General features: G+C 51.9%; 40 protein-coding genes, 1 tRNA gene, 3 rRNA genes and 3 pseudogenes (2 of these 47 only partly in view). 23 read left to right on the top strand and 24 right to left on the bottom strand.

Going from position 1 to position 57,671, the window contains the following annotated elements:
* On the bottom strand, positions 1-1,079 hold the 5' portion of the coding sequence (locus tag E7747_RS03810; protein ID WP_136414209.1) for a hypothetical protein. 229 nt of this gene lie to the left of the window's left edge; only the first 1,079 of its 1,308 coding nucleotides appear in the window; it begins with the start codon at positions 1,077-1,079; its stop codon lies beyond the left edge, outside the window.
* Positions 1,080-1,295: 216 nt separating this feature from the next.
* On the opposite strand from E7747_RS03810, the gene E7747_RS03815 reads away from it, so the two are divergent.
* Genes E7747_RS03815 through E7747_RS03825 form a run of 3 tightly spaced genes read left to right on the top strand, consistent with a single transcriptional unit; the run spans position 1,296 to position 3,265 of the window.
* Positions 1,296-1,799 carry an RNA polymerase sigma factor gene (locus E7747_RS03815; protein ID WP_136414211.1) on the top strand — a complete coding sequence of 168 codons (504 nt, stop codon included), beginning with the start codon at positions 1,296-1,298 and terminating at the stop codon, positions 1,797-1,799.
* Positions 1,796-2,371 carry a hypothetical protein gene (locus E7747_RS03820; protein ID WP_136414213.1) on the top strand — a complete coding sequence of 192 codons (576 nt, stop codon included), beginning with the start codon at positions 1,796-1,798 and terminating at the stop codon, positions 2,369-2,371. The genes E7747_RS03815 and E7747_RS03820 overlap by 4 nt, the downstream gene beginning before the upstream one ends.
* A 39-nt stretch (positions 2,372-2,410) precedes the next feature.
* Positions 2,411-3,265, top strand: a complete 855-nt coding sequence (locus E7747_RS03825; RefSeq protein ID WP_136414215.1) for a DUF5024 domain-containing protein — start codon at positions 2,411-2,413, stop codon at positions 3,263-3,265.
* A gap of 174 nt (positions 3,266-3,439) precedes the next feature.
* Here E7747_RS03825 and E7747_RS03830 read toward each other — a convergent pair whose 3' ends face one another.
* The gene (locus tag E7747_RS03830) at positions 3,440-3,862 is read right to left on the bottom strand and encodes a DUF3127 domain-containing protein (RefSeq protein WP_136414217.1); all 423 of its coding nucleotides are present in this window, start codon (positions 3,860-3,862) and stop codon (positions 3,440-3,442) included.
* Between the two features lie 503 nt (positions 3,863-4,365).
* On the opposite strand from E7747_RS03830, the gene E7747_RS03835 reads away from it, so the two are divergent.
* Both E7747_RS03835 and smpB read left to right on the top strand, forming a co-directional pair.
* Positions 4,366-4,911 carry a hypothetical protein gene (locus tag E7747_RS03835; protein WP_123613976.1) on the top strand — a complete coding sequence of 182 codons (546 nt, stop codon included), beginning with the start codon at positions 4,366-4,368 and terminating at the stop codon, positions 4,909-4,911.
* A 29-nt stretch (positions 4,912-4,940) separates the two neighbouring features.
* Positions 4,941-5,393, top strand: coding sequence for an SsrA-binding protein SmpB (smpB, locus tag E7747_RS03840; protein WP_136414219.1), 453 nt, complete (start codon positions 4,941-4,943; stop codon positions 5,391-5,393).
* Between the two features lie 53 nt (positions 5,394-5,446).
* Here smpB and E7747_RS03845 read toward each other — a convergent pair whose 3' ends face one another.
* From E7747_RS03845 to serC, 11 genes and pseudogenes are all read right to left on the bottom strand, one after another.
* The gene (locus E7747_RS03845) at positions 5,447-5,977 is read right to left on the bottom strand and encodes a hypothetical protein (protein WP_136414221.1); all 531 of its coding nucleotides are present in this window, start codon (positions 5,975-5,977) and stop codon (positions 5,447-5,449) included.
* Positions 5,974-6,936: an endonuclease gene (locus tag E7747_RS03850; RefSeq protein ID WP_168185219.1), complete on the bottom strand. Its 963-nt coding sequence runs from the start codon at positions 6,934-6,936 to the stop codon at positions 5,974-5,976. Before E7747_RS03850 ends, E7747_RS03845 begins: the two co-directional genes overlap by 4 nt.
* A 106-nt stretch (positions 6,937-7,042) precedes the next feature.
* Complete coding sequence (gene lpxA, locus E7747_RS03855; protein WP_123613972.1) at positions 7,043-7,819, bottom strand: acyl-ACP--UDP-N-acetylglucosamine O-acyltransferase; 777 nt, start codon at positions 7,817-7,819, stop codon at positions 7,043-7,045.
* A gap of 10 nt (positions 7,820-7,829) precedes the next feature.
* Complete coding sequence (locus E7747_RS03860) at positions 7,830-9,212, bottom strand: bifunctional UDP-3-O-[3-hydroxymyristoyl] N-acetylglucosamine deacetylase/3-hydroxyacyl-ACP dehydratase (protein ID WP_123613971.1); 1,383 nt, start codon at positions 9,210-9,212, stop codon at positions 7,830-7,832.
* Positions 9,213-9,231: 19 nt separating this feature from the next.
* Positions 9,232-10,250, bottom strand: a pseudogene (lpxD, locus tag E7747_RS03865) (UDP-3-O-(3-hydroxymyristoyl)glucosamine N-acyltransferase).
* Between the two features lie 196 nt (positions 10,251-10,446).
* Positions 10,447-10,555 (bottom strand): 5S ribosomal RNA (rrf, locus tag E7747_RS03870).
* Between the two features lie 200 nt (positions 10,556-10,755).
* Positions 10,756-13,657: ribosomal RNA gene (locus E7747_RS03875) — 23S ribosomal RNA — on the bottom strand.
* Positions 13,658-13,873: 216 nt separating this feature from the next.
* A tRNA-Ile gene (locus E7747_RS03880) sits at positions 13,874-13,947 on the bottom strand.
* A 182-nt stretch (positions 13,948-14,129) separates the two neighbouring features.
* A 16S ribosomal RNA gene (locus tag E7747_RS03885) occupies positions 14,130-15,664 on the bottom strand.
* Together the 16S, 23S and 5S rRNA genes with 1 tRNA gene alongside form the textbook arrangement of a ribosomal RNA operon.
* 653 nt (positions 15,665-16,317) lie before the next feature.
* On the bottom strand, positions 16,318-17,238 hold the full coding sequence (locus E7747_RS03890; RefSeq protein WP_136414225.1) for an NAD(P)-dependent oxidoreductase: 921 nt from the start codon (positions 17,236-17,238) through the stop codon (positions 16,318-16,320).
* A gap of 37 nt (positions 17,239-17,275) precedes the next feature.
* On the bottom strand, positions 17,276-18,346 hold the full coding sequence (serC, locus tag E7747_RS03895; RefSeq protein WP_123615637.1) for a 3-phosphoserine/phosphohydroxythreonine transaminase: 1,071 nt from the start codon (positions 18,344-18,346) through the stop codon (positions 17,276-17,278).
* A gap of 219 nt (positions 18,347-18,565) precedes the next feature.
* Between serC and E7747_RS16875 the strand changes: the two genes are divergently transcribed.
* The 4 genes and pseudogenes from E7747_RS16875 to E7747_RS03910 all read left to right on the top strand — a co-directional run bounded on the left by E7747_RS16875 (position 18,566) and on the right by E7747_RS03910 (position 24,630).
* Positions 18,566-18,721 carry a hypothetical protein gene (locus E7747_RS16875; protein ID WP_228449247.1) on the top strand — a complete coding sequence of 52 codons (156 nt, stop codon included), beginning with the start codon at positions 18,566-18,568 and terminating at the stop codon, positions 18,719-18,721.
* Between the two features lie 86 nt (positions 18,722-18,807).
* Positions 18,808-20,094 carry an efflux RND transporter periplasmic adaptor subunit gene (locus tag E7747_RS03900; RefSeq protein WP_123615636.1) on the top strand — a complete coding sequence of 429 codons (1,287 nt, stop codon included), beginning with the start codon at positions 18,808-18,810 and terminating at the stop codon, positions 20,092-20,094.
* Between the two features lie 2 nt (positions 20,095-20,096).
* Positions 20,097-23,236: pseudogene (locus E7747_RS03905) on the top strand (efflux RND transporter permease subunit).
* Entirely contained in the window at positions 23,233-24,630 is a 1,398-nt protein-coding gene (locus E7747_RS03910; RefSeq protein ID WP_136414227.1) for an efflux transporter outer membrane subunit, read from the top strand. The pseudogene E7747_RS03905 and the gene E7747_RS03910 overlap by 4 nt, the downstream one beginning before the upstream one ends.
* Before the next feature lie 47 nt (positions 24,631-24,677).
* On the opposite strand, the gene E7747_RS03915 is transcribed toward E7747_RS03910, so the two are convergent.
* The 10 genes from E7747_RS03915 to E7747_RS03960 all read right to left on the bottom strand — a co-directional run bounded on the left by E7747_RS03915 (position 24,678) and on the right by E7747_RS03960 (position 37,229).
* On the bottom strand, positions 24,678-25,964 hold the full coding sequence (locus E7747_RS03915; protein WP_123615633.1) for a replication-associated recombination protein A: 1,287 nt from the start codon (positions 25,962-25,964) through the stop codon (positions 24,678-24,680).
* A complete protein-coding gene (locus E7747_RS03920) occupies positions 25,961-26,812 on the bottom strand; it encodes a BsaWI family type II restriction enzyme (protein ID WP_136414229.1) in 852 nt (283 codons plus the stop codon). The genes E7747_RS03915 and E7747_RS03920 overlap by 4 nt, the downstream gene beginning before the upstream one ends.
* A gap of 6 nt (positions 26,813-26,818) precedes the next feature.
* Complete coding sequence (locus E7747_RS03925; RefSeq protein ID WP_123615631.1) at positions 26,819-27,994, bottom strand: DNA cytosine methyltransferase; 1,176 nt, start codon at positions 27,992-27,994, stop codon at positions 26,819-26,821.
* A 738-nt stretch (positions 27,995-28,732) separates the two neighbouring features.
* Positions 28,733-29,266, bottom strand: coding sequence for an HdeD family acid-resistance protein (locus tag E7747_RS03930; protein ID WP_136414231.1), 534 nt, complete (start codon positions 29,264-29,266; stop codon positions 28,733-28,735).
* A 206-nt stretch (positions 29,267-29,472) separates the two neighbouring features.
* Positions 29,473-30,402, bottom strand: a complete 930-nt coding sequence (locus E7747_RS03935) for a transporter substrate-binding domain-containing protein (RefSeq protein WP_136414233.1) — start codon at positions 30,400-30,402, stop codon at positions 29,473-29,475.
* 131 nt (positions 30,403-30,533) lie between these two features.
* Positions 30,534-32,510, bottom strand: a complete 1,977-nt coding sequence (locus tag E7747_RS03940; RefSeq protein WP_168185220.1) for a putative porin — start codon at positions 32,508-32,510, stop codon at positions 30,534-30,536.
* An 827-nt stretch (positions 32,511-33,337) separates the two neighbouring features.
* Complete coding sequence (locus E7747_RS03945) at positions 33,338-33,850, bottom strand: ECF transporter S component (RefSeq protein ID WP_136414237.1); 513 nt, start codon at positions 33,848-33,850, stop codon at positions 33,338-33,340.
* A gap of 14 nt (positions 33,851-33,864) precedes the next feature.
* A complete protein-coding gene (locus tag E7747_RS03950; protein ID WP_123615626.1) occupies positions 33,865-34,305 on the bottom strand; it encodes a DUF1893 domain-containing protein in 441 nt (146 codons plus the stop codon).
* Positions 34,305-35,717 carry an aldo/keto reductase gene (locus E7747_RS03955; protein ID WP_136414239.1) on the bottom strand — a complete coding sequence of 471 codons (1,413 nt, stop codon included), beginning with the start codon at positions 35,715-35,717 and terminating at the stop codon, positions 34,305-34,307. Before E7747_RS03955 ends, E7747_RS03950 begins: the two co-directional genes overlap by 1 nt.
* A gap of 15 nt (positions 35,718-35,732) precedes the next feature.
* Positions 35,733-37,229: a 4Fe-4S binding protein gene (locus E7747_RS03960; protein WP_136414241.1), complete on the bottom strand. Its 1,497-nt coding sequence runs from the start codon at positions 37,227-37,229 to the stop codon at positions 35,733-35,735.
* A 360-nt stretch (positions 37,230-37,589) separates the two neighbouring features.
* Between E7747_RS03960 and E7747_RS03965 the strand changes: the two genes are divergently transcribed.
* The 10 genes from E7747_RS03965 to E7747_RS04010 all read left to right on the top strand — a co-directional run bounded on the left by E7747_RS03965 (position 37,590) and on the right by E7747_RS04010 (position 50,961).
* On the top strand, positions 37,590-38,633 hold the full coding sequence (locus tag E7747_RS03965; RefSeq protein WP_136414243.1) for an endonuclease/exonuclease/phosphatase family protein: 1,044 nt from the start codon (positions 37,590-37,592) through the stop codon (positions 38,631-38,633).
* 10 nt (positions 38,634-38,643) lie between these two features.
* On the top strand, positions 38,644-39,312 hold the full coding sequence (locus E7747_RS03970) for a cytidylate kinase-like family protein (RefSeq protein WP_136414245.1): 669 nt from the start codon (positions 38,644-38,646) through the stop codon (positions 39,310-39,312).
* A gap of 185 nt (positions 39,313-39,497) precedes the next feature.
* Positions 39,498-42,257, top strand: a complete 2,760-nt coding sequence (locus E7747_RS03975; RefSeq protein ID WP_136414247.1) for a carboxypeptidase-like regulatory domain-containing protein — start codon at positions 39,498-39,500, stop codon at positions 42,255-42,257.
* A 63-nt stretch (positions 42,258-42,320) separates the two neighbouring features.
* Complete coding sequence (locus E7747_RS03980) at positions 42,321-43,694, top strand: DUF5689 domain-containing protein (RefSeq protein WP_136414249.1); 1,374 nt, start codon at positions 42,321-42,323, stop codon at positions 43,692-43,694.
* A gap of 20 nt (positions 43,695-43,714) precedes the next feature.
* A complete protein-coding gene (locus tag E7747_RS03985; protein WP_136414251.1) occupies positions 43,715-46,492 on the top strand; it encodes a DUF6359 domain-containing protein in 2,778 nt (925 codons plus the stop codon).
* 329 nt (positions 46,493-46,821) lie between these two features.
* Positions 46,822-48,288 carry a Na+/H+ antiporter NhaC family protein gene (locus E7747_RS03990; protein ID WP_168185221.1) on the top strand — a complete coding sequence of 489 codons (1,467 nt, stop codon included), beginning with the start codon at positions 46,822-46,824 and terminating at the stop codon, positions 48,286-48,288.
* A gap of 164 nt (positions 48,289-48,452) precedes the next feature.
* Positions 48,453-49,076: a linear amide C-N hydrolase gene (locus E7747_RS17210; RefSeq protein WP_136414255.1), complete on the top strand. Its 624-nt coding sequence runs from the start codon at positions 48,453-48,455 to the stop codon at positions 49,074-49,076.
* Positions 49,073-49,417: a linear amide C-N hydrolase gene (locus E7747_RS17215; RefSeq protein WP_168185223.1), complete on the top strand. Its 345-nt coding sequence runs from the start codon at positions 49,073-49,075 to the stop codon at positions 49,415-49,417. The genes E7747_RS17210 and E7747_RS17215 overlap by 4 nt, the downstream gene beginning before the upstream one ends.
* A 240-nt stretch (positions 49,418-49,657) precedes the next feature.
* A complete protein-coding gene (locus E7747_RS04005; protein WP_136414259.1) occupies positions 49,658-49,978 on the top strand; it encodes a T9SS type A sorting domain-containing protein in 321 nt (106 codons plus the stop codon).
* A gap of 20 nt (positions 49,979-49,998) precedes the next feature.
* Positions 49,999-50,961, top strand: coding sequence for a diacylglycerol/lipid kinase family protein (locus E7747_RS04010; protein WP_168185224.1), 963 nt, complete (start codon positions 49,999-50,001; stop codon positions 50,959-50,961).
* A gap of 167 nt (positions 50,962-51,128) precedes the next feature.
* On the opposite strand, the gene E7747_RS04015 is transcribed toward E7747_RS04010, so the two are convergent.
* Complete coding sequence (locus tag E7747_RS04015) at positions 51,129-51,701, bottom strand: DJ-1 family glyoxalase III (RefSeq protein ID WP_228449248.1); 573 nt, start codon at positions 51,699-51,701, stop codon at positions 51,129-51,131.
* Positions 51,702-51,923: 222 nt separating this feature from the next.
* On the opposite strand from E7747_RS04015, the gene E7747_RS04020 reads away from it, so the two are divergent.
* The 4 genes and pseudogenes from E7747_RS04020 to E7747_RS04035 all read left to right on the top strand — a co-directional run.
* A complete protein-coding gene (locus tag E7747_RS04020; RefSeq protein ID WP_123615613.1) occupies positions 51,924-52,949 on the top strand; it encodes an FAD:protein FMN transferase in 1,026 nt (341 codons plus the stop codon).
* Positions 52,950-53,990: 1,041 nt separating this feature from the next.
* Complete coding sequence (locus tag E7747_RS04025; RefSeq protein WP_136414263.1) at positions 53,991-55,136, top strand: vWA domain-containing protein; 1,146 nt, start codon at positions 53,991-53,993, stop codon at positions 55,134-55,136.
* 267 nt (positions 55,137-55,403) lie between these two features.
* A pseudogene (locus tag E7747_RS04030) lies at positions 55,404-57,499 on the top strand (prolyl oligopeptidase family serine peptidase).
* Between the two features lie 108 nt (positions 57,500-57,607).
* A protein-coding gene (locus E7747_RS04035) for a hypothetical protein (protein ID WP_136414266.1) crosses the window boundary here: on the top strand, positions 57,608-57,671 show its 5' end (the start). It continues 650 nt past the right edge of the window; only the first 64 of its 714 coding nucleotides appear in the window; the start codon lies at positions 57,608-57,610; its stop codon lies off the right edge, out of view.

A 57,671-nucleotide genomic window follows, 5' to 3' on the forward strand; every position in this document is an offset into this window, starting at 1 on the left:
CAGAAATTATATTGCAGACCTACGAAATATCCCCATCCGGGAACCGTCTTGAGTCGGCCCGGCTCGGCAGGATCGGCCACGAGGTCATATTTACCCAGCAGGAAATCACCGCCGAAATTTGAATATGACTTACCGCCGTTGACTGTTCCGTAGACCGTCAGAGGATCGACCGGGCGGAACACCGTGCTGAACTGTACGCCATAGCCCACCTCCTGATGGTTGCGGCCGGTGATGAGATCGCGGTAAGGGAGAAAGCGCGCGATACCCGAAAGGCGCACATGCTGTCCGGTAGCCCATTCATACTGCACCATTGCCGCGAAATTGGGGATAAACAGGCTTCTGGCCGCTGTAGTCGTCCCGTCGTCCTGCACAGTCATGTCGGGAGTCTCGACCGACGCGGCGACATACATGCCGCTCTTTTTGAAATGGTGCATATAGCGGACAAGCACATTCGTCCCGTCCATCTTCATTGTCGGTCCGCTCGCGTCGATAGTGGGAGGAACGGCCGCTCCGTCGCCGAATGTCGACGAGGCATAGCCGATAGTCCAGTCATTCACGACCGCATATGCCTTCTTCAAATGGAAATCGCGAGTCTGGTAGCCGTTGAAATTGGCCTCGATATAGAGCTGATAGTTGCCAAGACGCCTGTTGCGGCCTATGACGCGGAAAAACAGTGCTGTTCCGGCCGGACTGGTCCCGAAACGCTGTCGGTTAAGTTCGTCACGCTTGACAGGGATGAAATAAGGCGAGAAACCCGGAGTGCCCGTCGTGCCACCCCAGTCAAAATATCCCCTCATCCTGACAAGACCTCCGATACCCATCGCCAGCTGCGAATCGCGGCTCATAAAGAGGAAATAAGGCGCTTCTGGGTCTTGGAAACTCCTGAACTGGTCATAATAGAAATTCTCTATCAGATTGCGTATCGAATCGGTCTCGGGATCCTGACCTCCTCCGAAAAAAACAATCTTGTGGTCGTTGACGAGCGCATCGTGCCGCTCCTCCACAGGACTTGTGGCGAAAGCCGGAATAGAAGCCATCACCGAGAGCAACAGACCTAAAACAGTGTCAATGTTTTTCATAACGTGTGAATGTTAGTTTTGTTAATGGTGGATAGAAGTGATGAATTTCACTTTTTATAACATTCCGGAATGACATGGGTTCACCCTCACGCCATTATTTTTCAACAAAACTTAAAAATTTTCCGCTGACAGCGTAACGTTCAGCCTATTTTTCCGTCTATATAACAAAAAGACATCCTAAATGATGTCAGCTTCCCCACCACGACGGAATAGATAATGAACCGTACAGAGTTTGAACGCATGGCTCCTCCGCTGAGGAAGCGCATTGTCAGCATGGTACTTGGCATGTCGGCATCGGCCGACGCAGACCTTGCCGACGATGTGGCTCAGGACACCCTCCTCCGGCTGTGGACTATCCGCGACAAGCTCGACGAATACCGCAGCGTCGATTCGCTCGCAATGGTCATCGCACGCCACCGCGCCATAGACCTCCTCCGCGAGACCTCGACACTATCCGTTGGTCTCGACGACATCGACTCCTGCCGGTCTGTTCCATCGCCCGAGGAAAGCATCATCGAATCAGAGGATTGCAGCGACGTGTTCGGCATCATCGCATCGCTCCCCTCCGTGCAGCAGACTGTAATCAGGATGAGGCACATCGAAGGGCTCGAAATCGCCGACATAGCCAAAATCACCGGTTCGACACCCGGCTCGATCCGGGTAGCTCTCTCAAGGGCACGCCAGAGTATCAAAGAAATCTTCATGCAGCATCAATCATGACACAGCCAACCGACCACCGACACATCCGAACGACCATTGCCCGATTTCTCGATGGCGAGACTTCGGTGGCAGAGGAAAAGGAACTCTACGACTTTTTCCGCCTCCCCGACATACCTGCCGACCTGAAACAATATCAGCCGATGTTCAACTGGTATGCCTCGCTCGGAGAGAGCCATGACGAGGCTGCCCCCGCTGACATCGCCGGAACTGAGAACCGTGCGTCAGCCTCCCGAGTGCGACTTCTGGAACTCCGTCCATGGCAATGGATGGGTATAGCCGCGATGCTGGCTCTGCTGCTTTCGGTCGGATTCATATTCCGCTCTCCTTCCATCCCCGAGGAATATCTCGCATACGAAGGCAGCTATATCATACGAGACGGGAAAAAAATCACCGACCTCCGCATAGTAGTACCCGAGATTGAGCGGACACAGCAGCTCGTCAACGAGAGCCTCGGTGAAATCGACATGAGTCTCCGTACCGCCGACTCAGCCTTTGACGACGCAGTCCTCGCCGACGAGGATCTCTCTGATCCGATGGTCAAGGATCTCATCCTCTCCACCCTCGAATACTGATAATGGGAAAATGACAAATCAATAAAAATCCACATAATCATGAACCACATACGCCACATCGCTGTCACACTCCTTCTCCTTTCTCCATTCGGCCTGTTTGCGCAGCATTCAATCGACTCGGCAATGAAAGCTCTTGAAAACGCCAAAAGCGTCACAAACGAAGTTTATTCCGAACGTCGCAATCCCACGACAAAGGAAATCGAGAGCGCAAGCTATCTATTCGAGTTCACCGACAATAAGCTTGCCGACAAAATCATTGATGCCATGCGCAAAGAACGCTCCAAGGCCTGTGCCTACGAGATGTCAAACCGCCATTCCAACAGCTTGGTCTACTCCATCTCATTTCAGAACGCCAACGGCTCTTTCTCAAAATACACTCTGCTGCAGCGCGGTTCGTCAAAATGGATGCTGTCAGTCAAAAAAGGGACTGCGGTAAGATCAACAAAATCATCCTCAAAATCCTCATCCAAATCAAAAAGCAGCAGTAAAAAACGTACCGACATTTTCGGCATTGAGGATAACCTGATTGAAATCTACGGCCTTGATCCATCGGTGGCCGACTACGCCCATACCGACGGTAACACCACAATCTACACAGGACCTGACGGCAACACCATCATAATAAACAACGGCCGTCTCAGCGACATTCAGGCTCTCTCCGACTCCGGCTACGTCCTGAATCTCGACGGTCTCGAACAACTTGAATCTCTTGAATCCCTCCGCAGTCTCGAATCGCTGAAGGATCTTCAGAACCTCAAGGATCTCGAAAAGCTCAAAAAACAAAAAAAGTCACGCAAATCCGAATCCGGTTCAAGGAAATCGAAAACTTCTACCACCACCTACACCTCCTCTGACGGACGCACGACCACGACCTCGATCACCTACGACCTCTGAACCGCAATCTCAACCTGCCACCGCGCATTTTCACCACAATCCGATTTCATAAAGGCCAAGCCTGCCGGCAAGCTATACTAAGCTGTCCGGCAGGCTTGAATTTTTTATCACTGTTGTGATATCGGCAGCCTCTGTCCGGCTGACTCTCACGTCGTCACAACATATCCGACACTATCAGAAAGGCAGATCGTCAGTAGCCGACGGAGTGAGGTCGGGCATCGGAGGAACTGGAGCGGCCGAAGGTGCCGCATAGCCCTGAGGCATATTCTGGGCAGGTCCGTAGGCTGCGGGAGCGCCGTATGCGGCAGGCTGCGGAGCGGCGGCCATTGCTGTGGCGTCCTCTGCCTTCCATGCACGCACTTCAACATACCAACGGCCGTTATATTCACGGCTGTCTATGTCAAAGCTGATCTTCACAAGCTGGCCGACCTGAAGAGGATACTGGTCCACGCGGTCTCCGAAGAAATTGAAGAACACCTTGCGGGGATAGGTTTCCTGTGTCTCAAGCACATATTCGCGCTTCTTCCACGCATTTCCCTTCTGGGAAGTGCCACCCACTTCGGGGAGCGCCACGATGATTTTTCCTGTTACTTCCATGTTTGGATATTGAGTTTTCTTAATTTATTCAACATTCGCGGAGGATGTTTAAAATTAACAAGAATTTTTTAACAGCCCCTTAGCTCCCTGATTCGCAGCTTTGTCGGCATCTCTCGAAATGACATCCCGCAGGATTCGTCAGCCCCGATGAGCCACCGCTGCAAAAATCAAAGGCTGACCACAAAAGTAGTCAAAAATCCCCGACTCTCCAACAAAACCGCCCCTCACTTTTCAACAATCTTTTCAACAGACTCTCTCCCCGAAGCCAAGCCGGCAGCAAAACTTCTATTTTCCCACCGACCATCAACCATTCAATCCTCCCGGAAGAATTATCACGACGGTCAGCAGAATTTCCATCCCCCGAAATATGGTGATTTTCGCAGATTCTGTGTAATTTTGCAACGTATTCACTGCCATTCCACACGGAGCGGACCGCAGACCGGCAGTGTGACATAATGCAACCACGACAAAAAACGGACTCAACTATTACAACCCTACGGATTATGAAGCGCTATCTCAAACATCTTTTACAATTGATCCTTTCGCCCGGTAACGGCTGGGAGGACATTGACAAAGCCGATATTCCTCCGCGCGACATTGCCGTCAAGGGTTACTATCCGCTAATAGCACTCACATCTGTCAGCGTGTTCATGCAGGGTGTCTACCACCACGAGGAATTCATCGTGCTGTTCATGCGTATGATCATGAGCTTCCTTGTCTATTTTGTGTCATACTTCTTCGGAGTCTTCGCACTGTCGCTTTTCGTAGAACCCACCCTCGAAAAACGCTATAACGAGACTCGGAGCAACACGTTTGTGCTCTACACGCTCGGCCTCCTCGCTTTGATATCGCTCGTGATCAACGTCCTGCCGGTGACAAAAGAAATGCTCTTTTTCCTCCCCTTCTATGTGGCGCTTATCCAGTGGAAAGGCTGCCGCTACATGGAAGTGAGCAAAGACCGCACCGGTCTGTTCATGATTATCGCCATCCTCGGCGTGCTCATGCCTCTCTACATTTTCTATTTCCTGTTTTCACTTGTTATAGGATAAGACAATCCATCAGACACACAAAGCCAATTATGATTTCAAAAGACATAAATATAAAAAACAAACGCGCCACCTATGACTATGCCATCAGCGATACGTTTACCGCAGGCATAGTCCTCACCGGGACAGAAATCAAATCAATCCGTCAGGGCAAAGCTTCGCTCGCCGACACATTCTGCTATGTCGACAAGGGCGAGGTATGGGTCAAAAACATGTATATAGCCGAATATTTCTACGGCACTTACAACAACCACGCCGCCCGTCGCGACCGAAAGCTCCTGCTCAACAAAAAGGAAATCGCGAAACTCGAAAAAAACGGCAAGGAGACCGGATTTACCATCATCCCGCTGCGCCTGTTCATCAACGACCGCGGACTTGCAAAACTTGTCATCGGAATAGCCCGTGGTAAGAAGGAATACGACAAGCGACAGTCAATCAAGGAGCGCGAAGACAAGGTGACGATGGCACGCATGATGCAGAAATAAGCCGCGCTCCACAGCACGGCGTCCTCCATGAGCGCCCTACACACCGCCTTATTCTACGGCAATACAAGTATATGACTGCGCCCGTCGCTGTCAACCGCATGATACCAGACCGCTTCGGCGGTCTGTTTTTTCATCCTCACGCTTTCAAGCGCGATGTCGCTGCCGTCGACAGTCAGTCCCGAACCCTCAAACAGAGAATCAGTTCTCATAGTTCCGGCCACGAATCCTACACGCGACGTGCCGTCGAGGTCAATCAGCTCCCGCCGCCCGTCGGCATGGACTTTCACCAATACTCCGGCTCTGTCAAACCGCAGCGTCACACCACGGCCGTCGTAGCGCACCACTCCGTCGGCAAGTTCAGCCGTAAAATCAAAATCCTTGTCTGTCGGACCGGGACGGTCACCGCCGGAAGGCTTTGGAGGTTTCACCTCTTCCTTGCCCCCGTTACCATCCGCCCCTTCTTCCCGCCGTGGAGCGTCATAACCGCGTTCACACCCCTGCGATGCAACCAGCACAATACAGAGAACCATCACTGGCAGCCACTTCACCATCATGCGTCTCAATATTATCTCTCTCCGTCTCATTTCCTTTCCACTTTGATCATGACAATACCTCGCTCACCCGTCGAAGCCGACGAGTAGGCAAACTTATGCGTCCCGGCACCAAGCTCGGCCGGAACGACGAAATCAGACGATACTGGGATTCCGTTGACCGTCCATGCCGCATCCGCAGGAACTTCCGGAGAAAACAGGTCGATGCGCGCGTCGGCCAGAGTATAGACCCCGCGCAACGGCATCGGCTCTCCGTCGACCACAAACTGCTCGTCCCTGTGGATGCCCCACAGATATTCGGCAAGTTCTGGATAGTCCACAAAAGGATTACGGTTGCCCTGCAGGCGCTCTCCGCGCTCGTTTTTCGCAATTTCGTGAACCGACGGTGGATTCGCCCTGTGCCAGTCGAGCAGCAGCGGTATCGCATAGTCCGTAAGCCCCGGATAGGCATATCCGACCATCATCATATACGCACGCTCAGTCCATGTCGCCACATGGTAGACAACAGCCATATACATGAAAGCCCTTGCCAGCTCACCGCGCAATGCCGCAGGAGGGCTGTAAGCCTCGGTCTCCACACCGTAAAGCACCGTCAGCCCTGCGCTCCACAAACCGTTGCTGTATGCCGGTTTCCCGACACTTTCCACCGGTGCAAGGTCACGGCGGTAGCTTCTCACGTCGCCACACAAAGGCACTATGTTGTAGATGTCACCGCTCACAGCCGCCCCGTAGACCTCCCACGAATTTGACCACCATTCAGCCGGAATCAGGCAGCCCCATTCATAGCCATCCGGGAGCGCTCCGGACTTGATTTCGACAGCTGTCCCAGTAAATTCATCGGTCATCCCGAAATTCAGATCATGTCGCTGCACCACGGCCGAAGGACGGCTCGACGAGGCCACCGCCTCAAGCAGCGCCGCCCCCTTTTTACCGTTAAAGGGCACTCCGGCCACCGCAAAGGTGATGGCCGAAGCGCCCGATATCATTATCATGGAGACAAAGCGTCTCATCGTGATTCAGTATTTTTGAGTGAGGTAGAGAGTTTTATTTTGGCCGTCGCCGGGCAATCCCGGCGGCAGTCCCGGTCAGCGACACGGATTATACGTAGCCTCTGACTATGCCGCGCTTGGAGTTGCGGACGAAAAGGATGATTTCATCGCGCTCCTTGGTCGCAGGCAGCTCGGCCTCGATACGCTCGACGGCATCCGAGTTGTTCAGACCCGAGAGATAGAGGTAGCGGTATGTTTCCTGAATATCGCGGATGGTCTCGTTTGAGAAACCGCGGCGGCGCAGACCGATGGAGTTGACTCCGGCGTATGCGATGGGATCGCGTCCGGCCTTGACGTATGGAGGAATATCCTTGTTGACAAGAGCGCCGCCCTGAAGCATCACATGCGGACCGATGTGACAGAACTGATGGATGAGCGCACCGCCGCCGATCACTGCGTAATCGTCGATGACGACCTCGCCGGCACACTGCACGGCATTCGACATAATCACATTGTCGCCAACAACACAGTCATGAGCCACATGGCAGTAGGCCATGATGAGACAGTTGCTTCCAACGACGGTCTTGCCCTTCGAAGCTGTGCCGCGGTGGACAGTGACACATTCGCGGATTACGGTGTTGTCGCCGATTATGGCAACCGAATCCTCGCCTCTGAACTTCAGATCCTGAGGAGGGCCCGAAATCACAGCGCCGGGAAAAATGGTGCAGTTCTTGCCGATCCGCGCACCATCCATGATTGTCACGTTAGAACCGATGCGTGTTCCCTCACCGATTTCAACGTTCTGTTCTATGGTCACAAACGGATCTATCACCACGCTGGGATGAATCTTCGCAGCGGGATGGACGTATGCTAAAGGTTGTTTCATTGCTAAGATTTTATTTGTTCTTGATAATCTGGGCCATGAACTCACACTCGGTGACAATCTTCTCGCCGACGAAAGCATAGCCCTTCATCATGGCGCATCCGCGACGAAGCTCGGTCATGAACGACACGTGGAAAATCAGCGTATCGCCCGGGACTACCTTCTGGCGGAACTTCACATTGTCTATCTTCATGAAATAGGTCGAGTAGCGCTCCGGCTCGTCGAGTCCGCTGAGCACGAGCAGACCGCCGGTCTGCGCCATAGCCTCGATCTGAAGCACTCCGGGCAACACGGGCTCTTGCGGGAAATGTCCTTGGAAGAATGGTTCGTTGACGGTGATGTTCTTCACGCCCACGATATAGTTAGTGCCTTTCTCGATGATTTTGTCAACGAGAAGGAAAGGATAGCGGTGGGGGATGAGCTCGCGGATACGGTTGTTGTCCATCAGCGGCTCTTTATTGGGATTGTAGACGGGTGCCTGTACCTCCTGATGCTTGATTTCGCGACGGATTTTCTTTGCAAAAGTGGTATTGATCGAATGACCCGGACGTGTGGCGATGACACGGCCCTTGAGCGGACGGCCGATGAGTGCGATGTCGCCTATAAGATCGAGAAGCTTATGGCGTGCGGGCTCGTTCTCATTGGTCAGAGGCGCGTCGTTGATATAGCCGAACTCGCTGACATCCTTGCGCGGCACATTCATCAGGTCGGCAAGACGGTCAAGCTCCGACTGTTCCATAGGGGTGTCGTAGATGACAATCGCGTTGTCGAGGTCGCCTCCCTTGATGAGATTACCCTTGACAAGCGGCTCGATTTCGCGCACGAACACGAATGTGCGGCTCGATCCGATTTCCGAAGCGAAATTATCCATCGTGTCGAGAGTCGCAAACTGGTTGTTGAGCACCACGGAATTGAAATCAATCTTCACGTCAGCCGAAAATTCATCATCGGGCAGCACGAGGATCGACGAACCTGTAGCCTCGTCGCGGACTTCGATCTTCGATTTGATATAGAAGAAATCCTTGTCGGCTTTCTGGTCCTGAAGCCCTACGCGGGCAATCTCCTCGCAGTAATAGCGTGCGCTACCGTCGAGGATCGGCATTTCAGGCGCGTTGACCTCGATAAGCACATTGTCGACACCTGCGGCATAGAGAGCAGCCATTGCATGCTCGATTGTAGAGACACGCGCTTCACCCTTAGCGATTACAGTGCCGCGGTTCGTGGCGACAACATTTTCGGCAAGTGCATCAATCTCGGGCTGTCCCTCAAGGTCGACACGCTTGAATTTATAACCGTGGTTGTCGGGCGCAGGCATGAAACGCGCTGTAATCTCAAGGCCGGTGTGCAGCCCCTTGCCGGTGAGCGTAAACTCGCCGTTCAATGTCTTCTGATTCATATATATTTGTTGTATTTTCTTATTTTATCTTCTTCTCAAGCTCCTTTACCCTCTCGTAGAGCGAACCGAGCTTCTTGGCATAGACAAGGCCGCGGGCATATTCACCCATATCCACAGCCGGCGAACCCATCACACGGTCACCCGGCTTCGTCGGCTTGCTGACACCGCTCTGAGCGCCGATCTGAGTCCCGTCGGCAATCGAGATATGTCCGACAAAACCGACCTGACCGCCCACCATACAGTGAGCCCCTATTTTCGCCGAGCCGGCAACTCCGGCCTGCGCGGCCATCACGGTGTGCTCGCCGACCGAACAGTTGTGTGCGATCTGGATAAGATTGTCGAGCTTCACACCCCTGCCGATTCTGGTCGCCCCCATCATCGCACGGTCTATGGTGGTGTTTGCTCCGATTTCAACATCATCCTCGATTTCGACATTGCCAGTCTGGGGAATTTTTTCATACCCCCCGTCGATCGGTGCGAAACCGAATCCGTCAGCGCCGATGACCGCACCCGAATGGATGATGCAACGTTTGCCCACCTTGCAGCCGGCATAGATTTTAACCCCGGCATAAAGCACAGAGCCTTCTCCGACCTCGCAGCCGTCACCGATGTAGACCTGAGGATAAATCTTGACACCCGGAGCGAGCTTCACTCCCTTGCCGATATAGGCAAATGCACCAACGTAGGCATCCTCAGGGACATCGACCCCTTCCGAGATAAACGACGGTGTCTCGATGCCTGCCTTCTCGACCTTCGACATCTGTGTGACCATTTCAAGAAGATGAGCCACGGTCGCATACGGTCATCCACACGTATAAGAGTAGCCTTGACAGGATGCTCAGGCGTGAAATCTTTCTTTACCAACACAACCGATGAGTCGGTCGAATAGATATGATGGGTGTATTTGGGATTTGCCAGAAACGAAAGAGCGCCGCTATGGCCCTCCTCTATTCGCGCAAATGTGCTGACTTTTACGTTTTCATCACCTTCAACAGTTCCGTTGACTATAGCCGCGAGTTGTGACGCAGTAAGCTCCATGTTATGTGACGAGGTTTAATTATCTTGATTAATATAATGTTAGGATGGCCGCTGGCAGTCATTCCCATGCAAAATTACAATAAATTTACGGAACGTCAAACAAATCCATCCAAATATCGGATAAGCCCCTTTAAAAGAGGGCATAAAAAAGCCGAAGCCTGAGACGCAATCTGCATCTCAGGCTTCGGTCGTTTAGAAGGGGCGGTTATCTACTTTCCCACTTTCGCAGTATCATCGACGTGGTGAGGTTTAACTTCTCTGTTCGGAATGGGAAGAGGTGGAGCCCTCACGCTATGGCCACCTTAGTGTCTGCGGTCAGGAACTGTATCCTGCCTTGTAAGGTTAGAAAGAGGCGGTGGAAGCGAAGTGAAGCTACATGAGTAACCTTCTCTTGAACCGGCCACCGAACGATTCCCGAGGCCTTGTTACGTTTGCCAGCGGATGTACGATTCAGCGACTGAAACTGTCCTTCCATCAATGGGAAGGCTATTTTTTGGGATTGCTCCCAAGAAAGGGTTTGGGCGATTAGTACCGCTCGGCTGTGTACGTTACCGTACCTGCACCTGCGGCCTATCTACGTCTTCGTCTTAAACGGCCCTTGTGTGGAGATCTTATCTTGAGGGGGGCTTCGTGCTTAGATGCTTTCAGCACTTATCCTTACCCGACGCGGCTACCCGGCGGTGCTCCTGGCGGAACAACCGGTAAACCGGAGGTCGGTCCAACACGGTCCTCTCGTACTAGTGTCGGGGCCTCGCAAATCTCCCGCGCCCACAACAGATAGAGACCGAACTGTCTCACGACGTTCTGAACCCAGCTCGCGTGCCACTTTAATAGGCGAACAGCCTAACCCTTGGGACCTTCTCCAGCCCCGGATGTGACGAGCCGACATCGAGGTGCCAAACCACTCCGTCGATATGAGCTCTTGGGAGGGATCAGCCTGTTATCCCCGGAGTACCTTTTATCCTTTGAGCGATGGCCCTTCCATACGGAACCACCGGATCACTATGCTCTAGTTTCCTACCTGTTCGACTTGTCTGTCTCTCAGTCAAGCGCGCTTGTGCCATTACACTCTGCGGCCGGTTACCAATCGGCCTGAGCGCACCTTTAGAAGCCTCCGTTACGCTTTTGGAGGCGACCACCCCAGTCAAACTACCCACCAAGCAGTGTCCTCGCCAACGCGAGTTAGAGACCAAATGTGCAAAGGTCAGTATTTCAACGCCGACTCCACGGTGACTGGCGTCACCGCTTCGATGTCTCCTGACTATCCTACACATCGCACACCCGGTCACAGTGCTAAGCTGCAGTAAAGGTTCACGGGGTCTTTTCGTCCCGTTGCGGGTAATCGGCATCTTCACCGATACTACAATTTCACCGAGCTCACGGTTGAGACAGTGTCCGGATCATTACACCATTCGTGCAGGTCGGAACTTACCCGACAAGGAATTTCGCTACCTTAGGACCGTTATAGTTACGGCCGCCGTTTACCGGGGCTTCAATTCAATGCTTCCCTTGCGGTGACATCTCCTCTTAACCTTCCGGCACCGGGCAGGTGTCAGGCTGTATTCTTCATCTTTCAATTTCGCACAGCCCTGTGTTTTTGTTAAACAGTTGCCTGGACCTATTCTCTGCGCCCTCCCCGGAGGGAGGGACCCCTTATCCCGAAGTTACGGGGTCAGTTTGCCTAGTTCCTTAACCGTGAATCTCTCGAGCGCCTTGGTATGTTCTACCCGACCACCTGTGTCGGTTTGGGGTACGGGTCCTGCATGGATTAAGTTTAGCGGATTTTCTCGGGAGCATGGTTACCTCCGCTGTCGGATTGCCTCGGGGGCTCTCCGTACTGTCCCGTTTCAGCACCCCCGGCGGATTTGCCTGCCGGGCGTATACCTACGCGGTTCAACGTGCTATTCCGTCAGCACGCGGGAGTGTCACTTCTCCGTCTCCACATCACTCCATACAGGAGTAACGGAATGTTGACCGTTTCTTCCATCGGGTACGCCTTGCGGCTGCCCCTTAGGTCCCGACTGACTCTGATCCGATTAGCGTTGATCAGAAACCCTTGGTCTTGCGGCGAGGGGGTTTCCCGCCCCCTTTGTCGTTACTTATACCTACATTTGCTTTTCCGGCTCCTCCAGCGCGGCTCGCGCCACGCCTTCAGCGGTTACCGGAATGCTCCCCTACCAATCATGCATTACGCATGATTCCACGTCTTCGGCACCGGACTTATGCCCGATTATTATCCATGCGGGATCACTCGACTAGTGAGCTGTTACGCACTCTTTAAATGAATGGCTGCTTCCAAGCCAACATCCTAGCTGTCCTTGCAATCCCACCTCGTTATTGTCTTCAACTTAGCCCGGATTTGGGGGCCTTGGACGGTGGTCTGAGTTGTTCCTCTCTCGGACGCGGACCTTAGCACCCGCGCCCTCACTCCCGGGGACCGTGCCGTGGCATTCGGAGTTTGTCAGGACTTGATAGGCGGTGAAGCCCTCGCATCCTATCAGTCGCTCTACCTCCACGGTACTGCGCCCGAGGCTGCACCTAAATGCATTTCGGGGAGTACGAGCTATCTCCAAGTTTGATTGGCCTTTCACTCCTACCCTCAGGTCATCCGAAAGCTTTTCAACGCTTACCGGTTCGGTCCTCCAGTGGGTGTTACCCCACCTTCAACCTGCCCAAGGGTAGATCACTTGGTTTCGCGTCTACCGCCGCTGACTGAAGGCGCCTTGTTCAGACTCGCTTTCGCTTCGGCTCCGCACCTGAAGTGCTTAGCCTCGCCAACGACGGTAACTCGTAGGTTCATTATGCAAAAGGCACGCCGTCACTGTACTAAACAGCTCCGACCGCTTGTAGGCACATGATTTCAGGGTCTGTTTCACTCCTCTGTTCGAGGTTCTTTTCACCTTTCCCTCACGGTACTGGTTCGCTATCGGTCTCTCGGTAGTATTTAGCCTTACGGGATGGTCCCCGCGGATTCGGCCAGGATTCCTCGTGTCCCGGCTTACTCAGGTGCCGTCTCTGTCAGCTCTTGCATTTCGCCTACGGGGCTCTCACCCGCTGCGGCCCTCCTTTCCAGAAGGTTCGGCTATGCGCCCGCTGTCCATTCGTCGACGGTCCTACAACCCCGGTCCGCGCCGAAACGCGGCCGGTTTGGGCTCTTGCGCGTTCGCTCGCCACTACTTGCGCAATCATTGGTTTATTTTCTCTTCCTCCGGGTACTGAGATGTTTCAGTTCCCCGGGTTTGCCCCTCCTATATGGGAGGTACCGGCCGAAAGCCGGTGGGTTGCCCCATTCGGACATCTGCGGATCAAGGGATATTTGCTCCTACCCGCAGCTTTTCGCAGCTTATCACGTCCTTCGTCGCCTCCGAGAGCCAAGGCATCCTTCATGTGCCCTTATCTCCTTTCTTTATGACCTTAGTATTTTTCAATCGGTTCGAACATCACTCGGCTCGCTCTCTGAAATCGTCCTGTTGTTGTGACTCGATTCAAAGAAACAGAGTTGCCTCGTGTTTCGCTTGATTTGATTTACTCGTTGTGTTTGCTTCGATTTTGCAAGCTCCATATTTTTTCAATGGAGTCTCGCGTATCTTCGCTTCCAGTATGTCAATGTCCTCTTTCTTGTGTAGTCCCTGGCAGAGTTGAACTGCCGACCTCTACATTATCAGTGTAGCGCTCTAACCAACTGAGCTAAGGGACTGTGCTTAATCCCTTCAGGAAGGACCGCTGTGAATCCGTTTCACGGGATTAATTATGATAGTTGCAACTTCCGAAGCAGTACGGAGTCCGTGAACCCCGCCGGACATTTCCATATCCGTGTGCCAGCCTTCTATATTTCGTCAGACTTTCTTTCAGACCCGGAGACCGCTGTCTCCGCTCCAGAAAGGAGGTGTTCCAGCCGCACCTTCCGGTACGGCTACCTTGTTACGACTTAGCCCCAGTCACCGGTTTTACCTTAGGGCGCTCCTTGCGGTTGCACACTTCAGGCACTCCCGGCTTCCATGGCTTGACGGGCGGTGTGTACAAGGCCCGGGAACGTATTCACCGCGCCGTGGCTGATGCGCGATTACTAGCGAATCCAGCTTCATGGAGTCGGGTTGCAGACTCCAATCCGAACTGAGACAGGCTTTGAAGTTCCGCTCTGCGTCGCCGCATCGCATCTCTCTGTACCTGCCATTGTAACACGTGTGTCGCCCCGGACGTAAGGGCCGTGCTGATTTGACGTCATCCCCGCCTTCCTCACAGCTTGCGCCGGCAGTCTCGCCAGAGTCCCCAACTTTACTTGCTGGTAACTGGCGATGGGGGTTGCGCTCGTTATGGCACTTAAGCCGACACCTCACGGCACGAGCTGACGACAACCATGCAGCACCTCGACGGATGTCCCGTAGGACTGCCTCCTTTCAGAAACATCCATCCGTCGTTTGAGCCCGGGTAAGGTTCCTCGCGTATCATCGAATTAAACCACATGTTCCTCCGCTTGTGCGGGCCCCCGTCAATTCCTTTGAGTTTCACCGTTGCCGGCGTACTCCCCAGGTGGAATACTTAACGCTTTCGCTGTACCACCCAGGCATCATTCTGCCCGGACAGTTAGTATTCATCGTTTACTGCGTGGACTACCAGGGTATCTAATCCTGTTCGATACCCACGCTTTCGTGCATGAGCGTCAGTTGAGCGCCGGTATGCTGCCTTCGCAATCGGAGTTCTGCGTGATATCTATGCATTTCACCGCTACACCACGCATTCCGCATACTTCTCGCTCACTCAAGAACGCCAGTTTCAACGGCACGACGGGGTTGAGCCCCGAAATTTTACCGCTGACTTGACATTCCGCCTGCGCACCCTTTAAACCCAATAAATCCGGATAACGCTCGCATCCTCCGTATTACCGCGGCTGCTGGCACGGAGTTAGCCGATGCTTTTTCTTCAGGTACTCGCAAAGCGCCACACGTGGCGCCCTTTGCTCCCTGACAAAAGAGGTTTACAATCCATAGGACCGTCATCCCTCACGCGACTTGGCTGGTTCAGCCCTGCGGCCATTGACCAATATTCCTCACTGCTGCCTCCCGTAGGAGTCTGGTCCGTGTCTCAGTACCAGTGTGGGGGACCTTCCTCTCAGAACCCCTACGCATCGTCGCCTTGGTGGGCCGTTACCCCGCCAACTAGCTAATGCGACGCATGACCATCCGTAGCCGGAATCGCTTCCTTTAAACCCACGGAGATGCCTCCATGGGTTGTTACGCGGTATTAGACGGAATTTCTTCCGCTTATCCCCCTGCTACGGGCAGGTTTCATACGTGTTACTCACCCGTGCGCCGGTCGCCGGCGGGAGTATTGCTACTCCCCCGCTGCCCCTCGACTTGCATGTGTTAAGCCTGTCGCTAGCGTTCATCCTGAGCCAGGATCAAACTCTTCGTTGTTATCTATCTTTTCTTTTTCTTTTCTATTTCATAATAGAGCAGGAAAGCAGGAAAGACTGTCTGTTCTGTTCTTTATTTTGCCTTCACAGAAACAGCGCCGGATCCTGTCTGACTTATTCGGTTGAACACCGGATTTTCTTCGGAAATTTGACAGAGTTCACTTCTAATTTATGACTCTTGTACTACTTCGTTATTGTTGCAATTATTTCAATGTTCTCTTCGTCGCTTTCTTCGGAAGCGCCCCTCGTGGCGTTTATCGGAAAACTTTGCAAAGGTACGTCTTATTTTCGAAACCTGCAAATCTTTTCGAGATTTTAACATTTGTTTAACATTTCATCGTCGAACAATTCAATGTCTCTCAGCGTTTCAACCTCCAGCCCCTCACCGCTGTGAGGTTTGCTTCTCAAAAGCGAGTGCAAAGGTAGACACTTTCTGTATTACCTCCAAATTTTTCATGGTGTTTTAACAGAATTTTAACACTTTTCCGCAATTTTGCCCCAAAATAGCCCTAAAACGAGCCTTTTTCATGCAAAATCGTCTCTTTTTCATATCCCCTGCCCTATTATCGAAAAAAAGCGCATCAACAAACGGTTTGCTGATGCGCGATAGAAAAACGTTAATTATTTTATCCCTTTATTTTCTCAGAAGGATGTTTATTTGTTAACACGGAAACGCTCCTCTCCTGTCGTGAGGAAAGAAATCACCTGACGGGCGGCCGCGATTCCGGCATTGATATTCGCTTCCGAAGTCTGAGCTCCCATCTTTTTTGGTGTGAAGAACACCCGGTCGCCGAAACGCTCCTTGATTTCCGCAGCACGGTCGGGCGCGACATCGGCGGCATACTTGATATCCGCACGCTCGTCAAGAGCCTTGATGAGACCTTCCTCATCAATCACCTCCTTACGCGCGGTGTTTATAAGAAGACCGCCTTTGGGCATTGACATGATGAGCTCATAACCGATCGACTTGCGTGTTTCAGGAGTAGCAGGGATATGAATGGACACAACCTTGTTGTTGCGATAGAGCTCCTTGACCGAATGCACCGGCGAAACACCGGCATCCTCCATCACATTGTCCGGGCAATAAGGATCAAGAGCAGATACATTCATCTCAAAACCGCGTGCTATGCGGGCAACGTTGCGACCGACCTGACCGAATGCCTGAATGCCGAGCGTCTTGTCTTTGAGTTCAGAACCCGATGTCCCGTTATACATGTTGCGGCACATCATCACCGCAAGACCGAACACAAGCTCGGCCACGGCATTTGAATTCTGCCCCGGAGTGTTCTGGACACATACACCGCGCTCGGTGGCTGCCTCGAGGTCCACATTATCGTAGCCTGCGCCGGCTCTCACCACTACCTTGAGCTTCGGAGCGGCGGCAAGGACTTCGCCATCCACCTTGTCACTGCGGATAATCAGCGCATCCACATCGGCCACCGCTGCGAGAAGATCCTTGCGGTCGGTGTATTTTTCAAGAAGCACGAGTTCTGCCCCGGCCTCCTCGATAACCTTGCGCATTCCGTCGACTGCGACAGCTGCAAAAGGTTTTTCTGTTGCTATAAGGACTTTCATAATCGAATTGTCTTGTATGAATTTATAAATCCTGCGATTAATGAGCCTTTTCGAAATCATTCATCGCGTCGACGAGCGCCTGCACGCTCTCGATAGGCAACGCGTTGTAGAGCGATGCACGGAAACCGCCTACCGAACGGTGCCCCTTGATACCGACAATGCCTCTTGCAGCGCAGAAGTCAACGAAGTCCTTCTCAAGCTCCTTGTATTCGGGAGTCATCACGAAAGTGACATTCATAATCGAGCGGGAATCCGGATCGGTCACTGTGCCGACAAACATCTTTGATGCGTCGATTGCATCATAGAGAAGCTTGGCCTTGGCAACGTCGCGCTTCTCCATCTCCTTCACGCCGCCCATTTCCTTATAATAACGGAGTGTCTGGAGAGCCGAGAACACCGGGAGCACTGGAGGAGTGTTGAACATAGAGCCTTTCTTCACGTGGGTGCGGTAGTCGAGCATGGTGGGAATCACGCGGTCGACGTGGCCGAGAGCGCTTTCCTTGACAATCACAAGCGTAGCGCCGGCCGGGCCGAGGTTCTTCTGTGCGCCGGCATAGATGAGATCATATTTGGATACGTCGACAGGACGCGAGAAAATATCCGACGACATGTCTGCCACGAGAGGCACTTTCACATCGGGATCTGTGCGAAGCTCAGTTCCGTAGATTGTATTATTGGTGGTGATGTGGAAATAGTCGAGATCCTCGGGCACTGTATACCCCTTCGGATAATAGGTATAGTTGGCCTCTTTTGATGAAGCAAGCACTTCTACCTCACCGAAAATCTTGGCTTCCTTGATGGCATTGGCCGCCCATGTGCCGGTGTCGAGATAGCCGGCCTTGGTGCGCAGGAGGTTGAACGGAGCCATGCAGAACTGAAGGCTCGCGCCGCCACCAAGATAAAGCACATGATAACCCTCGGGCACATCAAGGAGTTCCTTGACAAGCGCCTGAGCTTCGTCCATTACAGCAACAAACTCTTTGCCGCGGTGTGAAACCTCAAGGAGAGAGAGACCTGTGTTGGCAAAATTAATGACTGCTTCGGCCGTATTCTTAATGGTGTATTCACTCAGAATCGAAGGGCCGGCGGAAAAATTATGCTTCTTCATATTATATAAATTTGTATGAAAGTTGACATTTACAATTAATGTGATCGGCTACATGAAATGTGCGTCATGCTGGTTCACTGCTTATATTCCGCAAATTTAGCGAATTTTTCATTCGAGCCAACAAAAATTATGAAAATTATGGAAATTTTTCATTAATCCATCTTCGCCGGCTATATTTTATCCTTTGCACATTCCGATCAGCCTCGAACTCAGCTATCCATGACAGCCACCATCCTCATGACTGTAGGCCATGCGTTCATTGTCACATTCCGTCCGTTCATTGACACATGTTTTGACGCTTCGATTTTTAAATTTAACTTTACTCCCGAAGCAAATATCCCGGTCCATCCGACATTAAACATTTTTAATACATAGCCATCCAACTTTATGGCGACTTGAGTGTTTATACGATGTTTTAGTTCTTCCGGTGCAAAAAATAATAATCATCACTAACTGACACAATGACTCTAAACTTTAACGGCAAATCATTAGGCTCGAAAGTATCCACTGGTCTCAAAACCGTAAAAAGCCACACGCCACATACCACTAAAGCTTGGCTCGTAATAATTCTCGCGGGACTCATTGTTGCCGCCGCGATATATTTTTTCACGCGTCCGAAGACACAGTCTGCATCAATCCCTAACGTCGAAGTCGAGACCGTCGGCACGGCTAACGTTAATATATATGGTGAATACGTAGGCAGAATCCGCGCACAGCAGTTCGTCGAAATCCACGCACGTGTCGAAGGCTACCTCGAAAGCATGCTTTTCAAGGAAGGTTCTTATATCGAAAAAGGCCAGACCCTTTTCGTGATTGACCCGCGCCTCTATAAAGCGCATGTCAACAAGGCTCGCGCCCAACTCAACAAGGCACGCGCTCAGGCCCAGAAAGCCGAACGCGACCTCAGCCGAATCAAACCCCTCTATGCCCAGAACGCAGCCTCGCAGCTCGACCTCGACAATGCGACCGCAGCCTACGAAAGCGCTACCGCCGAAGTAATCGTCAGCGAGGCCGATCTCACTCAGGCCGAACTCACCCTTGGCTACACTCGTGTAAGCTCGCCGATTTCAGGATACATCTCCGAGCGCGTCGCCGACATCGGCACTCTCGTCGGCCCGTCAGGAGGCAAATCGCTCCTCGCCACTGTGGTGAAAAGCGATTCCGTAAGAGTCGATTTTTCGATGACGGCTCTCGACTATCTCCGCAGCAAAGACCGCAACGTCAACCTCGGCGATGCCGATGCGAAACGCAAATGGAATTCTTTCGTCACCATCACACTTGCCGACGGCTCGGTCTACCCCCACAAGGGACTTGTCGACTTCGCCGATCCGCAGGTCGACCCGAAGACCGGCACATTCTCCGTACGCGCCGAGATGCCTAACCCCGACCGCAGCCTGCTGCCGGGCGAATTCACAAAAGTGAAAGTCCTCCTCGATGTCCGCGAGAATGCGATTGAAGTCCCGACAAAATCGCTCGTAATAGAAAAAGGTGGCGCCTACGTCTTTGTCGTGCGTCCCGACAGCGTTGTCGAGAAGCGATTTATCGAACTCGGTCCCGAGGTCGGCAACAAGACCATCGTCGAACGCGGCCTTGCCAAAGGCGAGAAACTCGTGGTCGAAGGCTACCATAAGCTTTCCCACGGCATAAAGGTCAATCCTATTCCCGCCCCAAAGAAAAAAGATGAAGAAACTTCGGATGAAACAGCCGATGTAGTGGTCACACAGCAAACTGAAGTCAAGGAGGATTGAACATGAAAAAGAACTTCTTTCTCGAACATCCGGTATTCTCCATCGTAATATCAATCGTGATATTCATCATCGGAGGTATCGGCCTGACCCTCCTGCCTGTCGACCAGTACCCCCAGATTGTTCCGCCTATCGTAAAGATAAGTGCCTCCTATCCCGGCGCTGACGCACAGACCGTCACACAGGCCGTGGCCACCCCGATCGAGCAGGAACTCAACGGCACTCCGGGCATGATCTACATGTCGTCGACAAGCTCCAACTCCGGCGGATTCTCGGCTCTCGTGACTTTCGACATCGACACCGATCCCGAGCTCGCCGCCGTCGACATCCAGAACCGCGTAAAGAAGGCCGAATCACGTCTTCCCGCCGAAGTAGTCCAGAATGGCATATCTGTGTCAAAAGAGACCGCAAGCCGTCTCATGACTATTTCAATCCTGTCCGACGACCCGAAATTTGACGAAATATACCTCAGTAACTACACTACCCTCAACGTTCTCGACCCGATACGCCGTATCCCCGGTGTCGGAAGTGTGAGTAACGTCGGCAGCCGTTATTATGCCATGCAGATATGGGTCGAGCCTGACAAGCTCGCCGACCTCGGACTGACCGTCAAGGACGTGCAGAACGCCCTTAAGGACCAGAACCGCGAATCAGCAGCCGGTGCGCTCGGACAAGCCCCGGCGACAGACATCGACGTGACAATGCCGATCATAGCGCAGGGCCGACTCTCATCGGTCGGCGAATTCGAGGACATCGTGCTCCGCGCCAACCCAGACGGATCGTTCATCCGTCTGCGCGACGTCGCCCGCGTTTCTCTCGAAGCGTCGAGCTATGCCACAGAGAGCGGCATAAACGGAGGAAACGCTGCCGTACTCAACATCAACATGCTCCCCGGCGCTAACGCTATGGAAGTGGCGAAAGCTGTAAAGGCTGAAATGGAAAACATCGCCAAAAACTTCCCTGAAGGCATCAGCTATGAGATTCCGTTCGACATGACTACCTATATCTCGGAGTCTATCCACCATGTCTACCGCACATTCTTCGAGGCTCTTATACTCGTGATTCTCGTGGTGTTCCTATCTCTCCAGAACTGGCGCACCACCCTAATCCCGGTCATTGCCGTCCCGATTTCGCTTGTCGGCACATTTGGAGTCATGCTCATATTCGGATTCTCGCTCAACATGCTCACACTCCTTGGCCTCATACTTGCAATCGGTATCGTGGTTGACGATGCCATCGTCGTGGTCGAGAATGTCGACCGCATCATGAACACCGAGCATCTTTCACCGAAGGAGGCCACAGCCAAGGCTATGGGCAATCTCGGCAGCGCACTCATAGCCATGTCGCTCGTGCTGTGCGCAGTGTTTATCCCTGTGAGCTTCCTGCCGGGAATCACCGGACAGCTCTACCGCCAGTTCACCGTCACCATCGCCGTGTCGGTCATCATCTCGACAATCGTCGCGCTCACTCTCTCGCCCGTCATGTGTGCCAAGCTCCTTAAACCGGCAACCAAGCGCAAGAAAGCCAAAATTTTCCGCCTCATAAACATCTGGCTCAACCGTGGCAACAAGACTTATTGCCGCATGATAGCCCGAACTTTCAACCATCCCAAGCGCATGTATGCGGCTTTCGGTCTAGCTCTTGTTTTCATCTACATGATGAACTCCCTTATGCCCCGCAGCTTCATGTCGCAGGAGGATCAGGGCTACTTCACAGTTGAGCTTGAGCTACCTGAAGGAGCTACCATCGAGCGTAGCCGCGAGGTGACTGACCGCGCCATGAACTATCTGCTTTCCGACCCCGACGTGGCCTATGTGCTCAACGTGACAGGTTCGTCGCCACGTGTCGGCACAAATCCGGCTCACTCGCAGCTGACTGTCATTCTCAAACCGTGGGAGGAACGCTCAACCCACGACATAACCGAAATCCGCTCGCGTATCCACTCCGAGCTTTCGAAATATCCCGAAAGCCGTGCCTATGTATTCTCGCCGTCGATCATACCCGGTCTCGGAAGCTCTGGCGGTTTTGAAATGGTGCTTGAAGCGAGAGCCGACGCGACTTATGCCGATCTGCAGAACGCTGTCGACACCCTGCGCCACTATGCCGCAACCTGTCCCGCCGTGGCCGACATCTCGACATCAATGCAGGCCGATATTCCACAGCTCTATTTTGACGTGGACCGCGACCGTGCGAAGATGCAGGGAATCCCCGTCAGCGACATATTCTCGACCATGAAGGCTTTCACCGGTTCGATCTACGTCAATGACTTCAATATGTTCAACCGCATCTACCGTGTCTACATACAGGCTGACGCCCCTATCGCTCACGACGCGACAATATCAATCTCTTCTTCGTCCGCGGAGCTAACGATGTGATGGTTCCGATCTCATCGCTCGGAACATCACATTTCACCACGGGCCCGGGAACTATCGGCCGATTCAACATGTTCAACTCCGCCACCATATCCGGCGAGGCAGCCCACGGCTACAGCACCGGTCAGGCAATGGACGCGCTTGAAAACATTGTACGCGAACACCTACCCGAAAACATCGGCGTTGAGTGGAGCGGCCTATCCTATCAGCAGAAACACGAGAGCGGAAACACCGGACTCGTGCTCGGACTGGCATTGCTTTTCGTATTCCTTTTCCTCGCCGCTCAGTATGAAAGCTGGAGTGTGCCTCTCGCCGTCATCCTGTCGCTCCCTATAGCGGGAGTCGGAGCATATCTCGGCATCTGGGTGTGCGGACTTGAAAACAACATCTATTTCCAGATAGGTCTGGTGATGCTTGTCGGACTCGTCGCAAAAAATGCCATCCTCATCGTCGAGTTCGCCAAGGAGGAAGTCGACAAGGGTGTCGATGCTGTCCATGCGGCTCTTACAGCGGCGCGTCTCCGTTTCCGCCCGATTGTCATGACCTCGCTGGCGTTCATGCTCGGTCTTCTTCCGCTTCTTTTCGCATCAGGCCCCGGTTCAGCCGCCCGCCGCGACATCGGCACGGGTGTGTTCTTCGGAATGCTCGTCGCCATCACTGTCGGCATAGTTTTCGTGCCATTCTTCTTTGTCGCCATAAATAAGTTGACAAACCGTAGCTCGAAAAAACAGCTTGAAAATACAAATGCCAACTCTGAAAACGCTCAACAATGAAAAAAATAATATTCTTCATAATAGCACTTACAGCCATGACCGGCTGCTCGGGAGTAAAAAATCTCACCCCCGCCGACTCTAAAATGCCGGAAGCCTACATGCCCGGACTGGAGTCCGACTCTGCCTGTGTCGCCGACATGGCTTGGTGGAACTTCTACACCGATTCTACGCTCTGTCACCTCATCCGTCTCACTCTCGACAACAACCGCGATCTGCTCAAGGCTGCCGCACGCGTCGAAGAAGCACGTCAGCTCTATGGTATTGCAAAGGCCAATATGCTGCCTGAAGTGACCGGACTCGCCGGCGCGAACTACGAGACAAACAAATATAACAGCGGTCCGACAACCAAAGACCCCGAATACGACCTCAAACTTACAGTCAACTGGGAAGTAAACCTGTGGGGTTCGCTGTCATGGGCCAAGAAAAGCGGAGCGGCGCGTTTCGCAGCGACGGTCGACGACCTGCATGCCATGCGCATGACACTAATTGCCGACGTGGCCTCGGCCTATTTCCGTCTCGTGGCGCTCGACAATGAGCTTGCAATTGTCCGCCAGACGCTCGCCACCCGCGAAGAGTCACTCGAACAGGCACGCATCCGCTTCGAAGGTGGGCTCACCTCCGAGACGGTCTATCAGCAGGCCAAAGTGGAGTATGCCTCTGCGGCTTCTCTAATTCCGAATATAGAAGGCCAGATTACCGAAGCCCGCAATGCAATCACACTGCTCATGGGCGAATATCCACGCGAAATTCTCGAACGCGGACAGCTTGCACTCAACATAACCCTCCCGGAATCACTTCCGGCCGGACTCCCTTCGACCCTGCTCGAACGCCGTCCCGACCTCCGCGCGGCCGAACGCCGTCTGGCTGCTGCAATGGCCGATGTAGGCGTGAACTATGCCAACCGCTTCCCTAACCTGCGTCTTGCATTCACTCCCGGTTTCGAGAACGACGCTCTGTCGAAATTCTTCGAATCCCCTTTCACCTATTCAATAGGCACTATCACAGGCTCAATTTTTGATTTCGGACGCAAGAAGCGCAAATATCAGGCTTCAATAGCTGTCTATGATCAGGCTCGCTACGACTATGAAAAAGCTGTAATCAACGCATTCACCGAAGTCAACAGCGCCATGTCGACCTACAAACGTGTCAAGGAGACAAGCCGGCTCAAAGTCGAGCTTCGCGATGCGACAGTGAAATACGTTCAGCTTGCCCATCTGCAATATCGGGCGGGAACGCTAAACTACATTGATGTCCTTGACGCGCAACGGCGCTACTTCGATGCCCAGATTGGTGTCAGCAATGCCCTTCGCGACGAATATCTGGCAATTATCAACCTCTACAAAGTCCTCGGCGGCGGCTGGACCACCGACGACGGGCGCACCGACGAAGGATGATCCCCCCAGCCACTGCTACCTCACACCCGACATCCGAACTCTGAAAATCACTCCTTCACCTCTCCTGATTGCCAACGCTGATTCTGGAGGGCGGCCGAACGCATTTCTGCCGGATTGTCGCACGGCTGCCACAGGTCAACATGGCCGAGCCGGTCGGGCATGAACTGCTGCACAACAAAATTACCCGGATAATTATGTGAATACTTATAATCCCGGCCATAGCCCATATCTTTCATCAACGATGTCGGAGCATTGCGCAGATGCAGTGGCACGGGCAGGTCGCCTGTACGCTCAACAAGGTCCATTGCCTTATGGAGAGCCATGTAAGTCGAATTACTCTTCTGCGACAGCGCGAGATAGACCGTACATTCGGCCAACGGAATCTGCCCCTCGGGAAAACCAAGCTTATGAACGGCGTCAAAGGTCGCATTGGCCAGCAGCAACGCATTGGGATTAGCCAGACTTATGTCCTCGGCCGCAAGTATGAGCAGACGGCGCGCGATAAATTCAGGATCCTCACCACCGTGAATCATGCGGGCGAGCCAATAAAGAGCCGCATCAGGGTCTGAGCCGCGCACGCTTTTGATGAAAGCCGAGATGATATCGTAGTGCATCTCACCATTCTTATCATAGGCGGCGGGATTCTCCTGAAGACGGTCGGTCACAACACGGTCATTTATGACCACAGGCTCACCCTGAGGTGTAGACTGTTCAAGCAAATCAAGGATATTCAGCAGTTTACGTGCGTCACCGCCCGCAAACCGGAAAAGCGCCGTAGTCTCCTCGACCTTCACACCATGAGCCATAAGAGTCTCGTCGCCATTGACCGCACGGTCAAGCAGAAGCTCCAGATCCGACTGCTCAAGAGGACGGAGAGTGTAGACCTGTGCACGCGAAAGCAACGGACGTATCACCTCGAACGACGGATTCTCGGTCGTCGCGCCGATAAGAGTCACCACCCCGCTCTCGACAGCGCCGAGCAGACTGTCCTGCTGCGCCTTGCTGAAACGGTGGATTTCATCGATAAACAAAATCGGACGGCCACCTGTAAACATGCTCATGGCATCTGACTTGCACCGTTCGATGACCTCGCGGACATCCCTGACCCCGGCGCTCACAGCCGAAAGAGTATAGAAGGGCACATTGACCGAATTGGCAATGATGCGTGCAAGCGTGGTCTTACCCACTCCCGGAGGCCCCCAGAGGATAAACGACGACACTTTAGCCGACTCAATCATACGACGCACCACCCCGCCCGGCCCGACGAGGTGAAGCTGACCTATATAATCATCAAGTGAGCGCGGACGCATGCGCTCGGCAAGAGGCTGATTCATTCTGGTGTCCAATCATTTTTAAACCACTGTCGTCGTTTCATCCAATCTTCAGCAGCTTTTTTTGAATGTTTACGCAATACTTTAAAGTCTAAATCCAACGGATATATTCTTCCAATATTATAGACTCCCGAAACATCGTACATCCCATGCCAACCATTCTCTGGAAATTCCTTTGTTCCTCCATTAACCATATTCTGAAACTTAGGATTTTTGAGATAATCTCCATCCAATACAAATACTATACTCCAAAAACAACTTTCCATTGCATGTATTGATGGTTCTCGGTCTCTTGTCACTCTATCTCGAATACTAGTTTTACACTGTACACATCCAAAACAAAACTTCTTATTTTGCCTAGTATATATAATATATAAATCAAATATATTTCCTTTTACTTGCTCTTTCAGCCAACTTATATCTCGCGGTTCATTTGATAGCTCCCCAGCTTTTATAAGAGTATTCAAATCTTTTTGAAGTATAAATTCTATAGGATACTTACCCATGGCCAGAGTTGCTAATTCCTTTATCATTTCTTCAAAAGCATGACCACTGGATTTTTTCCAACTTTGATCCGCGCTAATGACATTTTGAATTACATTTAAATCTTTGATACCGGATTTTCTATAAATATGAGCTTCGTATATAGCATGCCATAAAGCAGCAACTTGATTAGGATATATTTTCAGCCCATCAATAATTGTATGCTTTATTGCATATTTCTGAGCCGCAACCTCAAACTCTTTTTGTCTTGATAAATCTTGACTTCCATTACTTGAGAGCTCTGAAAATTTTTTTTCATAAAAAAACTTATATGTATCAAGACAGTAGTCCTTTATTTCTTCGTTCATAATAATTTATATTCGGTTGAGAATCTTATTTATAGCCATACCCCAAGCATACGCCAAAAGAGGAGGAACTGCATCTCCAATCTGTTCATATTTATCCTGTACATCTTTTGTTATATGCGGTACCAGAAATGGGCCATGGAATATATACGAATCAGGAAAAGATTGTAATCTGGCACATTCACGTACAGTGAGAGCCCTATCGTATAATGGATGAACAAATTCATCCAGACAGTGACTAGTCACAGTTGATGAAGGTTCTTTTAACTTTAGTCTGACATTGCGTTTTATAAACATCTTTTTGGGTAAGATTCTCGCAGCTTGAAATTCTGCTATTTTTTCAGATGAGAATTTACAGAATAAATCTTTTAAACCTTCTCCCTGTTCAAGCATTGAAAAACGCTTCAATGTAGCATCCCTATGTTTCATTGGCGTCTGTAGTGTGAGATAATCAACACATGCCTCACTCCTTCGCCAGAATTTATCATTTTTCAAGCGTAATGAATAGTTACTTTCTTCCCCATTATACTCGGTTGGAACTGTATCTGTATTAGGAATAACGTTAGGCAAACCCTTAAACGCATCCTCCACTGTAACCACACCTTTGGTTTCAGGTATTGGCGGCTCTAATTTCAAATCAGGAATTCTGCTTGCCAATATGAAATAACGATTTCTCTTTTGTGGAACGCCAAAGTTTGAAGCATCTAATATTATCTCTATATAATTCTCATAGCCTGCCTCTACCAATTCTGACTTCAAGACATCGATTATAAAAGCTCCTGAATTTTTTTGTGTCCGTTTTGATGTTATACCGGGGACATTCTCAAACAAAATCATTTTAGCCTTCACTAATTTTGCAATTCTAATTCCCTCTCTGAATAAAAATTGTCTATCATCGTAAAAGGATCGTGATGTATTTCCGGCTGTTGAAAAAGTCTCACATGGCATTCCTGATGTTACCAAATCCACTCCTGAATCTGGCACATGGTTTTTAATATCTTCAATCCCTACATTCCGAATATCAGAATGTATGACATGTACTTCTGGATGATTTGCTGAATATGTCTCACAACAAGTTTTAACATACTCTATTGCAACTAATGTTTTAAATCCAGCAGCTGTGAGACCCGTACATATACCGCCCGGACCAGCAAAACAGTCTACATGTGTAAGAGTTCTCTTCATATATAGAATTGCTCTTTCGTAATATACTAAATTTGAATAATGCAAATTTACTCATTTTTTCCATCAAATCAAAAGTGGTCCGACACTACGCAACAGCATAAGCGATTAACATTCATCCACCTGACGCTCAATCCTACGCCCTTTTAAAATAGATTCGCTTTATTGTGTAAAACGCTATGACACCAATTGTCAATATCCCGAACAGAGCTGCGTAAGTCAATGACTTGATGAGACCGATATGACGCACAAATAAAAAGTATTCGCCTGGTATCACAACACTTAAAAAGCCAGCCAACGGGCACCATTTAAACGGTACCGGCTCTCTGATTAGCGCCAATTCAGTATCGCAGTGATTACATCGCACCGTATACGCAGTCCCACGAAGGAAATATTTTGAACCGACTTCTACCGACACCTGACGACGGCAATGCGGACATTCTCTTGCCTTAGGATTCAAAATTGAATGTTTTTATGTTTTTCAAAAAATCGACTTATACTATATAATAAAGCATTTTTCATAACTGACTGTAAATGTATTAAAAACAATTCGGAAGACAAAACGGCAGTCCTCACCACGACATAAACACAATCCGTGGTCCCGCGCACAGACTGTGCGGAGACCACGGACGTAATCATTAATCTTTTTTATATCATGGCTTCGACAGCAGGGTAGGAAACTGCCAGGGCAAGCCAAAGAGTGAAAGAGCCGTTATGACGGTCAGCGGCGGTAGACAGGTTTCATGTCGTACGAGAGCATCGCAATCGAGAAGCCCAGTAGATGAATGCCAGAGATGTCAGGAAGCTTGTCATCGCCATGTCCTGAAGCCATCCGGCCTCAATGAAGAAGAAACCGATGAGCATGAGCAGTATACCGTTGACAAGATATAGCCACCAGTAGCGGCGACCGCTCTGGACGACAGCACTGCACACGGCACTGATGCCCCAGTAGATGAAAATAAATGCAATAAAGTAAGGGAACACCATTTCCGAAAGGACTATGCTGCGCACGAGCATGAATCCGATGAAGATATCGATCACACCTCCGGCAAGCCACCATCCCCAGCCACTGCCACGGTTAGGACCGGAGGCTACGAGCAGCTGAACGATACCGACGAGAAGGAGAAGCCAGCCAAATATCTGTGAAGCAACCGCATAACCGGCTACCGGCCAGAACCAGTAGGCAAATCCGCAGATAACCATAAGGATTCCCGCGCAGAGGACAACCCACCAATAGCGGGTCTGACCCCAGAATTTTTCAATGAGCGTTTTCATAACGACTTATTTTTGATTAATAGTTGAAATTTATTTTTCTTATCCTATATATACTTAGAGAAGTCATCCCTGTCCGTGAGGTTGGCCGGCCCGGCGGCCGGAGCGTTTCATGCGGGAAGAAGGTTGAGAGCACGCGGCTCTGTGCGTTTCATTTTATTAGAATAACACACGCCGGCTGAAATTTGTTGATGTCATCTGTCTGATTCTCACTTTTTAGCGGTCGTGTCGGCAGACTGCGTCACGGCATCCTCGACCACATGCGTCAGATAGCGCCTGACAAGGGCTTCATATTCTGGAGTCTCCTTGAACCGGCGTATCTGAGCGTCGAGCGTGTCGGCGAGCACCGAGTCCGACTTGTTGACCACCCACGACTGGAACTGCGTGAATGAGACCGGAGTGGAGATATCGACCTCGGGATAATCCTTTGCGAGCAGAGTGGCCTTCGCCTCATTTATGACCGCACGGGGAATTTTGCCCATTGCAGTCAGCATGAACAGCTGTTCGGCGCTGCGGATCGAGTCATGGCGGATGATAATAGTGTCGCCGATTTCATGCGAGAGGTTTTGCAGACGCTCGGCCACGGGAGAGTTTCTGAGCGCCCACACTTCTTTCCCGGCAAGGTCGAGACGCGAACGGATGGTGGTATCGCGGCTGATGAGCACCTGTTTGTCAAGATAGACCGGCTCGGTGAAACGGAAACTCTCGCGACGTGAGGCCGTGATGGGCAGGTCGGAAATCACAACGTCATATTTTCCCCTCTGAAGTTCATCGAGGGCTTCGTTGATCGACGCAATGGGATAGAATTTCACATGGTCGCCGTAGAGAGCGGCCATCCCCTTCATCATTTCATAGTTGAAGCCCGCGAGAGAGTCTCCGTAGCGGTATATGGACATTGGCGAATAGTCTATGGCCACGTTGATGGTGTCGCCACGGCCGCGGACATACTCATATCCGCGCGACGGGACGGGCGAAGAACAGCCTTTGACTGTAACCACAACGAAGATTGCCATCAGCAAGAGCGACAGCAGTATGCCTCCGCTGGGTGCGCGGAAGAGCGAACGGAGTCCCTTGTGTCTGTCGGGGACGGTCTGACCGCCATTGGAAGAGCGATCCGGTGTATGATTGTCATTTGACATAAGCAAAGCCGGTCATTTATATATCAATTATATAAACAACCGGCCGGGCTTTATGGGTTTGCTAAAATTTCTCTCCGAAAAGGCGTTGTGTTTGAATTATTGTTAAAAACCGCAGTCGAAATGAGCGGAAATCAGTTCATGAAATCGACAATCACACCCATCTGAAAACGTCGCGGATTTAGCGGATAGTGCGGAAGCGAGAAATAGTCGTCGTTGCCGAACAGCCCTTGATTGAGATGGGAATAGAGCACGAAGAAACGCGCGCGCGAGAGCTTGAAATTGGCGTAGGCATTCATAAACGGATAGTTGCCACACTTGATTTCGCGCTGATTGTAGAAAGCCATTGTCGCGGGCTGATAGCCGGGCGCATAATATTTCGTGTAGTAATCCATATCGACACCCATCTGCACCTCAAGCACCTTGGCCACCTTGAAGTTGAGGAAAAGATTCGAATAGACGGCAAACTGCGGGAGCGGGATGACCGCGTCGTCCGACGATTTCTGATAGATGAGCGAGTTTTCCCAGTTGAGCGCCCTCCAGCGGAAATTCTGCTGAAGCTGCACACTGAACACCTGCACGCTTCCTCCGTTCTGGACGGGAAGCATATCCGGGCCGAAATAGATGTGGTTCTGGACGTTTTCGACCCCGACATCGACATGTGTCCCGGTGTGAGGCAGATTCAGTATGCCACCGAAACGCAGCCGGCGAGTCTTGCCGAAATCATTCATCCACGCGAAATGGTTCGAGATATAGTTGTTCATGAGATATGGCGCGGTCGTGTTGCTGAAATGACCGTAGCCCTTGACCGTAACTGTGTCGCCGAGAAGCTTGATACGGGTCGAGACATTGCCGTCGGCCTTGATTTCGCCGGCCACCGGGCCGATGAGTCCGAGACTTGCCGTCGCCTCATAATTGAGCAGATGCCCCTGCTGCTTGACGAGCTGTGCGCCGACATAGAGGAGATTCTGTGTCTCCTTGCCTTTGAGACGCGACTCGAACGGATAGGGAGTCAGCCCCTCCGGACGGTCAGGGCCTGATATGGCAAGAGTGTCGTCGGTCTGATGATAGGTGCGCAGTTCGTGGGTGAGAAACGCTCCGAGCCCGGCCTTGGCATATTTGTTGAAACCTTCGAGCAGGGAGACACCGACGGTGTTGCGCATGGAGCTGTAGCTGGTCTTGTCGGTGGTGGCTGCCGTACTCATGTAGTGGTTTGTCCAGAAACTCTCCTCCTCCGACGCGCTGGTGTTTGTGAATTTGTGGCGCGCAGCGTTGTAGTCGAAAGTCCAGATGAAACTCGACACGGGGATATATTCACGAGATACGATAGAGTCGTTTTCGTCCTTTTCCTCGCGCCAGTAGCCCACCTTGTAGCGGTGGTTCATGTAGAACTGCTTGCCTGAGACACGCGAGTGGGCGGCCGTAAGGTTGGTCGGAATACTCTTAGCGTTAATCGACGAGACACCGCCCTGAAGCTGAGCCGGGTCAAGGATGTAGAGGTCGTCGGTGATGCCGCCGTTCTCCTTGTTGAGCATATTGTAGGCATTGAAAAATCCCTGAAACTCATAGCGGTCGCCAGTATATGAACCTGACAGGCCCCAGACCATTCCCTTGGCTGCCTGATAGTTGTAGCTACCCTTTGAATAGGGGTATGAGAGCTGTGCACCGATCTGCGTTCGTTTGTTGAGATTGCCGGAGAACATCATGCGCAGCCAGTCTTGAGCAATTTCACGTCCGCCACCGGTATTGTAGCCAAGCTGGGTCATCGGGATGCGCGAGTTGTAGAAACGCATTGTCTCTATGTCGGGAATCCAGAACTGCTTGGCATCGCGGAAAAAGAAATCGCTCATCGGATTGCTCTGCATGAATATCATATTTTTGCCGACCGATGCCTGATTGCCGGTGGTGGCAAATGCAGGGCTGTAGGACGAGGGAACGGCAGTCTTATGATAGTTGTAGAGGAGTGTGTCGAGTGGCATACGTTCACGCAGCCCGAGCGGCTGCACGACGCGCCATGAATATGACAGTGAGTCGTCGGGAATATCATCGGCAGCCGCGACGCTGAATCCGGCCGCTATTATGGTGAAAATAATTAGTATATATTTTTTCATAAGTGACTGCAAATGTACACAAAAATCAGCGTTTTTCCACCGCTCCGGCAATAAAAGTGGCGGTGTGATGAAATTTAGATGCCAACACCTGATTTGAATTGGCCGGTATCTTCGAAGCCCCTGCTCCTTGTGAGCCGGGGACAAAAAAAAATTATCCGTCATCACGACGAATAATCTTCTTACCTTAAATCTAATACCATGAAAAACTGATGCAAAGGTAGGGAGTTTTTGGGAGACTCCAAATTTTTATGTTTAAAAACATTGTTGCTTTAACATTATTTTTTAATCTAAACCAACTTTTTGCTATTTTATTAACACTTACATCTAACTTATTGTAATTTGATTAGCATCAGTTAACATTTTATCAAAATTAGACTCTGAACAGATTTTTTCAACGTCGCGTTCACAAATCCGCAGATAATCCCGCGCAGAGGCTCAACCTCCATTTCTCCTATCAGAAGTAGACAGACAAGATGCAATCCGACATTTCAGGTATATTTCACCGGATTGGAATCGAGATAAAATGTTTCTGTTCATGCGATAGATTAAGATTCTACAGAAAAACCGTAGATTCAATAAAAAAGCAGACGATATATCACACACCATCTGCCCGAATATTGAAATATACAATCCTTTTATTCAAGGAACTATCTGAATAGAGTTTACTATGCGGACAGCTTTTTCTGAGAAACGATACAAAGTTAATACTCTTCAATATAAGTATTGTTGCACAAATTACCACAATTGTTTCCATTAATTCCCCTGATACGGCTGATTATCTGCGGTTTCCTCTACAGGTTGATAAAGCCGTCGAGCGGGAGGATGGCTCAATTGCGACGGATGACGAAGTTTATCATTATCCATCCGCCGATAATCTGAAGCAGCATGCCGGGGATACCGATTCGGAAATCCTGACAGGCAGCATAGAAGTCGGCTTTCATGACCCATTCGCCAAGAGTGCCGAGCACCTGATAGCCGAGCACGACAGCCACAAGCATGAGCAGGGAAGCTTTGTTGAAGCACGAGGCGGTCCATCCGGCGATGAGCGCAAGGAGTACGGATTTGAGCATGATGGCAGGAAGAGCAGCCACCGGCGGCATGCCGAACATGAGTGAATTGACCACTGGTGAGGCAAGAGCCGTAAGAAGCCCGACACGCCAGCCATATTTGTAAGCACCGACGAGTGTGAAGAAGTAGATCGGAAGCCATGTCACACCACCCTGCGGGACAAGATGGAGGAGCTGCGGGAGGGCAATGTTGCCTATGACAAACAAGGCTGCCGTCAGATAAGTGCGGACACTGCTGAAGGGCAGTGAGTGGAGTCGTAGAGTTGCGTCCATTATGATTGGAGTTTTTAATGTTTCTGATTTATCTTTTCAATGAAGTCCGCGATCAGCGGGATACACGCAGAGGCGGTGACACAGTCGCGACACAGTGTCTCGACCGGGCAGATGCCGTCGCCGGTGCGGTTGATGATGTTGGGCACACTGCGGGCAAACTCAGGCTCGATGCCGACCGAGCGAAACAGTTCGAGAGCCTGAACGCTTATCAGGTCGGTGTAGACACCTGCGACATCTCCTGCAATCATGAGGGCGGCAGCCCCCTTGCCTATCACCCTGTCGGCAACGAATGCACCGGAAAGCAACCACGGCTGTGTGGTATAAATCCTGTATAGGTCACTTACACCGCGTCCGTGGCAGACGGTCACACTGTCGCCTCTCACTATCACACACGAGCAGGGTACGGCATGGAGACGGTCAATGGCTGTCTGACGGAATTCAGCTGCCGGAATCATCACACATTCTGTTTAAGCTGTTCGACAAAAGCGTCGATACGGTGAAGTTCGGCCGGGATGTCGATCGACTGCGGACAGTGCGGGCCACACTGATTACAGCCGATGCAGTGGCTCGCCTGACGCAGACGCGGGACTGAGCGGTCGTAGCCCACGAGGAAGGCGCGCCGCGCACGGCGGTATTCGTCTCCATCACGCCCGGAAGGGATATTTCCTTCGTTGACACATTTATTATAATGCAGTAATATGGCCGGGATGTCGAGACCGTAGGGACAGGGCATGCAATACTTGCAGTCATTGCAGGGAATGGTGGGATATTGCATCATCAAGTCGGCGGTGTCATAGAGAAACTGCATTTCATCGTCGGTGAGCGGCTTGAAGGGAGCGTAGGTGCGCAGATTGTCTTCAAGATGCTCCATATAGGTCATGCCGCTGAGGACGGTCAGCACATCGGGGTGAGTCCCGGCAAAGCGGAATGCCCACGAAGCCACGCTGCGGTCAGGCTCGGCCTGCTTCAGACGCGCCACCACATGGTCGTGCAGGTTAGACAGACGGCCTCCGAGCAGAGGCTCCATTATTATGGCAGGGATGCCGCGTTTTGCAAGCTCTCCATAGAGATATTCAGCGTTTGTGTTGCGCGGATTGATTTCCTTGGCATGCTTCCAGTCGAGATAGTTGAGCTGAATCTGCACGAAATCCCATTTGTATTCGTCGTGCTTCGACAGAAGATAGTCGAACACGGCGATATCGCCGTGATAGGAGAAGCCGAGGTTACGGATGCGTCCCGCCTCGCGCTCCTTAAGCAGATAGTCGAGCACGCCGTTGTCAATATAACGGCCACGGAGCGCCTCCATGCCGTCGTCGCCCATGCCGATTCCGTGGAGAAGAAGATAGTCTATGTAGTCGACCTGCAGTTCCTTGAAAGAATTGTGATACATGTCGAGCGAGGCTTTCCTGCTCCATGTCGAGGGGGAGAAGTTTGAAAGTTTGGTGGCGACGTAGAAACTCTCGCGCGGGTGACGCTTGAGAGCTATGCCGGTGGCCCGCTCCGAACGGCCTTTACAATATGCAGGCGATGTATCGAAATAGTTCACGCCATGCGAGATAGCGGTGTCGATCAGACGGTTGACCATCTCCTGATCAATCTCGTCTGCCTGATCGCGGCCGCTTCCGCCTCCGACCGTAGGCCAGCGCATACACCCATAGCCGAGCAGCGACACTTTCTCGCCAGTCTTGGGATTGGTACGGTATTCCATCTTGTCGACAGGGATGTCGTGGAGCGCGGTCTGATTGCCGGTCACCACATTGTTTTTCGAATCACAGCCGACGAGACCGACGCCGAGCACCGACGCACCGGCACCAAGACGTTTCAAGAAATCGCGGCGGTTCAAACCCTTTTTATCTTCCTGTTTCATAGTTGTGAGCGGTGGTTAAATGGTTCGGTGGACCTCATGGCCCTCGACATAAATAGCACTGAAGGGACGCGACGGACAGAGATTCTCACACGCGCCGCATCCGATGCAGCGCTCGGTGTTGACAACGGGAATCTTTCGCGAACCTTCGACAGAGGGGTCGGATGCCACCATGGTTATAGCGCCAACCGGGCAGTGACGGGCACAGTTGCCACACTCGACTCCGTCGGTGAGCGGGATGCAGTTTTCACGCACCCACACGGCATGTCCGATCTGAACGGATGATTTATCGGCAACAGATATCGGACGGATCGCCCCGGCCGGACAGACTTCGGAACACTTCGTACACTCCGGACGGCAATAGCCCCGTTCGTAGGACGACTCGGGCTGCATCAGAGTGAGCAGGTCGGCCGACGGGCGCAGCACACCGTTGGGGCATACCGAGACGCAGAGCTGACAGGCGGTGCAGTGAGAAGCCATGTTGCGGAGGCTCACAGCGCCGGGAGGCACGATGCGCGTGTGGCGCGAAGGTATTTTCTTGTCGGTAATAGCCGCAAGACCGCCGTCGACAGTCTTTTCCCGAGCATTGGCCACAGCTGCGACAGCCACAGTGGCAGTCGCGCCGAGGAACTGACGGCGAGAGGCATCGGCATCGACTTTGCAGGTCGCAGGTTTCACCGGATTCTCTTTACGGACTGGGCGGAGAGCGGAATAGGAGATCGCACCGCGATGACATTTGGCGAGACATTCCATGCAGTCGACACAGCGGGAATAATCGATAGAGTGGTTCTTGCTGTCGATGCAGGCCGCCTTGCAGTTACGTGCGCAGAGGCCGCAGCCGTTACACTTCGAGGTGTCTATGACCGGCTTCAGCCAAGCGAAACGGGCGAAAAAGCCGAGGACCGTCCCGACAGGACAGATGGTGTTGCAGTACGTGCGTCCGTTTCTCCACGCAAGGACGGCAAGAACGGTGAGAGTAGCCACGGCCACAGCGAGAGTCACACCACCGCGCATCCAGAGATCGACTGTATAGAAGGCATAGCTGTCGCGGGATTCGGCCCACGAAGCAAGGAGATTGTTGCCCCACTGCCAGACGGGAGCGAGAAGACTCTGAACGATACGCCCGTAAGCGCTGTATGGCGCAAGGAGAGCCACGAGCGATCCGATGCCGAGAAGAATGCCAGCAGCCATGAGGGCAAGCATCGCATAGCGGAGCACATTTTTAGCAGGAGAATAGCGGTAGCGGTTTTTCTTTGCCATCCTTCCCAAACGGGCAAAACCGTCCTGCATTATGCCGAGCGGACAGATGACCGAGCAATAGATGCGTCCGAATACAAGGGTGAGCACCATCAGTCCGATGACAACCCCGAGGTTAAGGGCAAGCAATGCCGGGAGAAACTGGACTTTGGCCAGCCAGCCGAACCAAACGTGGACCGAGCCTGTAAAGTCAAGAAAAAGCAGCGTTATCAGCACGATGACGACAAACGCCACTGTCTGTCGGATTCTACGAAGCATAAAATTTATTATTGTGTGAATGATTGGTTTAAGCCTCCGATACAATCAAAGCCGTCAACAGGCCGATTATCGGTTCAATATCGCAAATTTATCACTTTTCCGCCAAAAGTCAATGAAATAAATTACAGATTGTCTTACCATTATTACGGTAATGCCGCCACAAATGGAAGTTCCGACGCTCCAAAAAATTAGGCACGAAAAAATTAACACACCGCAGAAGCAAGTTTAGTGTTAAAAATTGGGTGTGAATCAAAATTTTCACTACATTTACAGCGTGATTGTGTGCCACGGCTGTCCGCGACTGTCTGACACACCTGTTTTGTCTATTACATCTTCTTATTTTCAACTTAATTATTTCGCATGAAGAGGATTCTGCTTTTACCGCTATTGGCGCTGCTGACAGCGCTCGGCGTGTCGGCCCAGTCCGATCCCCGCCAGCCTCTCGTATTCGGAGTGGCCTTCTACAACCTCGAAAACCTCTTTGACACCATCAACAACAACGGCAAGTATGACCTTGAGTTCTCCCCTCAGGGCTCACGCCAGTGGAACAGCGAGAAATACTGGAGCAAAATCAACAATCTCGCCTACTGCATTTCAAAGATGGTCACCAAAAACACACCTATGGGGCCGGCCATCATCGGCGTGTCGGAAATTGAGAACAAGTCAGTGCTCGACGACCTCGTGCGGGCCAAAGACATCAAACAGTGGCGTCTGCAGGTGGTTCACCACGATTCGCCCGACCGCCGAGGAGTTGACGTAGGGCTTCTCTACAATCCCCGACTGTTCAAAGTGCTCGATGTCACCAACCACACCCTCGTAATCCCCGACAACCCCAATTTCCGAACACGCGACCAGATGTGTGTCACCGGCATACTCGGCGGCGACACCCTGAGCGTAATAGTCAACCACTGGCCGTCGCGTCTTGGCGGACAGGAACGTTCGAGCTATCTGCGCGAAGCGGCGGGAGAACTGTCAAAACATATCGCCGACTCTCTCTGGGCCATCCGTCCCAATCAGGGTGTCATCGTGATGGGCGACCTCAACGACGACCCGCAGGACAAATCATGTGCAGTGGAGCTCGGGGCGAAACGAGATCAGGACAAGGTTGAACCTCACGGATTCTTCAACCCGTGGTGGCGCGTGCTCGACAAGGGCATCGGCACTCTGGCCTACAAGGGCCAGTGGAATCTATTTGACCAGATAATCGTCTCGGGAACCCTTCTCAAACACAACCACGGCCTGTTGCAATACAGCTCATGCAAGGTCAACAATTTCGATTTCCTCTTTGACACCGAAGGTCAGCGCCAAGGCTACCCGAAACGCACATTCGCATCGGGAGCATGGCTCAACGGCTATTCGGACCACTTCCCCACCATCATTTTCCTTCACAAAGCAAGAAAATAAGAGCACATCAATGAAAAACGACGAATCCATGCTGCCATCCCACGGACAACACCCGCCATTCGTAATCACCGTCGGCCGCCAGTTCGGCAGCGGAGGCCGTGTGCTCGCCAAGGCACTCGCCGAGTCGCTCGGCATCGCCTACTATGACAAGGAACTTCTTGTGGAATCAGCCAAACATGCCGGCGTGAATCCCGAATTTTTTGAGAAGAAGGACGAACGCTTCCCATCGTTCCTCCAAGGGCTTTTCAGCTTCTCGATGGGTGTCACACCGATGTGCTACTACACAGGGGCATCCTCAATCAGTGACGACGGACTCTATAAAAGCATCAGCGAATTCCTTCTCCACACATCGCAGGAGAAATCGTTTGTCGTAGTCGGCCGCAGTTCGGACTATATCCTCCGCGACCACCCGCGCTGTCTGAACATCTTCGTCCACGCCCCTATGGAGGAATGTGTCAAACGTATCATGGGCCGCAACGACGCGATAGACTCCATAAAAGCCGAGGCCATCGCACGAAAGACCAACAAATGGCGCGCCGACTACTACAACTTCTTCACTGACAAGACTTGGGGCGACGCAAAAAGCTATGACATGACCCTCGACTCATCGCTACTCCGAATGGAGGACAACGTAGAACTGGTCAAAACATTCCTGCGGCTGCGAGGCTTCATTGACTGAAACAAGACGGCTCTACCCCACTCTGATTAAATCACGTTTTGATTGAACTGAATCAGTCCTTTCCCGAAAGGCTGCGGGAGAAACATGCCCCACCCTACCGCCGGAATGCGTGATGCGGACATATTTTTTCAGGCAGCCGACAGATAAAATCATACAATAATTATTTTTCATTTCCTACAGAATCTATGAGACTAAAACTGTTTCTGCTACTGCTTCTGGCGGCGATATTGCCGTCATTTGCCCAATCGACAGGCGTAGCCGGCACTGTGGTCGACAACAACACCGGCGCACCCGTGGCAGGGGCCAACGTGATGCTCGACAAACAGGGTATCTATGTCACCACCGGCCCGTCGGGAGACTTCTCCATCTCAAACGCCCAGCCCGGCGAAGACCTGCTCGTCATCGTGGCCTACGGATACAACGACCTGACAGTCGACATCGACATGACAAAAGGCAAAATCATCGACCTCGGAGACCTCAAGATGCTCTCGTCGAACCTCAACAATGTGTTCTACGAAGACCAGAACGACATGTTCTTCGACCAAGCACTCCTTGAGGACGAAGAAGGAAGCGCACAGTCAATCGCAGCCCTCACCGGCGCGAGCGACGACGTCTACTACAACGCAGCAAGCTACAACTTCCAGCCGATGCGCTTCAGAGTGCGCGGCTATGACTCGAAGTTTACCGAGACCTATGTCAACGGCATAAACTTCAACGACCTCGCACGCGGACGTTTCAACTACTCGACACTCGGCGGCATGAGCCGCGCATTCCGCGACAAGACAACTTCACTCGGACTCGGCGCAGCCAACTTCGGCTTCGGAAACATAGGCGGCGCGACCGACATCAATACCCGCGCTGCACACTACGCACCCGGATTCAACGGTTCTGTGGCCTATACCAACTCCAACTATATGCTCCGCGCGATGGCCATGTATTCCACCGGCCTCAACAAGAACGGCTGGGCATTCACGATCTCGGCTATCGGACGCTATGCGAAGGAAGGAGTCATAGAAGGAACGTTCTACAACTCATTCGGACTATTCGCATCACTCGAAAAGGTGTTCAACGAGAAACACTCTCTCAATCTCACCGTCTGGGGCGCACCAACCCAGCGCGCCACCAACTCAGCGACCTACGAGGAGGCTTATTCGCTTACAGACAACAATCTCTATAACCCCAACTGGGGCTGGCAGGACGGAAAGAAACGCTCGGCCAAAATCGTCGAGACATTCGACCCGACCGCCGTCCTCAACTGGATATGGAAACCCGACAAGGGCACAACCCTCAACACAGGAGCGGCATTCCGCGCTGTCAACTATTCGACCTCGGCCCTCAACTGGTATAACGCAGCCGATCCCCGACCCGACTACTACCGCTACCTTCCCAGCTACTTCCGCGCCTCAGGCAACGAAGAAGCCGCCGACCTCTACACCGACCTCTGGGAGCATGACGAGAATTTCCGCCAGATCAACTGGGGCAATCTCTATCAGGCAAACTACTACAACAACATCTATGGCCGAGGAAACAATCCCGACAACCACTCGTCGAGCTACATTCTCGAGAACCGCCACAGCAACCAGATCAACTTCATGCTCAACTCGGTGCTCAACCACCGTCTGAACGACAACATGACCCTTCAGGCAGGAATCTCGTTCAACTACACCCGCGCACACTACTACAAGACCATCCGCGACCTTCTCGGCGGCGAATACTGGCTTGACATCGACCAATACAGCGAACGCGATTTCCCCGACAACCCCGACATGCTCCAGAACAACCTGCTCGACCCGAGCCGCCATGTGGGCAAAGGCGACACGTTCGGCTATGACTACTATATCAACGCCCTCCACGGCAACGCATGGATACAGAATGTCATCACCCTCCCGCAGTGGGACATCAACTACGGCCTTAAGATCGGCTACACCCAGTTCCAGCGCGACGGCAAGATGATGAACGGACGCGCACCCAAGAATTCATACGGCAAGGGTGCATCGCACCGCTTCGACACCGGCGCACTCAAGGCCGGCGCGACCTACAAAATCGACGGACGCAACTTCATCACCGCCCACGCAGGATATGAGACAGTGGCACCGCTCTTCGAATATGCCTATATCTCTCCGCGCATCAAAGATACCGCCATCGAAGGACTAAAACCCGAACGCATCCTTTCGGGCGACATCTCCTACGCATGGAACTACCGCCGTTTCCGTGGAGCGATCACCGGATTCTGGACAGAAATGTATGACCAGACCGAACGCACCTCATACTACGACGACCAGTATTCGACGTTCATGAACTATGTGCTCAAGGGAGTGCATACCCGCTACAAAGGCATCGAAATAGGCGCAGCCTTCAAGGTGACACCTTCTGTCACGGTCAGCGCAGCAGCGACATTCGCCCAATATCAGTACAAGAACCGTCCGAAGGGCACACGCTCATACGAAAACGGCATGCGTCCCGACACCACACAGGTTGTATATCTCAAAAACTTCTATGTCGGAGGCACTCCGCAGACAGCGGTCAATGTCGGCATCGACTGGGCTGCGCCCAAATCGTGGTTCTTCAACGTCAACGCTTCATGGATGGGCGACGCTTACGTGAACCTCTCGCCGATTCACCACGAGGCGCTTCCCAACCTATGGGAGAAATATCCATCGATGGACGAACTTGAAGCCAAGATGGAAGAACTCGCAAGCCAAGATAAGCTCAACGACGCATTCGTGCTCAACGCCTCAATCGGCAAGCTGATTTATCTCAACCGCAAGGTTTCGATGAACATCAACCTCAACGTCGACAATATTCTCAACAACAAGAAAATCCAGACCTACGGCTACCAGCAGGGACGTTTCGACTACTCGAACTACGACTCGACGAAATATCCCAACAAATATTTCTATGCCCAAGGCATCAAGGTGTATCTCAACGTCGGCATCAGATTCTGATGTCAGTCCGGCATCCACACCTTATAATAATATATGTACATAAACATACGAACAATTCCATATATGAAATTATATAAATCAATATTTGCGGTGGCAGCCGCAGGCATGTCGCTCGGTTTCACCGGGTGTGACAATGATTTCGACCGTCCGCCGGTGATTGTGCCCGAAGCGACCTATGAGGTCAACACGGCCATCTCGGAATTTAAAGAAATGTTCTGGGACATCGCCCAGTCAAATTCATCGAACACCATACCGGTCAATGCCAACGGCGACAGCATTATCCTCGGAGGACGCATCATCTCGTCGGACAAAGACGGAAATGTCTACCAGCACATCTATTTCCGCGACGAAAGCGGAGCGCTCGACATCCGCGTCCACGGCTATGACCTCTACGAAAGCTATCCGATGGGACAGGAAGTGCGCATCAACGTGACCGGTCTGCTTGTCGGAGGCTACGGCAAGCAGATGCAGATCGGCACCCTCTACAACGGAAGTGTCGGCGGAATCGAGCCTGAGGACTTCAGCATCCGCGCCCAGCGCAACGGACTGCCATCACTGTCCGATGCCGAGCCTTACACCGTCACCATCTCCGATCTCAACTCATGGATCAACGACAAGTCGAAACTTATCGCATGGCAATGCCAGCTCGTGAAAATCGAGAATGTCAGCTTCGTCGACGGCGGAAAGGCCGCATGGTGTGACAACCCCGGAGCGACAGGCGCTACAAACCGCACCCTGAAAGATGCCGATGGCAACACTATCGATGTCCGCACGAGCAACAAGTGTACGTTCTCGTCACAGATACTTCCCAAGGGCACAGGCACAGTAGTTGCCCTGCTCGGATACTATGCCTCATCGAAGGCATCATGGCAGCTGACTTTCATGGATCCTGAAAGCGGCTGCATCGACGGATTCGAGTTTGTCGACACACCCGAAACCCCTGACGAGCCTACACCCGGCACAACCATCTACTCGGCACTCGGCGAGGACGCTTCGACAATCGACTGGAGCTATGAATCAAACAGCGTCGAGGGAGTAGAGGCCGTGTGGACATGGAAAGAATACAGCGGCAAACACTATCTCAACGCCAGCGCATATTCAGGAGGCAAGGCCATTGCATCTAAGGCTTATGCCTACTCGCCTGTCATCGACCTCAGCAAAGCCAAATCCGCCAGTCTCACATTTGAACATGCAGCCAAATTCCAGACCACACTCCGCACGCTCTGCTGCGCGGTGGTCCGCGAGGAGGGGGCAGCCTCATGGACGGAACTTGCAATCCCTTCATGGCCCGAAGCCGGAGCATGGACATTTGCGAACTCCGGCTCAATCGACCTCTCGGCCTATGCCGGTAAAAAAATCCATGTGGGATTCAAATACGGTTCTGACGAAAGCGGAGCTGACACATGGGAAATCAGAAATCTGAAAATTAGCGAGTAATCCGATCAAAGACAAAAACTATGAGAAATTTCAAGACATATCTGAGCCTGCTATTCGCCGGCGCGCTCTCGCTGACAGCCTGTCAGGACGATTTCGACGCTCCGGGCATGAAGACGCCGGAATCAACATGGCTCGGCGACACCGAAAAATACGAGGCAAAAACCATCGGCCAGATCAAGGCTGAATTCTGGGAGGATGCCGACAACTATTACAAGGAAATCGGCGAGACAGACAACGGGAAGCATCTTCTGGTGAAAGGACGCGTGATTTCGTCGGACGCCTCAGGCAACATCTACAAGTCGCTCGTCATTCAGGACGAGACCGGCGCACTGGCCATGAGCATCAACGCCAACTCGATGAGCAACCAGTATCGACGCGGCCAGGAAGTGGTCATCGACCTCACAGGAATGACTATCGGTAAATATGCCGGACTCCAGCAGCTCGGTTCGCCGGAGGACTCTCAGCAATACGGCCAGCAGACCACGTTCATGCCCTACCAGCTGTTTGTCGGACATTCTCAGCTCAACGGCGAGCCTAATCTCGCGGATGTCGACACCCTGACCGTCAATTCTCTCTCTGAACTGTCGGGCGGACCTGAAGTGCTCCGCAAGTGGCAGAGCCAGCTGGTGAGATTCAACAACTGCTATTTCGCCGACGGAGGCAAAGAGCCTTTCGCATCAAGCAAAGAAACAGTCAACCGTGCGCTGACTCTCTCGGACGGCGGAACAATCAATGTCCGCACCAGCGGTTACTCGAACTTCTATTCCGACATTCTTCCCGAAGGCCACGGCGACGTGGTAGGTATACTCAGCTACCATACAAGCGGTGGCTGGCAGCTGCTGCTCCTTGACCGACGCGGGTGTATGAACTTCGGCAACCCGACCATCGGCCCGGGCGCCGAGGACAATCCCTACACCGTCGACCAGGCAATCTCGATCATCAACAACGGCGGTTCGGCTTCAAACGTATGGCTGACAGGATATATCGTCGGCGCAGTAGCCCCGGGCGTACAGACCGTAAGCTCGAACGCCGACATCCAGTTCAGCGGCGAACCTGACCTTGACAACACGATCGTCATCGCCCAGAGCGCCGACTGCACCGACTGGACCAAGTGTATGGTCATCTCACTCCCGCAAGGCAGCAAACTACGCCAGTATGGCAACCTGCCCGACAATCCTTCGAACTACAAGAAGCAGATGTGGATCTGCGGTAATTTCGGAACTGAGCTTTCTATGCCGGCAGTGACAGGCAACAACGGTTCGGCATCGACATTCCGCATTGACGGAGTCGATGTCCCCGGCGGCGACGAACCCGCACCCGGCGATGGCGACGGAACAAAGGATAAGCCCTATTCGGTCACTCAGGTCATCGCAATGAATCCAAGCTCAACCACCGAATCGCCGGCCAACGGTTCTCAGATATGGGTGACCGGCTATATCGTAGGTTCAATGCCTACAGGCGGTGCATCGACAACTCTCGACGGTACTAATTTCAGCACTGCTGACGCCGCCGTCACCAACATAGTCATTGCCGCCACCCCCGACTGTGTGAACCCTGCACAGTGTATCGGCATACAGCTTCCGACCAACACAGTCGCTCCCGGAGTCCGCAATGCCCTCAACCTTAAAGACCATCCCGGCAACTTAGGCAAGCAGGTTTCTCTCTTCGGCGACGTTATGAAATATTGTGGAGGTCCCGGACTCAAAAACACCTCACAATATATCATCGACGGCGGCGGAACGACTCCCGATGTACCGGGCGAGACCGTCACATCGCTCAACGAAAGTTTCCCCGGCAAAGTAAAACCGGCAGGATGGTCATCAAAAATGATTGCCGGCGATAAAGATTGGTACTATACGGAATTCAACTCAATCTCCTATGCCGCCATGACCGGCTACAAAGGCACCGCTCCTTTTGACTCATGGCTGCTATCTCCGGCAGTGGACATGAGCAAAGTCAGCAACAAGACCCTCTCATTTGAGACTCAGGTCAACGGCTATGGCTCAACCACAACCCAGTTTGAGGTCTATGTCCTCACGTCGGCCGATCCATCGACAGCGACAAAGACAAAACTTAACCCGACAATCGCATCTGCTCCGGCAAGCGGCTACTCATCATGGGTCAGCTCAGGCTCACTTGACCTAAGTTCGTTCAGCGGTGTCGTCTATATCGGTTTCAGATACTACGCGACATCTGATGCAAACTTCGCCACATGGTGTGTCACCAATGTCAAGCTCAATGCTGACGGAGGCAACGATCCCGGCGATAACCCCGGAGACAATCCCGGCGATGACAAACCTATCAGCGGAAACAGTGCCGATTTCAACACGATGGGCGATGCGGCTTCAAGCCCTTATACGACCCACACATCGGCCAGCGGATGGGTTGCAACCAACTCTTTGCTTCTGCAAGGCGGCCCGGCAAACGGGAATCCGGTGTTTTCCGTATTCGGCGACGCATCAAACTATGCTGTATGTCTCAATGGCAAGAGCGGTTCGCAGGGAGTCCTGACCTCTCCGTCAATCGCAAACGGACTCGGGACTCTGAAGTTCGACTATTGTCTTCCTTATAGCGACAATCAGGTGAAACTGACCATCAATATCAAACAGGATGGCAAAGTCGTGGCAACCGACGTGCTTGAAAACAAAGGCATGACCAAGCTTCAGAAATATGAATACTCCCATGCGTTCAACATCGCCGGCAATTTTGTTATCGAGATTGCCAACGATGGTCCGTCGGCTTCCTCAAGCAACAAAGACCGCACAGCAATCTGGAATCTGACTTGGACAAGCAAATAAATCAAGAACTGACAATAAGTTTTTATCCCGTTTACCCACACAGCACCCCTGCCCGACTGTCCGGGAGGGGTGCTTTCATTTATCAGAATGAGGAGAGCCTGACAAAATCCGTATTGTGTGAGACGTTTATCTGTATTAACATGTGTTTTAAGATTTTAGCGTGTTTTGTCAAACGTAGGTTGTGAAATACGCACGATTTTTACTAATTTTGTGCTTAGAAGCTGTTTTAAAGGCTGTAAAATAATTCTTAGCTACCGGCCGCAGCTATCCGGCGGCCATGCAAGCAAGTTTCCATTAGATTACTAACTTATTTTAACGGATTTATAAGATTGAACAAACACAGTATTTTCGGCAGTCGCAATCTCCCCTCGCTCGGAATCTCCCTCGTCCCTATAAGTTTTCTTTTCGTTGCCCTCATCTCTATCATTGTAGTCAGCGGAGCTGATGCCGTATCGGAGTCAGGCCCTTATATCCTACTGGCTTCCACGGCCATAGCATTGACACTCTCGCTGATTGGCGGTGTGGCTTCGCGACGCGGGCTATCGGTAGGGTTCAAACGGAGTGCCATTCAGATTCTTCCGGCCGTACCAATCCTCATCTGCATAGCGATGGTAGCCACGACATGGATGCTATCGGGTGTAGTGCCTACACTTATCTCCTATGGCCTTCAGATTCTTAACCCTAAGTTCTTTCTGGTCGTGACCTGCGTTGTATGTTCGGCGATTTCTGTGCTGACAGGCAGTTCGTGGACCACGATAGCCACCCTCGGAGTCGCTTTCATGGGCATCGGCGAGGTGATGGGCTACAGCGATCCGTGGATTGCCGGCGCGATTATTTCGGGCGCATATTTCGGCGATAAAGTGTCGCCCCTCAGCGACACGACGGTAATCGCATCCTCGACAGCAGGAGTCGATCTCTTCGAGCATATACGCTACCTGATGTTCACCACCATTCCGGCTATAGTCATCGCGCTGATCGTGTTTTTCATTGTCGGCATGACCACAGGGACAGAACAGTCCCCCGATGCAAGCGCCATGCTGTCGGCTCTCGGTTCGACCTTCAATCTCTCGCCGTGGACGCTCGTAATCCCGGCCATCACAATGATCCTTATCGGCATGCGCGTCCCGACACTCAAAGTGCTGCTCATAGCCTCCGCTATGGGAGCTGCCGGAATATTCATCTTCCAGTCTCACGAAGGGATGGATATAGCCGCACTTGCAACCTCGCTCTGGAGCGGGGCTGCCCTCTCGACGGGAAATCCGGCTCTCGACAATCTCGTGACCACCGGCGGAATCCTCGGCATGATGCCTACGGTCTATCTGGTGTTAAGCGCCATGCTTTTCGGGTCGGTCATGATCGGGTCGGGAATGCTCACCAGACTCACCGACGCGTTCACAAGCCGTCTGCGCCACCGCACGAGCATCGTCAGCGCCACCGTCACCAGCGGACTTGTGATGAACTGCTGCACGGCCGACCAATATCTGTCGCTCATCATCACGGGCAACATGTATCGCTCGCTCTACCGCCGCAACGGTCTTGAGCCACGCCTGCTCAGCCGCGCGATGGAGGATTCGATTTCGGTCACCTCGGTGCTGATACCTTGGAACTCATGCGGACTCACACAGGCGACCGTGCTCGGAGTGGGCACGCTGACATATCTCCCCTGCTGTGTGTTCAACATACTCACTCCGCTCATGAGCATCCTCGTCGCCCGTCTGGGGTTCAAGATACCCGTGCAACCACGCAATGCCGCGGCAGACTGTCAGGTCCGCGTGGCCCGAAACAGCGCCATCTGAAAAAACAGGGCTTGCAGTCCGAACCTAAAGCTATGGCACGGTGTTAATTACTCAAAACATGACCTATTAACACCGCAATTTCATTCAACTGTTATGAAAGCTAAACTTATTGCTGCAGCCTTGGTTCTTGCAGCGGCAGCCGGACTGCAGAATACCGCTGAGGGATGTTCACGAGTGCTTTACGTCGGAAACGACAGCCTGCGCATCGTAGGCCGTTCGCTCGACTGGAAAACCCGATCCCTACCAACCTGTATGTCTACCCTCGTGGCATGGAGAAGCAGGGTCACGATCTCCCGGGCGCAATCAAATGGACTTCGAAATACGGCGCTGTCTATGCCGTCGGCTATGACGGCGGAATCACCGAAGGAATGAACGAAAAGGGGCTCGTAGTGAGCGGGCTTTTCTGTAAGGGCACCGTCTATGTCAACGACACTAACAACGACCGTCCGCCGATGTCGCTCTCGATGTTCCCCGCATGGCTGCTCGACCAATGCGCGACGACCGACGAGGCTGTGGCAATGCTGCGCGAACAGAATTTCACCATCTCCGGATTGACCTTCGACAGCGGAACTGTCTCGACACTCCACTGGGGCATCACTGACGAGACCGGCAAGTCGGCAATGATAGAATTCACCCGAGGCAATCTCAACATCTACGAAGGTCAGGACATCCCTGTGCTTACCAACGACCCGAATTTCCCCCAGATGAATGCCATCAACGACTACTGGCTTGCCAAAGGGGGACGAACACCCTTCCGGGCACCGTATCAAGCCCCGACCGTTTCGTGAGAGCTTATTTCTTCGACCATCACGTCGAAAAGACAGGCGATTCTGACCTCGGGCTGTCGATCGTGCGCTCGATTCTCTACAATGTATCAGTGCCCTACACCTACACGGCCGGAGAAGCCAACGTTAGCTCCACACAATGGCGCTCGTTTGCAAATATCCGCGACCGTCTCTACTATTTCGACATCGTGACAAATCCGGGCATATTCTATGTCGACCTCAACAAATGTGACCTCCGTCCGGGAGCTCCAGTTATGAAAATCGACACATCGAAAAGCAAGGACTACATAGGCGATGTCACCTCGAAACTGTTCAAGACACAGCCTTTCACACCGATGTATTAAACCGTAATATACCCCTTTCCTTTATACACACAACACTTTATCTAATCTAAGAAACATTTCACACACCTATTAATCAAATAAAGCCTGAGGCACACGTCTCAGGCTTTATTTGCGCTTTTTCCTAAGGACACAAACCATGATAAACGAAATTGTTTTTGATGTCTGTGGGGTGAGCTTTTGCAATTCGGGGAAATTTTTCTTAATTTTGCAAAAGGTAAAAAGATCAAACATCTCCGCTCTATGCGTCAACTCATTGTCATAGCGCTCGTTGTCATCTCAGCGCTGCTCTCATCGGGAGCCGCACCGCGCTGGGAGGCTGTCGACGCGCCCGGACGCATATTTACCGAACAGCGAAGCGACCCCGAATGGACTGACGTTGCCGTGCGCGACGGTCACATATATGTGATCTCACAGCGAGAAGTCAACGTCAAGGTCTTCACGATTCTCGGCCAGCTTATCTCACAGGAAACCCTCCCTGCGGGGACTCACCGACTGCACATGAGCGCCAAGGGAATCTACATTCTGAAGATCGGCACCACAACGCGACGCGTAACCATCTGATGCCCTCTCAACACTCTTGCATGAAAGTACGTCTGATTATCAACCCTATCTCCGGCACGCGCAACAAGGCCGGACTTGACCGTCTGGTCGCCGAGTCGCTCAGCCCTCTTGGCTGGGAAGTGGAAACCGTATATACCAAAGGCCACGGCGACGCCACACGGCTTGCCCTTTCGGCTGTGGAGAAAGGCTGCGGGATTGTGCTTGCAGCCGGCGGCGACGGAACAATCAACGAGACTGCGGCGGCTCTGTGCGGGACAGGCGTAGTGCTCGGTATCCTTCCATGCGGATCAGGAAACGGACTGGCACGCCATCTCGGAATACCGATCGACATCCGCGAAGGGCTGAAAGTGATACTTGAAGACCATCCTGAAGACATCGACTACGCGACGGTCAACGACAACAAGTTTTTCTGCACGTTTGGCGTAGGGTTTGACGCAGCCGTCAGCGCGGCCTTCGCCCGCAAGAAGACACGCGGCAAGCTGACCTATATCCAGAGCACATTCGAGACATATGCCAGCTATGAGCCGGAATACTACACCATCAGTGCCAACGGCAAGAAGCTGACTGAGCGCGCCTTCCTTGTGGCGGTATGCAACGCCTCGCAGTATGGCAACAATGCCTACATCGCCCCGAGCGCCTCAATCAACGACGGTCTTCTCGATGTCACCATCATCCATGCGGGCAACACCCTGTCGACAGCCCTTGTCGGGGTCGACATGATGACCGGCATGATCGAGCGCAATATGCTTATCCACACATTCCGCACCGACAATATCGTGATCGAGCGCGAACGCCGCGGTCCGTCACATCTCGACGGTGAACCGATGGAGATGGCCGACCGTCTCGACATCCGCTGCCACCACAGTGGTCTGAGGGTGTTCACTCCGCGCACCGTCCGGCCGTTCAAGCCGATTCTCACTCCGGTGACGGCGATGTTCAACGATTTCAGAATAGCCGTTTCAAATATTTTCCAGAAAGCGTGATACCAAGACCAATCACCGGGTCTAAAAAACAGCATATTTCATCTATTCCCTTACAGACCGCTTCAGGCCGGGACAAACCCGGAAACTGATGCCGATTCCAACGGAATAGATGAAATATGCTGTTTTTGGTGTGGCTTTTGCCACTCCGCGCCCTATATCAAATACAATCAGAGAAGAATGCCTTTGGCAACAGTGTCGGCGCTATCCTGATCCTTGAGAGCCTCGATGATAGAAAGGGCAAAAGGAATAGCCGACGAGGGACCGTTGGCAGTGATGACGTTGCGGTCGACAACAACACGCTGGTTCTTGTGACGTGCGCCTCCGGCAACCACGCCCTCTTCAAATCCGGGATAGCATGTGGCATCATAGCCGTCAATTATGCCAAGCGGAGCAAGCACGACCGCAGGAGCGGCACAGATGGCAGCGATCTTGCCGCCGTTCTTGTGCTGAGCCGTGAGCATATGGCAGACATGGGCATTGTCGGCCAGATTCTTCGCTCCGGGCATACCGCCGGGAAGGATATACATTTTCGCTCCTTCAGGACAGTCGGCAAGCATAATGTCGGCTGCGACCTCAACACCGTGAGCGCCCTTTACAGCGAGGGTCGGGTTGATGGACACAGTCTCCACATTGATGCCTGCACGGCGAAGAAGGTCTACTGTCGCGAGAGCCTCGATTTCCTCGAAGCCGTCGGCAAGAAATACATAAGTCTTTTCCATAATAGTTATCTCTTCTTTCAAGTTTAAGTCAGTTTTCGTTTCAGCGCTGGCGGTAGGTTTGCAAAGAACGTACGTAAACAGAGCCATAACAACAAGAGGAAAGAGCAATAGCGAAATTTTTTTCATTGAGAGATGTATAAAGATAGGTTAGTAATAGTTGGTTTTTCATATGTAACACAAGTTAATCGCAAATATATCCATTATTTTTGATTATTTTAGTAATTTTGGAGAAAAATTACTGTTATGAGCCGTAATATCCTTACAAAATGGAAGATTCTGTACCTGTTTGGTATACTAATGTCACTGACGGTCATCACTTCATGCAACGGACGGCCGACATACCGCAGCTTTCAGGGAGGGGTCTGGAACACCACATATAATATATGCTACAATTCAGACCGCGACCTCAACGATTCGATAATCGCGGTGATGAAGCAGGTCGAAATGTCGCTGTCGCCGTTCAACGACAGTTCCCTGATCTCTCGAATCAACCGTGGAGAAACATGCGAGGCCGATTCGCTCGTCAGACGGATATTCATCAAATCGCAGGAGGTGAACCGCGCAAGCTACGGACGCTTCGATCCGACACTCGCCCCTCTCATCAATCTCTGGGGATTCGGCTACAGAAAGACCGGAGTCGAACCGACCCGCGAAATGATCGACAGCGTGATGCGCTCGGTGGGGATAGCCGAATGCCGGATAGACAGCGGAAACCTTATCGTACGCAAGACCCCGCAGACAGAATTCAATTTCTCGGCCATCACCAAGGGCTACGGGTGTGACCTCGTCGGAGAGATGCTGCGCCGAAACGGCTGCGAAGACTTCATGGTTGAAATCGGTGGTGAGATAGCCCTTGGCGGGAAAAATCCGCGAGGCGAGGAATGGCACATCATGATTGACGCCCCACTCGAAAACGACACATCAATAATCCATTCGCGCATGGCCGTGATAGCCGTAAGCGGCTGCGGAGTGGCCACCTCAGGCAACTATCGCAATTTCAAGCAGACTTCATCGGGGCGCGTATGGCACACCATCAGCACCACCGACGGACTTCCGGCCCACACCGACTTGCTGTCGGCGACTGTCATCGCACCGTCAGCAATGGAAGCCGATGCCTATGCCACCGCGTGCATGGCCATGAATTCCGACAGCGCCAGAGCAATGCTCGACAGCCTGAACGGGATAGAAGCGCTTCTGGTAACCCTAAATCCGACAGATTCAAGCTATGTCATTGTACCTACACGCGGCTTTCCTGAAATCAGAAAATGACGGTCTCAAGGAGGGATATAAAAGATAAGTGTAATTTTAACACTTTTAATTAACATTGTTAAAAGACCGAAATAAGAGCCGTTTCGGGCAGGTTTTGTGTTAAACAACATATTTTTATAACATAATTCCACAAATTCTATCTAACTTTGCAGCGTATTCGATTGTTTAGTAATTGACGAAAGTCGAAAAGCGGGTCGCTGTCTCCGTCGGAATTTCATAGAGATGGATTTCGCAGGCGGTCTGCAAAATAAGAAAAAGGTAAAGATTGTTTTATTAAAGATTGTTTTTATTAGGTTTAATTTAAATTTCTGCAACTATGAACAATATGTTTAAAGTTCTCAAGGCAGACGTTCAAATTTTCTTCCGTACTCTCGGTGAGCGAGACTGTTTTCGTCCTACCGGCGACTGCAGTTTCCGCTCTCTGGACGAGGAAAAATGAACTACACACACCACCACCCGCTCACGAGGCTTTCTCCTCACGTCTCTCGCCTCACGAGCACAATCAATTAATCCCATGTATGTTTAACTTTTAAAATGAACACATTATGAAAGTAACAAAAATGGTCAAAAAAGCCATCGAGTGGTATTGCGAATCAGCAGCACTCATGTATCGTGTCAATGACTCACAGAACTATCACGAGCTCTAAAAGTCAGGCAGATACGCCCAAACGGGACATAGAACGTCGGCTAACGACAGATTAAAAGCGGCAATAGTGCCGTCAAACCACGACAGACGTTCAGACTCGTCCCTTAACAAGTCTATCCACAGACAAAATCCAACAATATCCACGAATGTCGCATTCCCCCGTCCAGACAGGGTATGCGACATTTTTTTATCCTCCTCCATCCCCTCAAGTTACTGAAGGCCAGCCAGACATCTGCGGTGTTACAAATTTTAACAAATTCAATGTTTTTTATTAAGGAATAAATAATTAATTTTGTAACCTCACGTTGCAACAATTACACGATCGGCTATAAGAAACAAGTTGCTATAATAGATATTAGCTATATTTTTTTTAACCTATTATTATTTTACACAACATGAAACTCAAATTTTTGAGCTGTGCCGCACTACTCTGTGCCTGCGCATTCCCACTCACGTCCTGCTCCGATGACGACGACAAGACAACACCCGAAGACCGTACGGACATCCCGAAAGACAATCTGGCCCAGCCAAACCCCAAACTCGGCGACGAACCCAACGCAACTATCCCCAACATACAGTATACGACTGTGGACGAGGAGGGAGCTGCCGTCTTCAGAATCGACATGACCGGCATTCAGGACAAAGCAACCCTCGAATGGCTGCGACTGCTCGGCACTGGAGAAATCGGCCAGAACATCTGGATTGAAGTCGACGGACAGCCGAAAGGCGTAAAAGTCTACAATACAGCCGACGACAACAATGAACGCACATTGCCTATCGACCTCGTTTTCCTCGTAGACAACTCCGGATCAATGTCGCAGGAAGCCAATGCAATAGCACGCGACATAACCGCATGGGCTGAAAAGCTCTCAAAAACAAGCCTTGACATAAATTTCGGATGCGTCGGTTATGACGGGGCTATAACAGGAGCTGTAAACATCACCTCATATCAGAATCTCAGTGATTATCTCAACCGCTCCGGCATGACCGGTGTACGCCGGACAAAAGGATTCATCGGAACAGAATCCGAAATTACACTCTACAATGAAGAAAAAGGCAATTATCGCACAGGCGGAGGCGATGCCCTTGAATGTGGCATGGCAGCACTGAGATTTGCAACAGACCTCTTCTCGTTCCGCAAAAACGCCAACAGGATTTTTGTCAATTTCACTGACGAACCAAACCAGAATAATAAGATAGACCGTTTCTCAGTAGAATCACTCCTTACCGACTGGGACACGACATTGGGCACAATCCATACGGTGTACAGCGCCTCAAAGAATTCAGACAAAAATGAATCAAACCGCCTGATGTCGGAATATACCGGCGGCACTGTAATCTATACAAACAGCAGTTTCACAGGAGTGACGCTCGAAGACCTCCCCGTGACAGATGCCATGCGCAACTCCTACGTGGTACGCATCACCAACATCCGGGACCTCATGGACGGTCAGCCTCATGAAGTGCACATAACCATACTTTCAGAGGACGGTACAGTCCGTGCCGAACGCACGTTCACCGTAGTATTCGAAGCCATCTAAACGACAACAGAGGCGCACCCGCGACACGCATCGGGCGGCCAACGCTATTTCATCCGGCATAATCAGCCTCTAATCGGGCCGATTATGCCGGATGTGTCTGCAGTATATCCATATAATCAGTTTTTCAACGGGTGTCAGACTCCGGTTTGTCTTAAAAAATTTGAACTGTTGGGAAAGATTGGAAATTAAATCGTACATTTGTGGATGTAAGTCACATTTCTTCAATAAGCAACTATGTCAATATCACGAAACTTAGGCTATTCGCTCATGACCACAATGGCACTCGCGACATTTGGAAGCTGCTCGCAAAGTAAGCAGCTGTCATATCCCGCAGCACCCTCCGACGGGACAGTCGACACTATTTTCGGGATGGCCGTCCCGACAACTACCGCCCTCTCGAAAACGACACCGCAGCCGAAACCCTCAAATGGGTGGAGGCCGAGAACGCAGTAACAAATGCCTATCTCTCAAAAATCCCCTTCCGCTCGAAAATCAATTCGCGCCTGACCGAGCTTAACAACTATATGAAGCGCGGTCTGACCTATCGTGAAAACGACGGAATGTTTTATTTCTATGAGAACGACGGCTTGCAGAACCAGTCGATTCTCTACCGCAAACCGACCCTCGACTCAACCGAGCGCGAGGTGTTCCTCGACCCCAACAAGCTCAGCGACGACGGGACTGTGGCCCTCACCGGCGTATTCCAGTCGAAAGACGGCAAATATACAGCCTACACCATCAGCCGCAGCGGCAGCGACTGGACTGAAATCTACGTGATGGACACCAAAACCAAGGAGCTCCTTCCCGATCACATCAAGTGGGCCAAATTCACCGGTGCAGCATGGGACGGCGACGGATTCTACTACAGCGCCTACCCCACACCCGAAGCAGGCAAGGAATTCTCAAACGCCAACCAGAACCACCTTGTATATTATCACAAAATCGGCACTCCGCAGAGCGAGGATACCGTGGCGTTCAGCGACCCGGCTCATCCGTTCCACTTCCACTCGGCCGACGTGGCAGAATCGCAGCCGACCGTGTTTATCAGTGTCGGCGGCCAAGGTGTGGGCAACGAGCTGAAGGTGCGCAAGAACGGCGCATGGGTGACAATGGCACCGACACAGGAATACAGCAACGGTGTCGTCGATGTCATCAACAACAAGATATATATCCTGACATCATACGGCGCACCCAAAAACCGCCTCATGGTAGCCGATCTGGCCAACCCTTCAATCGAAAACTGGAAAGAACTCGTGCCTGAGGCCGAAGGAGTCCTGACCGGAGCACAGTTTGCCGGCGACAAACTTTTCCTCACCTACGAGAAAGACGCCGCCAACCAGATTGCCATCTACTCCATCGACGGCAAAAAAGAGGGCGACATGAAGCTTCCCGGCTATGGTTCGGTCGGTCTCTACACCGAACGCAAATATCCCGAGGATATCTACTACACATTCACCTCGTTCACCTCACCTGCGGCACAGTATGCCTACGACATAAAGACCGGCGAAAGCCGCATGCTTTTCCAGCCTGAAATCAAGGGCGTGAATCTCGACGACTATGTGACCGAACAGGTGTTCTATACCTCGGCCGACGGCACAAAAGTCCCGATGTTCCTCACATACAAGAAAGGTCTTGAGCGCAACGGCAAGAATCCCGTCTATCTCTACGGCTACGGCGGTTTCAACGTGTCGCTGACACCCGGTTTCTCCCCAAACCGACTCTTCCTGCTTGAAAACGGAGTCATCTATGCACAGGCCAACCTCCGTGGCGGCTCAGAGTATGGCGAGGCATGGCACGAAGCCGGAACGAAGATGAACAAGCTCAATGTGTTCAACGACTTTATCGGCGCGGCCGAATATCTCATTGACGAAGGCTGGACATCGCCCGACTATCTCACAATCGAAGGCGGCAGCAACGGCGGTCTGCTCGTAGGCGCGACAGTCAACCTGCGTCCCGACCTCTTCAAAGTCGCTATCCCCCGCGTAGGCGTGATGGACATGATGCGCTACCATCTCTTCACCATCGGCTGGAACTGGGCATCGGACTACGGCACGAGCGCCGATTCTCCTGAAATGGCCAAGTATCTTTTTGAGTACTCGCCCATCCACAACATCAAGAACGACGGCACACCCTATCCGGCAATACTCGTCACCACCGCCGACCATGACGACCGCGTAGTCCCCGCGCATTCCTTCAAGTATGCCGCCACACTTCAGGCATCCGACACCGGCGACGCGCCCAAACTCATCCGTATCGACTCCAAGGCCGGCCACGGTGCGGGCAAACCAATCGCGAAAGTGCTTGAGGAATACACCGACATGTACTCATTCATGTTCGAAAACCTCGGCATAGAGCCTAAATGACCCGCAGTCACCAAGTTTTAAGATTTAGAATTTAACAGCCTCTGAAGGCTACTGAAAAAAGTTTATGGTTTAAGGCCGGAAAGGTCTTAAACCATAAACTCAATTATAATGAACAAGTTACGACTTCTCCCAGCAATCCTGCTGACAGCTTTTCTAAGCAGCTGCTTCACAG

This window comes from Duncaniella dubosii, from assembly GCF_004803915.1.
Classification (GTDB): domain Bacteria; phylum Bacteroidota; class Bacteroidia; order Bacteroidales; family Muribaculaceae; genus Duncaniella; species Duncaniella dubosii.

Bases quoted from the DNA above. Each gene is read 5' to 3' on its own strand.
- E7747_RS03815 (WP_136414211.1), top strand. From the start codon at position 1,296: ATGAACCGTACAGAGTTTGAACGCATGGCTCCTCCGCTGAGGAAGCGC.
- E7747_RS03820 (WP_136414213.1), top strand. From the start codon at position 1,796: ATGACACAGCCAACCGACCACCGACACATCCGAACGACCATTGCCCGA.
- E7747_RS03825 (WP_136414215.1), top strand. From the start codon at position 2,411: ATGAACCACATACGCCACATCGCTGTCACACTCCTTCTCCTTTCTCCA.
- E7747_RS03830 (WP_136414217.1), bottom strand. From the start codon at position 3,862: ATGGAAGTAACAGGAAAAATCATCGTGGCGCTCCCCGAAGTGGGTGGC.
- E7747_RS03835 (WP_123613976.1), top strand. From the start codon at position 4,366: ATGAAGCGCTATCTCAAACATCTTTTACAATTGATCCTTTCGCCCGGT.
- smpB (WP_136414219.1), top strand. From the start codon at position 4,941: ATGATTTCAAAAGACATAAATATAAAAAACAAACGCGCCACCTATGAC.
- E7747_RS03845 (WP_136414221.1), bottom strand. From the start codon at position 5,977: ATGAGACGGAGAGAGATAATATTGAGACGCATGATGGTGAAGTGGCTG.
- E7747_RS03850 (WP_168185219.1), bottom strand. From the start codon at position 6,936: ATGATAATGATATCGGGCGCTTCGGCCATCACCTTTGCGGTGGCCGGA.
- lpxA (WP_123613972.1), bottom strand. From the start codon at position 7,819: ATGAAACAACCTTTAGCATACGTCCATCCCGCTGCGAAGATTCATCCC.
- E7747_RS03860 (WP_123613971.1), bottom strand. From the start codon at position 9,212: ATGAATCAGAAGACATTGAACGGCGAGTTTACGCTCACCGGCAAGGGG.
- E7747_RS03890 (WP_136414225.1), bottom strand. From the start codon at position 17,238: ATGAAAGTCCTTATAGCAACAGAAAAACCTTTTGCAGCTGTCGCAGTC.
- serC (WP_123615637.1), bottom strand. From the start codon at position 18,346: ATGAAGAAGCATAATTTTTCCGCCGGCCCTTCGATTCTGAGTGAATAC.
- E7747_RS16875 (WP_228449247.1), top strand. From the start codon at position 18,566: ATGACAGCCACCATCCTCATGACTGTAGGCCATGCGTTCATTGTCACA.
- E7747_RS03900 (WP_123615636.1), top strand. From the start codon at position 18,808: ATGACTCTAAACTTTAACGGCAAATCATTAGGCTCGAAAGTATCCACT.
- E7747_RS03910 (WP_136414227.1), top strand. From the start codon at position 23,233: ATGAAAAAAATAATATTCTTCATAATAGCACTTACAGCCATGACCGGC.
- E7747_RS03915 (WP_123615633.1), bottom strand. From the start codon at position 25,964: ATGAATCAGCCTCTTGCCGAGCGCATGCGTCCGCGCTCACTTGATGAT.
- E7747_RS03920 (WP_136414229.1), bottom strand. From the start codon at position 26,812: ATGAACGAAGAAATAAAGGACTACTGTCTTGATACATATAAGTTTTTT.
- E7747_RS03925 (WP_123615631.1), bottom strand. From the start codon at position 27,994: ATGAAGAGAACTCTTACACATGTAGACTGTTTTGCTGGTCCGGGCGGT.
- E7747_RS03930 (WP_136414231.1), bottom strand. From the start codon at position 29,266: ATGAAAACGCTCATTGAAAAATTCTGGGGTCAGACCCGCTATTGGTGG.
- E7747_RS03935 (WP_136414233.1), bottom strand. From the start codon at position 30,402: ATGTCAAATGACAATCATACACCGGATCGCTCTTCCAATGGCGGTCAG.
- E7747_RS03940 (WP_168185220.1), bottom strand. From the start codon at position 32,510: ATGAAAAAATATATACTAATTATTTTCACCATAATAGCGGCCGGATTC.
- E7747_RS03945 (WP_136414237.1), bottom strand. From the start codon at position 33,850: ATGGACGCAACTCTACGACTCCACTCACTGCCCTTCAGCAGTGTCCGC.
- E7747_RS03950 (WP_123615626.1), bottom strand. From the start codon at position 34,305: ATGATTCCGGCAGCTGAATTCCGTCAGACAGCCATTGACCGTCTCCAT.
- E7747_RS03955 (WP_136414239.1), bottom strand. From the start codon at position 35,717: ATGAAACAGGAAGATAAAAAGGGTTTGAACCGCCGCGATTTCTTGAAA.
- E7747_RS03960 (WP_136414241.1), bottom strand. From the start codon at position 37,229: ATGCTTCGTAGAATCCGACAGACAGTGGCGTTTGTCGTCATCGTGCTG.
- E7747_RS03965 (WP_136414243.1), top strand. From the start codon at position 37,590: ATGAAGAGGATTCTGCTTTTACCGCTATTGGCGCTGCTGACAGCGCTC.
- E7747_RS03970 (WP_136414245.1), top strand. From the start codon at position 38,644: ATGAAAAACGACGAATCCATGCTGCCATCCCACGGACAACACCCGCCA.
- E7747_RS03975 (WP_136414247.1), top strand. From the start codon at position 39,498: ATGAGACTAAAACTGTTTCTGCTACTGCTTCTGGCGGCGATATTGCCG.
- E7747_RS03980 (WP_136414249.1), top strand. From the start codon at position 42,321: ATGAAATTATATAAATCAATATTTGCGGTGGCAGCCGCAGGCATGTCG.
- E7747_RS03985 (WP_136414251.1), top strand. From the start codon at position 43,715: ATGAGAAATTTCAAGACATATCTGAGCCTGCTATTCGCCGGCGCGCTC.
- E7747_RS17210 (WP_136414255.1), top strand. From the start codon at position 48,453: ATGTTCACGAGTGCTTTACGTCGGAAACGACAGCCTGCGCATCGTAGG.
- E7747_RS04005 (WP_136414259.1), top strand. From the start codon at position 49,658: ATGCGTCAACTCATTGTCATAGCGCTCGTTGTCATCTCAGCGCTGCTC.
- E7747_RS04010 (WP_168185224.1), top strand. From the start codon at position 49,999: ATGAAAGTACGTCTGATTATCAACCCTATCTCCGGCACGCGCAACAAG.
- E7747_RS04020 (WP_123615613.1), top strand. From the start codon at position 51,924: ATGAGCCGTAATATCCTTACAAAATGGAAGATTCTGTACCTGTTTGGT.
- E7747_RS04025 (WP_136414263.1), top strand. From the start codon at position 53,991: ATGAAACTCAAATTTTTGAGCTGTGCCGCACTACTCTGTGCCTGCGCA.